Annotated in this window: 70 protein-coding genes, 1 rRNA gene, 1 pseudogene and 2 other annotated features (1 of these 74 running past the window's edge); of the genes and pseudogenes, 71 read left to right on the plus strand and 1 reads right to left on the minus strand. The window is 44.7% G+C overall.

Annotated elements, in window-relative coordinates:
- Nucleotides 1-21 precede the first annotated feature (21 nt).
- The 71 genes and pseudogenes from rrf (at nucleotide 22) to ACWJJ4_RS19130 (ending at nucleotide 54,537) form a co-directional block, all read left to right on the plus strand.
- Nucleotides 22-137 (plus strand): 5S ribosomal RNA (gene rrf, locus ACWJJ4_RS18780).
- 227 nt (nucleotides 138-364) lie between these two features.
- On the plus strand, nucleotides 365-829 hold the full coding sequence (gene ctsR, locus ACWJJ4_RS18785; protein ID WP_003156396.1) for a transcriptional regulator CtsR: 465 nt from the start codon (nucleotides 365-367) through the stop codon (nucleotides 827-829).
- A 13-nt stretch (nucleotides 830-842) separates the two neighbouring features.
- Nucleotides 843-1,400, plus strand: a complete 558-nt coding sequence (locus ACWJJ4_RS18790) for a UvrB/UvrC motif-containing protein (protein WP_003156397.1) — start codon at nucleotides 843-845, stop codon at nucleotides 1,398-1,400.
- A complete protein-coding gene (locus ACWJJ4_RS18795; protein WP_003156398.1) occupies nucleotides 1,400-2,491 on the plus strand; it encodes a protein arginine kinase in 1,092 nt (363 codons plus the stop codon). The genes ACWJJ4_RS18790 and ACWJJ4_RS18795 overlap by 1 nt, the downstream gene beginning before the upstream one ends.
- The gene (clpC, locus tag ACWJJ4_RS18800) at nucleotides 2,488-4,920 is read left to right on the plus strand and encodes an ATP-dependent protease ATP-binding subunit ClpC (protein WP_007410388.1); all 2,433 of its coding nucleotides are present in this window, start codon (nucleotides 2,488-2,490) and stop codon (nucleotides 4,918-4,920) included. Before ACWJJ4_RS18795 ends, clpC begins: the two co-directional genes overlap by 4 nt.
- 93 nt (nucleotides 4,921-5,013) lie before the next feature.
- Nucleotides 5,014-6,393 (plus strand): DNA repair protein RadA, encoded by a 1,380-nt coding sequence (gene radA / locus ACWJJ4_RS18805; protein ID WP_014416742.1) that lies wholly within the window; start codon nucleotides 5,014-5,016, stop codon nucleotides 6,391-6,393.
- 3 nt (nucleotides 6,394-6,396) lie between these two features.
- Entirely contained in the window at nucleotides 6,397-7,479 is a 1,083-nt protein-coding gene (gene disA / locus ACWJJ4_RS18810; protein WP_003156401.1) for a DNA integrity scanning diadenylate cyclase DisA, read from the plus strand.
- A gap of 113 nt (nucleotides 7,480-7,592) precedes the next feature.
- On the plus strand, nucleotides 7,593-8,693 hold the full coding sequence (locus ACWJJ4_RS18815) for a PIN/TRAM domain-containing protein (RefSeq protein WP_003156403.1): 1,101 nt from the start codon (nucleotides 7,593-7,595) through the stop codon (nucleotides 8,691-8,693).
- 12 nt (nucleotides 8,694-8,705) lie between these two features.
- Nucleotides 8,706-9,404, plus strand: a complete 699-nt coding sequence (ispD, locus tag ACWJJ4_RS18820; RefSeq protein WP_025650291.1) for a 2-C-methyl-D-erythritol 4-phosphate cytidylyltransferase — start codon at nucleotides 8,706-8,708, stop codon at nucleotides 9,402-9,404.
- Nucleotides 9,397-9,873: a 2-C-methyl-D-erythritol 2,4-cyclodiphosphate synthase gene (gene ispF, locus ACWJJ4_RS18825; RefSeq protein ID WP_003156407.1), complete on the plus strand. Its 477-nt coding sequence runs from the start codon at nucleotides 9,397-9,399 to the stop codon at nucleotides 9,871-9,873. The genes ispD and ispF overlap by 8 nt, the downstream gene beginning before the upstream one ends.
- 91 nt (nucleotides 9,874-9,964) lie before the next feature.
- Entirely contained in the window at nucleotides 9,965-11,416 is a 1,452-nt protein-coding gene (gene gltX, locus ACWJJ4_RS18830; protein WP_454021871.1) for a glutamate--tRNA ligase, read from the plus strand.
- 2 nt (nucleotides 11,417-11,418) lie between these two features.
- Nucleotides 11,419-11,652 (plus strand) — a binding site (T-box leader).
- A gap of 74 nt (nucleotides 11,653-11,726) precedes the next feature.
- The gene (gene cysE, locus ACWJJ4_RS18835) at nucleotides 11,727-12,380 is read left to right on the plus strand and encodes a serine O-acetyltransferase (protein WP_003156410.1); all 654 of its coding nucleotides are present in this window, start codon (nucleotides 11,727-11,729) and stop codon (nucleotides 12,378-12,380) included.
- Nucleotides 12,377-13,777 (plus strand): cysteine--tRNA ligase, encoded by a 1,401-nt coding sequence (cysS, locus tag ACWJJ4_RS18840; RefSeq protein WP_003156411.1) that lies wholly within the window; start codon nucleotides 12,377-12,379, stop codon nucleotides 13,775-13,777. The genes cysE and cysS overlap by 4 nt, the downstream gene beginning before the upstream one ends.
- Nucleotides 13,778-13,781: 4 nt before the next feature.
- Nucleotides 13,782-14,213 (plus strand): Mini-ribonuclease 3, encoded by a 432-nt coding sequence (locus tag ACWJJ4_RS18845; RefSeq protein WP_003156412.1) that lies wholly within the window; start codon nucleotides 13,782-13,784, stop codon nucleotides 14,211-14,213.
- Complete coding sequence (rlmB, locus tag ACWJJ4_RS18850; protein WP_003156413.1) at nucleotides 14,197-14,946, plus strand: 23S rRNA (guanosine(2251)-2'-O)-methyltransferase RlmB; 750 nt, start codon at nucleotides 14,197-14,199, stop codon at nucleotides 14,944-14,946. Before ACWJJ4_RS18845 ends, rlmB begins: the two co-directional genes overlap by 17 nt.
- A gap of 6 nt (nucleotides 14,947-14,952) precedes the next feature.
- Nucleotides 14,953-15,465, plus strand: a complete 513-nt coding sequence (rae1, locus tag ACWJJ4_RS18855; RefSeq protein ID WP_003156414.1) for a ribosome-dependent mRNA decay endonuclease Rae1/YacP — start codon at nucleotides 14,953-14,955, stop codon at nucleotides 15,463-15,465.
- Nucleotides 15,466-15,527: 62 nt separating this feature from the next.
- A complete protein-coding gene (gene sigH, locus ACWJJ4_RS18860) occupies nucleotides 15,528-16,184 on the plus strand; it encodes an RNA polymerase sporulation sigma factor SigH (RefSeq protein WP_003156415.1) in 657 nt (218 codons plus the stop codon).
- An 85-nt stretch (nucleotides 16,185-16,269) separates the two neighbouring features.
- Nucleotides 16,270-16,419: a 50S ribosomal protein L33 gene (gene rpmG, locus ACWJJ4_RS18865; protein WP_003156421.1), complete on the plus strand. Its 150-nt coding sequence runs from the start codon at nucleotides 16,270-16,272 to the stop codon at nucleotides 16,417-16,419.
- A 32-nt stretch (nucleotides 16,420-16,451) separates the two neighbouring features.
- The gene (gene secE, locus ACWJJ4_RS18870) at nucleotides 16,452-16,631 is read left to right on the plus strand and encodes a preprotein translocase subunit SecE (protein WP_003156422.1); all 180 of its coding nucleotides are present in this window, start codon (nucleotides 16,452-16,454) and stop codon (nucleotides 16,629-16,631) included.
- Nucleotides 16,632-16,795: 164 nt separating this feature from the next.
- Nucleotides 16,796-17,329: a transcription termination/antitermination protein NusG gene (gene nusG / locus ACWJJ4_RS18875; protein ID WP_003156423.1), complete on the plus strand. Its 534-nt coding sequence runs from the start codon at nucleotides 16,796-16,798 to the stop codon at nucleotides 17,327-17,329.
- A gap of 167 nt (nucleotides 17,330-17,496) precedes the next feature.
- Entirely contained in the window at nucleotides 17,497-17,922 is a 426-nt protein-coding gene (gene rplK / locus ACWJJ4_RS18880; RefSeq protein WP_003156430.1) for a 50S ribosomal protein L11, read from the plus strand.
- Between the two features lie 94 nt (nucleotides 17,923-18,016).
- Nucleotides 18,017-18,715 (plus strand): 50S ribosomal protein L1, encoded by a 699-nt coding sequence (gene rplA, locus ACWJJ4_RS18885; protein WP_003156431.1) that lies wholly within the window; start codon nucleotides 18,017-18,019, stop codon nucleotides 18,713-18,715.
- A gap of 48 nt (nucleotides 18,716-18,763) precedes the next feature.
- Nucleotides 18,764-18,906: a sequence feature (ribosomal protein L10 leader region), on the plus strand.
- A 63-nt stretch (nucleotides 18,907-18,969) separates the two neighbouring features.
- Entirely contained in the window at nucleotides 18,970-19,470 is a 501-nt protein-coding gene (gene rplJ / locus ACWJJ4_RS18890) for a 50S ribosomal protein L10 (RefSeq protein ID WP_003156433.1), read from the plus strand.
- Between the two features lie 41 nt (nucleotides 19,471-19,511).
- Nucleotides 19,512-19,883 (plus strand): 50S ribosomal protein L7/L12, encoded by a 372-nt coding sequence (gene rplL, locus ACWJJ4_RS18895; RefSeq protein WP_003156436.1) that lies wholly within the window; start codon nucleotides 19,512-19,514, stop codon nucleotides 19,881-19,883.
- A 91-nt stretch (nucleotides 19,884-19,974) separates the two neighbouring features.
- Nucleotides 19,975-20,580 carry a class I SAM-dependent methyltransferase gene (locus tag ACWJJ4_RS18900; RefSeq protein WP_015388780.1) on the plus strand — a complete coding sequence of 202 codons (606 nt, stop codon included), beginning with the start codon at nucleotides 19,975-19,977 and terminating at the stop codon, nucleotides 20,578-20,580.
- A gap of 244 nt (nucleotides 20,581-20,824) precedes the next feature.
- Nucleotides 20,825-24,406: a DNA-directed RNA polymerase subunit beta gene (rpoB, locus tag ACWJJ4_RS18905; RefSeq protein WP_003156440.1), complete on the plus strand. Its 3,582-nt coding sequence runs from the start codon at nucleotides 20,825-20,827 to the stop codon at nucleotides 24,404-24,406.
- Between the two features lie 62 nt (nucleotides 24,407-24,468).
- Nucleotides 24,469-28,068, plus strand: coding sequence for a DNA-directed RNA polymerase subunit beta' (rpoC, locus tag ACWJJ4_RS18910; RefSeq protein ID WP_007410398.1), 3,600 nt, complete (start codon nucleotides 24,469-24,471; stop codon nucleotides 28,066-28,068).
- Between the two features lie 168 nt (nucleotides 28,069-28,236).
- Complete coding sequence (locus ACWJJ4_RS18915; RefSeq protein ID WP_003156443.1) at nucleotides 28,237-28,485, plus strand: 50S ribosomal protein L7ae-like protein; 249 nt, start codon at nucleotides 28,237-28,239, stop codon at nucleotides 28,483-28,485.
- 115 nt (nucleotides 28,486-28,600) lie between these two features.
- On the plus strand, nucleotides 28,601-29,017 hold the full coding sequence (rpsL, locus tag ACWJJ4_RS18920; RefSeq protein WP_003156445.1) for a 30S ribosomal protein S12: 417 nt from the start codon (nucleotides 28,601-28,603) through the stop codon (nucleotides 29,015-29,017).
- Nucleotides 29,018-29,057: 40 nt separating this feature from the next.
- Nucleotides 29,058-29,528 (plus strand): 30S ribosomal protein S7, encoded by a 471-nt coding sequence (gene rpsG / locus ACWJJ4_RS18925; RefSeq protein ID WP_003156447.1) that lies wholly within the window; start codon nucleotides 29,058-29,060, stop codon nucleotides 29,526-29,528.
- A 52-nt stretch (nucleotides 29,529-29,580) separates the two neighbouring features.
- Complete coding sequence (fusA, locus tag ACWJJ4_RS18930; protein ID WP_007410399.1) at nucleotides 29,581-31,659, plus strand: elongation factor G; 2,079 nt, start codon at nucleotides 29,581-29,583, stop codon at nucleotides 31,657-31,659.
- 119 nt (nucleotides 31,660-31,778) lie between these two features.
- Nucleotides 31,779-32,969 (plus strand): elongation factor Tu, encoded by a 1,191-nt coding sequence (gene tuf, locus ACWJJ4_RS18935; RefSeq protein ID WP_003156451.1) that lies wholly within the window; start codon nucleotides 31,779-31,781, stop codon nucleotides 32,967-32,969.
- Between the two features lie 103 nt (nucleotides 32,970-33,072).
- Complete coding sequence (locus tag ACWJJ4_RS18940) at nucleotides 33,073-34,038, plus strand: alpha/beta fold hydrolase (protein ID WP_454021872.1); 966 nt, start codon at nucleotides 33,073-33,075, stop codon at nucleotides 34,036-34,038.
- Between the two features lie 248 nt (nucleotides 34,039-34,286).
- Nucleotides 34,287-34,595, plus strand: a complete 309-nt coding sequence (gene rpsJ, locus ACWJJ4_RS18945; protein ID WP_003156464.1) for a 30S ribosomal protein S10 — start codon at nucleotides 34,287-34,289, stop codon at nucleotides 34,593-34,595.
- 39 nt (nucleotides 34,596-34,634) lie between these two features.
- Complete coding sequence (rplC, locus tag ACWJJ4_RS18950) at nucleotides 34,635-35,264, plus strand: 50S ribosomal protein L3 (RefSeq protein ID WP_003156465.1); 630 nt, start codon at nucleotides 34,635-34,637, stop codon at nucleotides 35,262-35,264.
- A 27-nt stretch (nucleotides 35,265-35,291) separates the two neighbouring features.
- Entirely contained in the window at nucleotides 35,292-35,915 is a 624-nt protein-coding gene (gene rplD / locus ACWJJ4_RS18955; RefSeq protein ID WP_003156466.1) for a 50S ribosomal protein L4, read from the plus strand.
- Nucleotides 35,915-36,202, plus strand: a complete 288-nt coding sequence (gene rplW, locus ACWJJ4_RS18960) for a 50S ribosomal protein L23 (protein ID WP_003156467.1) — start codon at nucleotides 35,915-35,917, stop codon at nucleotides 36,200-36,202. Before rplD ends, rplW begins: the two co-directional genes overlap by 1 nt.
- Nucleotides 36,203-36,233: 31 nt before the next feature.
- Nucleotides 36,234-37,067 carry a 50S ribosomal protein L2 gene (gene rplB / locus ACWJJ4_RS18965; RefSeq protein WP_003156470.1) on the plus strand — a complete coding sequence of 278 codons (834 nt, stop codon included), beginning with the start codon at nucleotides 36,234-36,236 and terminating at the stop codon, nucleotides 37,065-37,067.
- 57 nt (nucleotides 37,068-37,124) lie between these two features.
- The gene (rpsS, locus tag ACWJJ4_RS18970; RefSeq protein WP_003156472.1) at nucleotides 37,125-37,403 is read left to right on the plus strand and encodes a 30S ribosomal protein S19; all 279 of its coding nucleotides are present in this window, start codon (nucleotides 37,125-37,127) and stop codon (nucleotides 37,401-37,403) included.
- A gap of 16 nt (nucleotides 37,404-37,419) precedes the next feature.
- Entirely contained in the window at nucleotides 37,420-37,761 is a 342-nt protein-coding gene (gene rplV / locus ACWJJ4_RS18975) for a 50S ribosomal protein L22 (protein WP_003156475.1), read from the plus strand.
- Between the two features lie 3 nt (nucleotides 37,762-37,764).
- Nucleotides 37,765-38,421, plus strand: coding sequence for a 30S ribosomal protein S3 (gene rpsC, locus ACWJJ4_RS18980; protein ID WP_003156476.1), 657 nt, complete (start codon nucleotides 37,765-37,767; stop codon nucleotides 38,419-38,421).
- A gap of 1 nt (nucleotide 38,422) precedes the next feature.
- Nucleotides 38,423-38,857, plus strand: a complete 435-nt coding sequence (rplP, locus tag ACWJJ4_RS18985) for a 50S ribosomal protein L16 (RefSeq protein WP_003156478.1) — start codon at nucleotides 38,423-38,425, stop codon at nucleotides 38,855-38,857.
- Nucleotides 38,847-39,047 carry a 50S ribosomal protein L29 gene (gene rpmC, locus ACWJJ4_RS18990; protein WP_003156482.1) on the plus strand — a complete coding sequence of 67 codons (201 nt, stop codon included), beginning with the start codon at nucleotides 38,847-38,849 and terminating at the stop codon, nucleotides 39,045-39,047. The genes rplP and rpmC overlap by 11 nt, the downstream gene beginning before the upstream one ends.
- A gap of 22 nt (nucleotides 39,048-39,069) precedes the next feature.
- Nucleotides 39,070-39,333 carry a 30S ribosomal protein S17 gene (gene rpsQ, locus ACWJJ4_RS18995; protein WP_003156484.1) on the plus strand — a complete coding sequence of 88 codons (264 nt, stop codon included), beginning with the start codon at nucleotides 39,070-39,072 and terminating at the stop codon, nucleotides 39,331-39,333.
- A gap of 40 nt (nucleotides 39,334-39,373) precedes the next feature.
- Nucleotides 39,374-39,742: a 50S ribosomal protein L14 gene (gene rplN, locus ACWJJ4_RS19000; protein WP_007410404.1), complete on the plus strand. Its 369-nt coding sequence runs from the start codon at nucleotides 39,374-39,376 to the stop codon at nucleotides 39,740-39,742.
- Between the two features lie 36 nt (nucleotides 39,743-39,778).
- On the plus strand, nucleotides 39,779-40,090 hold the full coding sequence (rplX, locus tag ACWJJ4_RS19005; protein WP_003156486.1) for a 50S ribosomal protein L24: 312 nt from the start codon (nucleotides 39,779-39,781) through the stop codon (nucleotides 40,088-40,090).
- A gap of 26 nt (nucleotides 40,091-40,116) precedes the next feature.
- Nucleotides 40,117-40,656 (plus strand): 50S ribosomal protein L5, encoded by a 540-nt coding sequence (gene rplE / locus ACWJJ4_RS19010; protein ID WP_003156487.1) that lies wholly within the window; start codon nucleotides 40,117-40,119, stop codon nucleotides 40,654-40,656.
- A gap of 22 nt (nucleotides 40,657-40,678) precedes the next feature.
- Nucleotides 40,679-40,864, plus strand: a complete 186-nt coding sequence (gene rpsN / locus ACWJJ4_RS19015; RefSeq protein ID WP_003156488.1) for a 30S ribosomal protein S14 — start codon at nucleotides 40,679-40,681, stop codon at nucleotides 40,862-40,864.
- 31 nt (nucleotides 40,865-40,895) lie between these two features.
- On the plus strand, nucleotides 40,896-41,294 hold the full coding sequence (rpsH, locus tag ACWJJ4_RS19020) for a 30S ribosomal protein S8 (RefSeq protein ID WP_003156489.1): 399 nt from the start codon (nucleotides 40,896-40,898) through the stop codon (nucleotides 41,292-41,294).
- A gap of 30 nt (nucleotides 41,295-41,324) precedes the next feature.
- The gene (rplF, locus tag ACWJJ4_RS19025; RefSeq protein WP_003156490.1) at nucleotides 41,325-41,864 is read left to right on the plus strand and encodes a 50S ribosomal protein L6; all 540 of its coding nucleotides are present in this window, start codon (nucleotides 41,325-41,327) and stop codon (nucleotides 41,862-41,864) included.
- Nucleotides 41,865-41,898: 34 nt separating this feature from the next.
- On the plus strand, nucleotides 41,899-42,261 hold the full coding sequence (gene rplR, locus ACWJJ4_RS19030; RefSeq protein ID WP_003156492.1) for a 50S ribosomal protein L18: 363 nt from the start codon (nucleotides 41,899-41,901) through the stop codon (nucleotides 42,259-42,261).
- A gap of 24 nt (nucleotides 42,262-42,285) precedes the next feature.
- The gene (gene rpsE / locus ACWJJ4_RS19035; protein WP_003328273.1) at nucleotides 42,286-42,786 is read left to right on the plus strand and encodes a 30S ribosomal protein S5; all 501 of its coding nucleotides are present in this window, start codon (nucleotides 42,286-42,288) and stop codon (nucleotides 42,784-42,786) included.
- A 13-nt stretch (nucleotides 42,787-42,799) separates the two neighbouring features.
- On the plus strand, nucleotides 42,800-42,979 hold the full coding sequence (gene rpmD / locus ACWJJ4_RS19040) for a 50S ribosomal protein L30 (RefSeq protein ID WP_003156497.1): 180 nt from the start codon (nucleotides 42,800-42,802) through the stop codon (nucleotides 42,977-42,979).
- Nucleotides 42,980-43,009: 30 nt separating this feature from the next.
- Nucleotides 43,010-43,450: a 50S ribosomal protein L15 gene (gene rplO, locus ACWJJ4_RS19045; protein WP_003156499.1), complete on the plus strand. Its 441-nt coding sequence runs from the start codon at nucleotides 43,010-43,012 to the stop codon at nucleotides 43,448-43,450.
- Between the two features lies 1 nt (nucleotide 43,451).
- On the plus strand, nucleotides 43,452-44,747 hold the full coding sequence (gene secY / locus ACWJJ4_RS19050; RefSeq protein WP_003156501.1) for a preprotein translocase subunit SecY: 1,296 nt from the start codon (nucleotides 43,452-43,454) through the stop codon (nucleotides 44,745-44,747).
- Between the two features lie 51 nt (nucleotides 44,748-44,798).
- Nucleotides 44,799-45,452, plus strand: a complete 654-nt coding sequence (locus ACWJJ4_RS19055; protein WP_007410407.1) for an adenylate kinase — start codon at nucleotides 44,799-44,801, stop codon at nucleotides 45,450-45,452.
- Nucleotides 45,449-46,195: a type I methionyl aminopeptidase gene (map, locus tag ACWJJ4_RS19060; protein WP_094247298.1), complete on the plus strand. Its 747-nt coding sequence runs from the start codon at nucleotides 45,449-45,451 to the stop codon at nucleotides 46,193-46,195. Before ACWJJ4_RS19055 ends, map begins: the two co-directional genes overlap by 4 nt.
- Nucleotides 46,196-46,259: 64 nt before the next feature.
- Nucleotides 46,260-46,542: pseudogene (locus tag ACWJJ4_RS19065) on the plus strand (KOW domain-containing RNA-binding protein).
- Complete coding sequence (gene infA / locus ACWJJ4_RS19070; protein ID WP_003156508.1) at nucleotides 46,520-46,738, plus strand: translation initiation factor IF-1; 219 nt, start codon at nucleotides 46,520-46,522, stop codon at nucleotides 46,736-46,738. Before ACWJJ4_RS19065 ends, infA begins: the two are co-directional and overlap by 23 nt.
- Nucleotides 46,739-46,771: 33 nt before the next feature.
- A complete protein-coding gene (gene rpmJ / locus ACWJJ4_RS19075; RefSeq protein ID WP_003156543.1) occupies nucleotides 46,772-46,885 on the plus strand; it encodes a 50S ribosomal protein L36 in 114 nt (37 codons plus the stop codon).
- A 22-nt stretch (nucleotides 46,886-46,907) separates the two neighbouring features.
- Nucleotides 46,908-47,273: a 30S ribosomal protein S13 gene (gene rpsM / locus ACWJJ4_RS19080; RefSeq protein WP_003156545.1), complete on the plus strand. Its 366-nt coding sequence runs from the start codon at nucleotides 46,908-46,910 to the stop codon at nucleotides 47,271-47,273.
- A 20-nt stretch (nucleotides 47,274-47,293) separates the two neighbouring features.
- Nucleotides 47,294-47,689: a 30S ribosomal protein S11 gene (rpsK, locus tag ACWJJ4_RS19085; protein ID WP_003156547.1), complete on the plus strand. Its 396-nt coding sequence runs from the start codon at nucleotides 47,294-47,296 to the stop codon at nucleotides 47,687-47,689.
- Nucleotides 47,690-47,865: 176 nt separating this feature from the next.
- On the plus strand, nucleotides 47,866-48,810 hold the full coding sequence (locus ACWJJ4_RS19090) for a DNA-directed RNA polymerase subunit alpha (protein ID WP_003156549.1): 945 nt from the start codon (nucleotides 47,866-47,868) through the stop codon (nucleotides 48,808-48,810).
- A 77-nt stretch (nucleotides 48,811-48,887) separates the two neighbouring features.
- Nucleotides 48,888-49,250: a 50S ribosomal protein L17 gene (gene rplQ, locus ACWJJ4_RS19095; protein WP_003156550.1), complete on the plus strand. Its 363-nt coding sequence runs from the start codon at nucleotides 48,888-48,890 to the stop codon at nucleotides 49,248-49,250.
- 131 nt (nucleotides 49,251-49,381) lie between these two features.
- Nucleotides 49,382-50,227, plus strand: coding sequence for an energy-coupling factor ABC transporter ATP-binding protein (locus ACWJJ4_RS19100; RefSeq protein WP_007615256.1), 846 nt, complete (start codon nucleotides 49,382-49,384; stop codon nucleotides 50,225-50,227).
- Nucleotides 50,203-51,072 carry an energy-coupling factor ABC transporter ATP-binding protein gene (locus ACWJJ4_RS19105; protein WP_003156552.1) on the plus strand — a complete coding sequence of 290 codons (870 nt, stop codon included), beginning with the start codon at nucleotides 50,203-50,205 and terminating at the stop codon, nucleotides 51,070-51,072. Before ACWJJ4_RS19100 ends, ACWJJ4_RS19105 begins: the two co-directional genes overlap by 25 nt.
- Nucleotides 51,069-51,866 carry an energy-coupling factor transporter transmembrane component T family protein gene (locus ACWJJ4_RS19110; RefSeq protein WP_014304219.1) on the plus strand — a complete coding sequence of 266 codons (798 nt, stop codon included), beginning with the start codon at nucleotides 51,069-51,071 and terminating at the stop codon, nucleotides 51,864-51,866. Before ACWJJ4_RS19105 ends, ACWJJ4_RS19110 begins: the two co-directional genes overlap by 4 nt.
- A 12-nt stretch (nucleotides 51,867-51,878) precedes the next feature.
- On the plus strand, nucleotides 51,879-52,622 hold the full coding sequence (gene truA / locus ACWJJ4_RS19115) for a tRNA pseudouridine(38-40) synthase TruA (protein WP_070081274.1): 744 nt from the start codon (nucleotides 51,879-51,881) through the stop codon (nucleotides 52,620-52,622).
- A 159-nt stretch (nucleotides 52,623-52,781) separates the two neighbouring features.
- Nucleotides 52,782-53,219 carry a 50S ribosomal protein L13 gene (rplM, locus tag ACWJJ4_RS19120; protein ID WP_003156556.1) on the plus strand — a complete coding sequence of 146 codons (438 nt, stop codon included), beginning with the start codon at nucleotides 52,782-52,784 and terminating at the stop codon, nucleotides 53,217-53,219.
- Between the two features lie 20 nt (nucleotides 53,220-53,239).
- Entirely contained in the window at nucleotides 53,240-53,632 is a 393-nt protein-coding gene (gene rpsI, locus ACWJJ4_RS19125) for a 30S ribosomal protein S9 (protein ID WP_003225846.1), read from the plus strand.
- A 137-nt stretch (nucleotides 53,633-53,769) separates the two neighbouring features.
- Nucleotides 53,770-54,537, plus strand: a complete 768-nt coding sequence (locus ACWJJ4_RS19130; protein WP_014304221.1) for a class I SAM-dependent methyltransferase — start codon at nucleotides 53,770-53,772, stop codon at nucleotides 54,535-54,537.
- Between the two features lie 13 nt (nucleotides 54,538-54,550).
- Here ACWJJ4_RS19130 and ACWJJ4_RS19135 read toward each other — a convergent pair whose 3' ends face one another.
- On the minus strand, nucleotides 54,551-54,803 hold the 3' portion of the coding sequence (locus tag ACWJJ4_RS19135) for a DinB family protein (protein WP_151140332.1). Its footprint extends 221 nt past the window's final position; only the last 253 of its 474 coding nucleotides appear in the window; the start codon falls outside the window, past its right edge; the stop codon is at nucleotides 54,551-54,553.

Here is a 54,803-nt window from a genome sequence, read left to right on the forward strand (position 1 = left end):
TTGAGAGAACACTCTCAATGGTTTGGTGGCGATAGCGAAGAGGTCACACCCGTTCCCATGCCGAACACGGAAGTTAAGCTCTTCAGCGCCGATGGTAGTCGGGGGTTTCCCCCTGTGAGAGTAGGACGCCGCCAAGCTATCATTTCGGTAAAGGCAGCTCATCATGAGCTGCCTTTTTTGTGTTTTTCTGCATACGTTATACAATATGAGAAACGTAACGATATGCCTTTTTGCAAAAGCAGGTTTTATGCTTGTGCAAAGTGGAAATAATAGAGATAGAGCGATACAGTTGAAAAATTTTGCGAAACATCTTATAGTAAGATTAAAGTCAAATATAGTCAAAGTCAATAAAGGAGGGGGTTGAGTGGGACATAATATTTCTGACATCATTGAACAGTACTTGAAACAAGTATTAGATCAAAATGGCAAAGAAATTTTAGAGATCAAACGCAGTGAAATCGCTGATAAATTTCAATGTGTTCCTTCCCAAATAAATTATGTCATCAACACCAGATTTACAAGTGAAAGAGGATATATTGTTGAAAGTAAACGGGGAGGCGGCGGTTATATTCGTATTATCAAAATTAAAATGAATAACGAAGTCGTCCTCATCAATAATATTATTTCGCAGATCCATACCCACTTGTCCCAGGCAGCCTCTGATGACATTATTCTCAGACTGTTAGAGGACGGAGTTATTTCGGAAAGAGAAGCTAAAATGATGGTGAGTGTAATGGATCGTTCAGTTCTATATATTGATTTGCCCGAACGGGATGAACTAAGAGCCAGAATGATGAAAGCAATGCTCACATCTTTAAAACTAAAGTAAGCGGGTGAAAAGATTGATTTGTCAAGAATGCAATGAGAGACCGGCCACTTTTCACTTTACGAAAGTTGTTAATGGAGAAAAGCAAGAAGTTCATATTTGTGAACAATGTGCAAAAGAAAATAGCGATTCATACAGTATAAGTGGAAACCAAGGGTTCTCGATTCATAATTTATTATCAGGGCTGCTGAATATGGAGTCCTCATTTCAAAACACCGGTTCTCAAATGTTCGGCTACTCAGAGCAAGGCACAGCTTGTAAGAAATGCGGTATGACGTTTCAGCAGCTGAGAAAAACAGGGCGTTTCGGCTGTGCGGAATGTTACGATACGTTCTACAGCCAAATTACGCCGATCTTGCGAAAAGTTCACAGCGGGAATACGGTGCATGCCGGGAAAATTCCAAAACGAATAGGCGGAAACCTGCATGTAAGACGGCAAATGGAAATGTTAAAAAAAGAACTTGAATCTTTAATACACCACGAGGAGTTTGAAAGAGCAGCGGAGGTCAGGGATCAGATCCGATCGTTAGAGCAGGAATTAAAAAGTACAGACAGTGAGGGGGAACAAGGGTAATGTCGCTCAAGCATTTTATTCAGGACGCACTAAGCAATTGGATGAAGCAAAAGGGACCTGAAAGTGACATTGTACTCAGCAGCCGTATACGGTTGGCCCGAAACTTTGAAAATATAAAGTTTCCCGCCCGGTATACGAATGAAGAAGCCTCATCCATCATTCAGCAATTCGAAGATCATTTTTCAGGTAAGGAACTGCCTGATATCGGTCAATTTCATTTAATCAGAATGAGTGAAGCTCAGCCTTTGGAAAAACGGGTGCTGATGGAAAAACATCTGATCAGTCCTAATTTAACGGAATCCCCTTTTGGCGGCTGTCTGCTTTCTGAAAATGAAGAAGTCAGCATTATGTTAAATGAAGAAGATCATATCAGAATTCAATGCCTCTTCCCCGGCTTCCAGCTTCTCAACGCCATAAAAGCGGCAAACCAGGTTGATGACTGGATTGAGGAGAAAGTGGATTACGCCTTTGGAGAGAAGAGAGGGTACTTAACAAGCTGTCCTACAAATGTAGGGACGGGACTAAGGGCTTCAGTCATGATGCATTTGCCGGGCCTTGTATTAACTAGGCAAATGAATCGAATTATACCGGCAATTAACCAATTAGGCTTAGTTGTTAGAGGAATTTACGGTGAAGGCAGCGAAGCATTAGGAAATATCTTTCAAATTTCAAATCAAATCACACTCGGAAAATCAGAACAGGACATTGTAGATGATTTAAACAGTGTGGCTGCCCAGCTGATTGAGCAGGAACGTTCAGCCAGAGAAGCGCTTTACCAAACTTCGAAAATTGAATTGGAGGACCGGGTATTCAGATCTTACGGCGTTTTATCCAACTGCCGTATGATTGAATCAAAGGAAACGGCGAAATGCCTTTCTGACGTTCGGCTGGGGATAGACCTTGGGATCATCAAAGGGCTATCAAGCAATATACTTAATGAACTGATGATTTTGACACAGCCGGGTTTTCTCCAGCAATATTCGGGCGGTGCATTACGGCCGAACGAAAGAGACGCGAGAAGAGCGGCTCTTATCAGGGAAAGGCTGCATTTAGAAATGAGTGCAAATAGACAGGAGGATGATTCGATATGATGTTTGGAAGGTTTACAGAGCGAGCTCAAAAGGTATTGGCACTGGCACAGGAAGAAGCACTGCGCTTAGGCCATAACAATATTGGAACTGAACATATCTTATTAGGTCTGGTTCGTGAAGGAGAAGGGATTGCGGCTAAAGCACTCCAAGCACTCGGGCTCGGTTCGGATAAAATTCAGAAAGAAGTGGAGAGCTTAATCGGACGGGGGCAGGAAATGTCTCAAACGATTCATTATACGCCAAGAGCAAAAAAAGTCATTGAGCTCAGCATGGATGAAGCCAGAAAGCTAGGACATTCTTATGTGGGAACAGAACACATACTTCTCGGACTGATTCGTGAAGGAGAAGGCGTGGCGGCGAGAGTTCTGAATAATCTCGGTGTCAGCTTGAATAAGGCGAGACAGCAGGTGCTGCAGCTTCTGGGAAGCAATGAGACGGGATCTTCTGCATCCGGTACGAACAGCAATGCAAACACGCCGACGCTGGACAGTCTGGCGCGTGATTTAACTGCGATTGCGAAGGAAGACAGTCTTGATCCGGTTATCGGCCGAAGCAAAGAAATTCAGCGTGTTATTGAGGTATTAAGCCGCAGAACGAAAAATAATCCCGTTCTTATCGGAGAACCGGGTGTAGGTAAAACTGCGATTGCTGAAGGCCTCGCACAGCAGATCATCAATAATGAAGTGCCGGAAATTTTACGTGATAAACGCGTAATGACGTTAGACATGGGTACGGTTGTAGCCGGTACGAAATACCGCGGAGAATTTGAAGACCGCTTGAAAAAAGTAATGGATGAAATACGTCAGGCCGGCAATATTATTTTATTCATTGACGAACTGCATACACTGATCGGAGCGGGGGGAGCAGAAGGTGCGATTGACGCATCGAATATCTTAAAACCTTCACTGGCCCGCGGAGAGCTTCAATGCATCGGTGCCACAACGCTTGATGAATACCGTAAATATATCGAAAAAGACGCGGCTCTCGAGCGCCGTTTCCAGCCGATTCAGGTGGATCAGCCGTCAGCCGATGAAAGCATTCAAATTTTAAAAGGGCTCCGTGACCGCTATGAAGCGCATCACCGCGTATCCATTACCGATGAAGCGATCGAAGCCGCGGTTAAATTGTCCGACCGTTATATTTCTGACCGCTTCCTTCCGGATAAAGCGATCGATTTAATTGATGAAGCCGGTTCAAAAGTGCGTCTCCGTTCTTTCACAACGCCTCCGAACTTAAAAGAGCTTGAGCAGAAACTCGATGAAGTTCGCAAGGAAAAAGACGCTGCCGTTCAGAGCCAGGAGTTTGAAAAAGCGGCTTCCCTTCGTGATACGGAGCAGCGCCTGAGAGAACAGGTGGAAGACACGAAAAAAACCTGGAAAGAAAAACAAGGCCAGGAGAACTCCGAAGTTTCTGTAGAGGATATCGCGATGGTTGTATCCAGCTGGACCGGGGTGCCCGTATCTAAAATTGCCCAAACGGAAACAGATAAGCTTCTCAATATGGAAAGCATTCTGCATTCCCGCGTCATCGGCCAGGATGAAGCCGTTGTAGCCGTGGCAAAGGCTGTCAGACGTGCAAGAGCCGGACTGAAGGACCCGAAACGTCCGATTGGTTCATTCATCTTCTTAGGCCCTACAGGCGTTGGGAAGACAGAGCTGGCAAGAGCGCTGGCGGAATCCATTTTCGGTGATGAGGAAGCGATGATCAGAGTGGATATGTCCGAATACATGGAGAAACACTCGACTTCACGTCTTGTCGGTTCTCCTCCGGGATATGTCGGCTATGATGAAGGCGGCCAGCTGACAGAAAAAGTGAGAAGAAAACCTTACTCTGTCGTATTGCTTGATGAAATTGAAAAAGCGCACCCTGATGTGTTTAACATTCTCCTGCAAGTGCTTGAAGACGGACGCTTGACTGATTCAAAAGGACGCACTGTGGATTTCCGCAACACGATCCTGATTATGACGTCAAACGTCGGGGCGAGCGAGCTGAAGCGCAACAAATATGTGGGCTTCAATGTCCAGGATGAATCACAAAACCATAAAGACATGAAAGACAAAGTCATGGGAGAGCTGAAGCGTGCCTTCAGACCTGAGTTTATCAACCGGATTGACGAAATTATCGTCTTCCACTCCCTTGAGAAAAAACATCTTACAGACATCGTGTCGCTTATGTCTGATCAGTTAACAAAACGTCTGAAAGAACAAGATCTCTCTATCGAGCTGACGGATGCTGCAAAAGCAAAAGTAGCAGAAGAGGGCGTCGATTTGGAATACGGCGCACGTCCGTTAAGAAGAGCGATTCAAAAGCATGTGGAGGACCGGTTATCAGAAGAACTCCTCAGAGGCAATATTGATAAAGGCCAGCACATTGTTCTTGATGTTGAGGACGGCGAATTTGTCGTAAAAACAACTGCTAAAACGAACTAATATAGTGACAAACATGAGGCATACGTAAGCGAGTGTATGCCTCACTTTGTTATATAGAGAAATATTCGATAAGGAAGAGGTCTTACAACATATATGGCTAAATCAAAAACAAAATTCATCTGCCACTCATGCGGTTATGAATCCGCAAAGTGGATGGGAAAGTGCCCGGGCTGCGGGGCTTGGAATACAATGGTGGAAGAAACCATAAAAAAAGCGCCGGCGAATCGGCGGGCGGCTTTCTCCCACTCCGTTCAAACCGTCCAGAAACCATCACCCATTACATCAATTGAAACTTCAGAAGAACCCCGCGTTCACACAAAGCTTGAAGAATTCAACAGAGTGCTTGGCGGCGGCGTTGTGAAAGGCTCGTTAGTATTGATCGGCGGCGATCCCGGGATCGGAAAATCAACGCTCCTTCTCCAAGTATCCGCACAATTAGCAGATACGGCCGGCAGCGTGCTTTACATTTCAGGGGAAGAATCCGTGAAGCAAACGAAGCTGCGCGCCGACAGACTTGGAATCAACAGCCAAATGTTACATGTTTTATCTGAAACCGATATGGAGTATATTTCGTCTGCTATACAAGAGATGAAACCCGCATTTGTTGTCGTAGACTCCATTCAGACCGTTTACCAAAGTGATATCACCTCGGCTCCCGGCAGTGTATCACAAGTAAGAGAGTGTACGGCCGAATTGATGAAAATTGCGAAAACAAACGGCATACCTATTTTTATCGTCGGACACGTCACAAAAGAAGGATCGATCGCAGGGCCGAGATTGCTTGAGCACATGGTCGATACCGTTCTATACTTTGAAGGAGAGCGGCACCATACATTCCGTATTTTGCGGGCCGTAAAAAACCGTTTCGGCTCAACAAATGAAATGGGCATCTTTGAAATGCGGGAAGAGGGGCTTACGGAAGTGCTGAACCCTTCTGAAATTTTCTTGGAAGAGCGTTCTGCCGGGGCATCGGGCTCGAGTATCGTTGCGTCAATGGAAGGAACGAGACCGATTCTGGTTGAAATCCAGGCGCTCATATCACCGACCAGTTTTGGAAACCCGCGCCGCATGGCTACAGGCATTGACCACAACAGGGTATCGTTAATTATGGCTGTGCTTGAGAAGCGGGTGGGTCTTTTGCTTCAAAATCAAGATGCATATTTAAAAGTCGCCGGCGGGGTCAAACTGGATGAACCGGCGATTGATTTGGCAGTAGCCGTCAGCATTGCCTCAAGCTTCAGAGATACACCGCCGAATCCCGCAGATTGCTTTATCGGTGAAGTGGGACTGACAGGAGAAGTCCGCAGGGTGTCAAGAATCGAACAGCGCGTAAAAGAAGCGGCGAAACTCGGCTTCAAGCGCATGATCATACCTGAGGCGAATGCAGACGGGTGGACAATACCAAAAGGGATTGAGGTTGTCGGAGTAGCAAATGTTGCTGAAGCGCTTCGTACTTCATTAGGAGGATCATAATAGATGGAAAAAGAGAAAAAAGGGGCGAAACAAGAGCTTGACCTGTCTGCAATTCTGCAGTTCGTTGCACCGGGCACCCCGCTCAGAGCCGGGATAGAGAATGTACTTCGGGCAAATACAGGCGGCCTGATTGTTGTCGGATACAATGATAAGGTAAAGCAAGTCGTGGATGGCGGTTTTCATATTAATACATCATTTGCGCCCGCTCACTTATACGAGCTGGCCAAAATGGACGGTGCCATTATTTTAAGTGATTCCGGCCAGAAAATTCTTTATGCGAATACGCAGCTTATGCCGGAGGCGACCATTTCTTCTTCAGAAACGGGAATGAGGCACCGTACGGCGGAACGGGTGGCGAAGCAGACCGGCTGTCTCGTCATCGCCATTTCTGAGCGCAGAAATGTCATTACGTTATATCAGGACAGCATGAAGTACACACTAAAGGACATAGGTTTTATTTTAACAAAGGCAAATCAGGCCATTCAAACGCTCGAGAAGTATAAAACCATTTTAGACAAAACGATTACGGCTTTAAACGCATTAGAGTTTGAGGAGCTTGTGACATTCAGTGACGTACTGTCTGTCATGCATCGGTATGAAATGGTGCTTCGAATAAAAAATGAAATCAATATGTATATTAAAGAACTCGGAACGGAAGGACACTTAATCCGTCTGCAGGTGATTGAACTGATTACGGACATGGAAGAAGAGGCGGCACTTTTCATCAAAGACTATGTCAAAGAAAAAATCAAAGATCCGTTCGTGCTGTTAAAAGAGCTTCAGGATATGTCCAGCTATGATCTGCTTGATGATTCCATTCTGTTTAAACTGCTTGGATATCCGGCTTCTACGAATCTTGATGATTATGTGCTCCCGAGAGGATACAGGCTGCTGAACAAAATTCCGCGTCTGCCGATGCCGATTGTTGAAAATGTGGTTGAGGCGTTCGGATTTTTGCCAAGCATAACGGAAGCCACTGTAGAAGAGCTTGATGATGTCGAGGGTATCGGCGAAGTGCGCGCCCAAAAAATCAAAAAAGGCTTAAAACGCCTTCAGGAAAAACACTATATAGATAGACAGCTTTAAGTATCGCTTAAACCTGTCGGAATCCGGGTATATTATTGTTAGTTTTTGTTTATTCTGAATTTGTAGGCTCTGACAGTCTGCTGAAAAAATGCTACTTAAAAGGAGGTGGAGGTATGTTAAAACGAATAGTTCAGGCGTTCTTCATTATTGTGGGCGGCGTTGTCGGTATCTTTTTAATACCTGAATTGTTTGTGCTGTCAAATATACAGGACATACCTTTAATAACAAACGCATATACGTCTGCTGCAATTGGTGCTATTATCTTTTTTCTCATCAGTATATGGACGACAGAATATGTGATTAATTGGGTAAAATGGATTGAAGATTCTTTGCTGAGAGCTCCGGTGCCGGATCTGTTATTCGGGAGTCTCGGATTGGTTTTTGGACTTATCATCGCATATCTCATTGTAAACGTGATTCCGCTGGACAATATTCCGTACCGTATATTCAGCACCATCATTCCGGTCTTTCTGGCTTTCTTTCTCGGTTATCTGGGCTTCCAAGTCGGATTTAAGAAAAAGGATGAACTGATCAGTCTTTTCTCCATTTCTGCAAGAATGCAGAAGAAAAAGGGAAGTGCTGATGAGGAGCAGGAAGAACAGGATAAAAGGCTGAAAATCTTGGATACAAGTGTTATTATTGATGGGAGAATTGCAGATATTTGTCAGACGGGCTTTTTAGAAGGCGTCATTGTCATTCCTCAATTTGTGCTGGAGGAATTACAGCATATCGCTGATTCTTCAGATGTTTTAAAACGTAACAGAGGACGCCGCGGACTGGATATCTTGAATCGCATTCAAAAGGAACTGGATATTACGGTTGAAATTTATGAAGGCGACTTCGAAGACATTCAGGAGGTTGACAGCAAGCTTGTCAAACTTGCGAAGCTGACTTCCGGCGTCGTTGTGACGAATGATTTTAATTTAAATAAAGTATGCGAGCTTCAAAAGGTTGCAGTACTGAATATTAATGACCTTGCAAACGCGGTGAAGCCGGTTGTGCTTCCGGGCGAAGAGATGAATGTGCAGGTGATTAAGGACGGGAAAGAGCATAATCAAGGTGTGGCTTACTTGGATGACGGCACGATGATTGTTGTGGAAGAAGGCCGCAATTATATAGGGAAACATATTGATGTGCTCGTAACCAGCGTACTGCAGACAGCGGCGGGACGAATGATTTTTGCCAAGCCCAAGCTGCTTGAGAAAGCTCTTTAAGAGGGAGTTCATATGGAGTATGTTGTCGTTATTCCGGCTGCCGGACAAGGAAAAAGGATGAAGGCCGGGAAAAATAAGCTGTTCATCAGCTTAAAAGGTGCGCCTGTTATTATGCACACACTGCGGGTTTTTGAAAGCCACGCACCCTGTCAGAAAATAATCCTGGTGATAAACGAGAGTGAACGGGAAGATTTTCGCCAGCTGCTGGCCCAATGTCCGATTCAGACGGAAATTGAGCTTGTTACCGGAGGTGCGGAGCGTCAGCACAGTGTATACGAAGGACTGAAAGTGATTGATAAGGAATCGGTCGTCCTTGTTCATGACGGAGCGCGCCCGTTTGTCACACATCAGCATATCGATAAGCTCGTTGAAACAGCAGAGGAGGCGGGAGCGGCTGTCCTGGCTGTTCCTGTGAAAGACACGATAAAACGGGCGGAAGGCTCCCGGGCTGCGGAGACCTTTGACCGTTCAAGCTTGTGGGCCGTTCAAACGCCGCAAGCTTTTCGTCTTTCTTTATTGAAGACGGCGCATATGGAAGCGGAAAACAAAGGCTTCTTAGGTACGGATGACGCCAGCCTCGTCGAGCGTCTTGATGGATATCAGGTGAGTATCGTTGAAGGCAGCTATACCAATATTAAGCTGACAACGCCGGATGACCTGATATTTGCGGAAGCAATCATGAAAGCGGAAAGTGGGAATCATAATGTTTAGAATCGGACAAGGATTTGATGTGCATCAATTAACGGAAGGCCGTCCGCTCATCATCGGCGGAATTGAAATTCCTTATGAAAAGGGGCTGCTCGGACATTCAGATGCTGATGTATTGCTGCATACAGTCGCAGACGCGTGTCTCGGAGCGGCAGGTGAAGGAGATATCGGCAAACATTTCCCGGATACTGATCCGGAATTCAAAGATGCGGATTCTTTTAAGCTGCTTCAGCATGTCTGGAACATTGTAAAAGAAAAAGGGTACGTACTCGGAAATATAGACTGCACGATTATTGCGCAAAAGCCGAAAATGGCGCCGCATATTGATGCTATGAGAAAACGGATAGCTGAAGGCCTTGAGGCGGACGTCTCTCAAGTAAACGTAAAAGCGACGACGACCGAAAAGCTCGGGTTTACCGGAAGAGCCGAAGGAATTGCCGCTCAGGCAACCGTTCTGATCCAAAAAGCCTGATCATTGTTTTGATGCCGGGTCTATTTGGTGGTAGAATAGATACATATATTCGGCTAGAGGCTACAGACGAGATGAAAGGAAGTATTTGAACATGGGAAATGAAGTACGCGTTCGTTATGCACCGAGTCCGACCGGACATTTGCATATCGGTAACGCCAGAACGGCGCTTTTTAACTATTTATTTGCCCGCAGCCAAGGCGGAAAGTTTATTATCCGGATTGAGGATACGGACAAAAAGCGAAATATTGAAGGCGGAGAGCAAAGCCAGCTCAACTATTTGAAATGGCTCGGCATGGACTGGGATGAAAGTGTGGATGTCGGCGGAGAATACGGCCCGTACCGCCAGTCTGAGCGTAACGACATTTACAAAGAGTACTATGAAGAGCTTCTTGAAAAAGGGCTAGCTTATAAATGTTTCTGTACGGAAGAAGAACTTGAGAAAGAACGTGAAGAGCAAATCGCCCGCGGGGAAATGCCGCGCTATTCCGGCAAACACAGAAACCTGACTCAGGAAGAGCAGGAGCAGTTTTTAGCCGAAGGCAGACAGCCGAGCATCCGTTTCCGCGTGCCGGAAGGGAAAATCATCGCATTTAACGATATCGTAAAAGGCGAGATTTCTTTTGAATCAGACGGCATCGGCGACTTTGTCATCGTCAAAAAAGACGGAACACCGACGTATAACTTTGCTGTCGCGATTGACGATTACTTAATGAAAATGACGCACGTGCTCCGCGGTGAGGATCACATTTCAAATACACCGAAACAGATCATGATTTTCCAGGCATTCGGCTGGGATATTCCTGTCTTCGGACATATGACGCTTATCGTAAACGAAAGCCGCAAAAAATTAAGTAAACGTGATGAATCAATTATCCAGTTTATTGAGCAGTATGATGAGCTGGGTTACCTGCCTGAAGCGCTGTTTAACTTTATCGGACTTCTCGGCTGGTCTCCCGTCGGTGAAGAAGAGCTTTTCACAAGAGAACAATTCATTGAAATTTTTGATGTAAATCGTTTGTCTAAGTCACCGGCTCTGTTTGATATGCATAAACTGAAATGGGTCAACAACCAATACGTCAAAGCGCTGGATCTTGATCAAGTGGTTGAGCTGACTCTGCCGCACCTGCAAAAAGCAGGAAAAGTCGGCACTGAGCTTTCTGCCGAGGAGCAGGAATGGGTTCGTAAATTAATCTCTCTTTACCATGAGCAATTGAGCTACGGCGCTGAGATTGTCGAGCTGACTGATTTGTTCTTTAAAGATGAGATCGAGTATAATCAAGAGGCAAAAGCCGTTCTGGAAGAAGCACAGGTGCCTGAAGTGCTCAGCGTATTTGCTGCGAAGCTTGAAGAACTTGAAGAATTTACGCCTGAGCTGATCAAAGCCTCAATCAAAGCTGTTCAGAAAGAAACAGGCCATAAAGGCAAAAAGCTGTTCATGCCGATTCGTGTAGCGGTTACCGGTCAGACACACGGTCCGGAGCTTCCGCAGGCCATTGAGCTGATCGGCAGAGAAACAGCCGTCAGACGCCTGAAAAGCATTTAAATATACGATTGTTGACAGGGAAGAGTATAAAACAATGACCATTACAGAAAGAATCTTCGTCGGCTGAGAGAGATTCATGCGTCATGTTTTAGAAGTGCGCCCTTAAGACCTTTGAAGAACATTTCTGCGGAAATCAGTATTTAAAGGCGGCCGCCGCCGTTACCGGCTTTTAAGTTGGGAAAACAGTGACTTGTTTTTCAAACAGAGTGGAACCGCGCGGTAAAAGCGTCTCTGTCATGTTTACATGCAGAGGCGCTTTTTTTATAGGCGGAAAAACAGACTGGAGCGGGGAGAGAATGGGGGGAAGCATGTGTTTTTTAAAATGCTAAAAGAAGACATAGATACAGTGTTCGATCAAGATCCGGCAGCAAGAAGCTATTTCGAAGTTGTTTTAACTTATTCTGGTTTACATGCTATATGGGCGCATCGGATTGCACATGCTTTATATAAACGGAGATTTTTCTTCCTGGCGCGCCTGATATCACAGATTGCCCGTTTCTTTACCGGAATTGAAATCCATCCCGGCGCGACCATCGGGAGAAGGTTTTTCATTGATCACGGTATGGGGGTCGTCATAGGGGAAACATGTGAAATCGGCAATAACGTGACGGTATTCCAAGGTGTCACTCTTGGTGGGACGGGAAAAGAAAAGGGAAAGCGGCATCCGACCATAAAAGATGATGCTTTAATTGCAACCGGAGCGAAGGTGCTCGGCTCTATTACGGTCGGGCAGGGTTCTAAAGTAGGGGCCGGCTCCGTTGTGCTTCGTGATGTTCCCGACTTTTCGACCGTTGTCGGCATACCGGGGAAAGTCGTCATTCAGAACGGAAGAAAAATCAAACGCGATCTCAATCACCAAGACTTGCCCGATCCGGTTGCTGACCGGTTTAGAGCATTGGAGCAGCAGATTTTTGAACTGCAGGCTGAACTGGAAGATAAAAAAGAAAGGATCAACCAAAAATGACCATTACACTTTATAATACATTGACACGGAAAAAGGAAACATTCGTTCCTCTTGAGGAAGGCAAAGTAAAAATGTACGTGTGCGGACCGACTGTATACAACTATATTCATATCGGAAACGCCCGTCCGGCGATTGTGTATGATACCGTACGCAACTATTTGGAGTATAAAGGATACGATGTTCAATACGTATCGAATTTCACCGATGTTGACGACAAACTGATTAAGGCGGCCAACGAGCTCGGCGAGGACGTCCCGACCGTTTCTGAACGGTTCATTAAAGCGTATTTTGAAGACGTGGGCGCCCTCGGATGCCGGAAAGCGGATCTTCACCCCCGGGTCATGGAAAACATGGACGCCATTATTGAATTTGTCAGCGAGCTGATTAAAAAAGGTTACGCTTATGAATCAGAAGGCGACGTCTATTTCAAAACAAGGGCCTTCGAAGGCTACGGCAAGCTATCTCAGCAATCAATTGATGAACTCAGATCAGGCGCGCGTATCCGTGTCGGCGAGAAGAAAGAGGATGCGCTGGACTTTGCGCTTTGGAAAGCTGCTAAGGACGGAGAAATTTCATGGGATAGCCCTTGGGGAAAAGGCCGCCCGGGCTGGCATATTGAATGCTCCGCAATGGTGAAAAAGTATTTGGGTGACGAAATCGATATTCACGCCGGCGGTCAGGACCTGACATTCCCGCACCATGAAAACGAAATCGCGCAATCTGAAGCATTAACAGGCAAGACATTCGCAAAATACTGGCTTCATAACGGATATATCAATATCGATAATGAGAAAATGTCAAAATCGCTCGGCAACTTTGTTTTGGTGCACGATATCATTAAGCAATATGACCCGCAGCTTTTGAGATTTTTCATGCTGTCCGTTCATTACCGCCACCCGATCAACTATTCGGAAGAGCTGCTTGAGAAAACAAAAAACGCGTTTAACCGCCTGAAGACGGCATACAGTAATTTAAACCATCGTTTGATTAGCAGCACGAATCTGACTGACAATGATGAGGAATGGCTCGCTAAAATCGAAGAGCACCGCACTGCGTTTGAAGAAGCAATGGATGATGATTTTAATACGGCGAATGCGATTTCCGTTTGGTTTGATCTGGCGAAGCTCGCCAATTACTACATGCAGGAAGACAATACGGCGGATCACGTGATTAAAGCCTTTATCAGCATGTTTGACAGAATCGGATCTGTTCTCGGACTTACGCTCGGCGAAGAAGAGCTTGTCGACGAAGAGATTGAAGAGTTGATTGAGAAGAGAAATGAAGCCCGCCGCAATCGCGATTTTGCTTTGTCAGACCAGATTCGCGATCAGCTGAAAAGCATGAATATCATTCTTGAAGATACGGCCCAGGGAACTCGCTGGAAGCGGGGAGAATAAGCGGATGCTTCAATTTGAACAAATCAAAGATTCAAAGCAGTTAAACGGTCTTGCGCTCGCTTATATGGGTGATGCCATTTTTGAAATATACGTCCGGCATCACCTGCTTAAGCAGGGCTTTACGAAACCGAATGACCTTCATAAGAAGGCGAGCCGGATTGTATCGGCAAAATCACAGGCAGACATATTGTTCCGCCTTCAGGACGAATCCTTTTTCACGGAGGAAGAGGAAGCCGTGCTGAGAAGAGGCAGAAACGCGAAATCAGGGACGACGCCTAAAAACACAGATGTACAGACGTACCGCCATAGTACAGCTTTTGAGGCTTTACTCGGATACCTTTTTCTTGAGAAAAGAGAAGAAAGACTGAATCAGCTGATTGCTGAGGCTATACAAGTCGGGACGTCAGGGAGGAAAACAAATGAGTCAGCAACATGATTACGTCATAGGAAAAAACGCTGTGATTGAGACGTTAAAGTCAGATCGCAAGCTGTATAAGTTATGGATGGCGGAAAACACAGTAAAAGGACAGGCGCAGCAAGTTATGGAGCTTGCTAAAAAGCGCGGCGTCACCATTCAATTTGTACCGAGGAAAAAACTCGATCAGATGGTGGAAGGGCAGCATCAGGGTGTCGTCGCCCAGGTGGCGGCATATGAATATGCACAATTAGACGAATTATATAAAAGAGCGGAAGAGAGAAACGAACAGCCTTTCTTTCTCATATTGGACGAGCTGGAAGACCCTCATAATCTCGGTTCCATCATGAGAACGGCTGACGCTGTCGGTGCACACGGCATTGTGATTCCGAAACGCAGAGCGGTCGGACTGACGTCGACGGTCGCAAAAGCTTCGACCGGTGCGATTGAACACATCCCCGTCGTGAAGGTGACCAACCTTGCCCGGACACTTGATGAAATGAAGGAGCGGGGGATTTGGGTCGTCGGAACGGATGCATCCGCCCGGGAAGACTACCGCTCTATGGACGGCAAGATGCCTTTGGCGCTCGTTATCGGAAGCGAAGGCAGAGGAATGGGCCGGCTTGTGAAAGAGAAATGTGATTTTCTCATTAAACTTCCGATGGCCGGAAAAGTCACGTCTCTGAATGCGTCGGTAGCGGCCGGCCTTCTCATGTATGAAGTCTACCGGAAGCGCAATCCTTTAGGGGAATGAAGACAGATGGACATCCTGTTAGTAGACGGATACAACATGATTGGAGCTTGGCCGCAGCTAAAGGATTTAAAAGCGAACAGTTTTGAAGAAGCGAGAGATGTACTGATCCAGAAGATGGCGGAGTATCAGTCCTACACGGGAATCAGAGTCATTGTGGTGTTTGACGCACATCTGGTAAAAGGCATAGAGAAAAAACAAACGAATCACAGAGTCGAAGTGATTTTTACACGGGAGAATGAGACGGCGGATGAGCGGATCGAGAAGCTTGCCCAGGCACTGAATAATATTGCGACACAGATTCATGTCGCAACCTCCGATTATACGGAGCAGTGGGCGATTTTCGGACAAGGGGCTCTCCGCAAATCCGCCCGGGAGCTTCTGAGGGAAGTGGATACGATAGAACGGCGGATTCAAAGGCGGGTTTCAAAGATCACTTCTGAAAAACCACCGGGGAAAATCGAGCTGTCCGAAGAGGTTTTGAAAACGTTTGAAAAGTGGCGCCGAGGCGGTCTGGATTAGGTTGACGCTTTTTCGCCCATTAATGTATAATATTTCTATCTACGTGCGCCGGGGGGATCGCAGTGAATCTACAGAACAGCAAGGGAAAGTTCAACAAAGTGCAATTTTGCCAGTTGGAGGACGAGCAGGTCATTGAAAAGGTTCATGTTGGGGACAGTGATGCGTTAGATTACTTGATTACGAAGTACCGTAATTTTGTACGGGCGAAAGCAAGGTCTTATTTTTTAATAGGGGCCGACAGAGAAGATATTGTACAGGAAGGGATGATAGGCTTATATAAGTCTATCCGAGACTTTAGAGAGGACAAGCTTACTTCATTTAAAGCTTTTGCAGAATTATGCATTACCCGCCAGATTATTACCGCAATAAAGACAGCTACCCGTCAGAAACACATTCCTTTAAATTCCTATGTTTCTTTAGACAAACCTATTTTTGATGAAGAATCTGACAGAACACTGCTTGATGTCATTTCAGGCGCTAAAACGTTAAATCCTGAAGAGATGATTATTAATCAGGAAGAATTTGATGATATCGAAATGAAAATGGGAGAACTGCTGAGCGATCTGGAGAGAAAGGTGCTTGTTCTGTACTTGGACGGAAGAAGTTACCAGGAAATTTCAGATGATTTAAACCGACACGTAAAATCAATCGATAATGCCCTGCAGCGCGTGAAGCGCAAGCTTGAAAAGTATTTGGAAATAAGAGAAATCAGTCTGTAGCGGGTTTCTGTGTCATATTGACAGAATTTTTCTGACTGTGCTATTTTATTAAGATAAATGATTGTTTAGGAAAAGGTGTAACGACATGAGAAAAAAGATTACGCTGGCATGCAAAACATGCGGAAATCGTAATTATACGACAATGAAAAGCTCTGCATCAGCGGCTGAGCGGTTAGAAGTTAAGAAGTACTGCAGCACTTGCAATTCACATACAGCTCATTTAGAAACAAAATAGTGTTCGCTTTTTAAATTGTGGAGGTCTTTTACATGCGCATGATGAGTTTCTTTAAAGATGTTGGGAAAGAAATGAAAAAGGTTAGCTGGCCTAAAGGCAAAGAGTTAACGCGCTATACGATCACGGTGATTTCAACGGTTATCTTTTTTGTTATCTTTTTTGCCCTCCTTGATACAGGAATTTCTCAATTAATTCGTTTAATAGTTGAATAATGATCAGCAATACGTGCTATAATAGATCATAATATCGTTTGCCAAAACCCGTTCAGCGGGTTTTTTATTGTGTTGAAAAAAGGATTCATAGGCTCTGAGCCTATTTTTTGTTTTACACTTCATTTTTAAATGCGGGGAGGGAAGGACTGCAGAGTCCTGATAGAATGGAAAAGAATTGGTATGTTGTTCATACGTATTCCGGTTATGAAAACAAAGTAAAAGCGAACCTTGAAAAACGTGTGGAATCAATGGGAATGCAGGATAAAATTTTCCGCGTTGTCGTCCCTGAAGAAGAAGAGACAGATATTAAGAACGGCAAGAAAAAAGTAGTCAAAAAGAAAGTGTTCCCGGGTTATGTGCTTGTTGAAATCGTCATGACTGATGATTCCTGGTATGTGGTCCGCAACACGCCGGGCGTTACCGGATTCGTCGGATCAGCCGGTTCAGGCTCAAAGCCGACTCCGCTTCTTCCTGGCGAAGCGGAAACCATCTTAAAACGCATGGGCATGGATGAGCGGAAAACCGACATTGATTTTGAATTGAATGAGACAGTCAAAGTCATAGACGGACCTTTCGCCAACTTTACAGGATCAATTGAAGAGATTGATTATGATAAGAGCAAAGTGAAAGTATTCGTTAACATGTTCGGCCGTGAAACGCCGGTTGAGCTGGAATTTACCCAGATCGACAAATTGTAATGTGAAAAAACTTGAAATTGCTATATATTAATGATAATATAGCAAAGGTACGTCTTGGACTAATCCAAGGCAGCTAGCTTGATATTTCGTCATTCATATAAAGAATGAAACCTTGAGTGGGAGGGTTTACCCTATTACCACATCACGGACTTAAGGAGGTGTGTCTCGTGGCTAAAAAAGTAGTAAAAGTTGTAAAATTGCAAATTCCTGCTGGAAAAGCTAACCCAGCGCCGCCAGTTGGACCTGCACTAGGTCAAGCCGGTGTAAATATCATGGGATTCTGTAAGGAGTTTAACGCTCGTACAGCTGACCAAGCTGGTTTAATCATTCCTGTTGAAATTTCGGTTTACGAAGACCGTTCATTTACATTTATTACAAAAACTCCGCCTGCTGCAGTATTGCTTAAAAAAGCAGCTGGAATTGAGTCTGGTTCTGGTGAACCAAACCGTAATAAAGTGGCAACCGTTAAGCGCGATAAGGTTCGCGAAATCGCTGAAACGAAAATGCCTGACTTAAACGCAGCAGACGTTGAAGCGGCAATGCGCATGGTTGAAGGTACTGCCCGCAGTATGGGTATCGTTATCGAGGATTAATTTGTTTCTTGTCGGGTTGCGAGTTTTCACAAGTTCGCAACCCTTATTCGTGGGAGGTTATTCCGCTATAACCACATAAGGAGGAAATTTTAAAATGGCTAAAAAAGGTAAAAAGTACGTTGAAGCTGCGAAGCTTGTAGACCGTGCGAAAGCTTACGACGTCGCTGAAGCAGTGGCGCTTACTAAAAAAACAAACACAGCTAAATTCGACGCTACAGTTGAAGTTGCTTTTCGTTTAGGGGTTGACCCTCGTAAAAACGATCAGCAAATCCGCGGTGCAGTTGTACTTCCTAACGGAACTGGTAAAACTCAGCGCGTGCTTGTATTCGCTAAAGGCGAAAAAGCAAAAGAAGCTGAAGCTGCCGGTGCAGACTACGTCGGCGATTCTGATTACATCGCGAAAATCCAGCAAGGCTGGTTCGAATTCGATGTAATCGTTGCGACTCCTGACATGATGGGTGAAGTCGGTAAAATCGGCCGTGTGCTTGGACCAAAAGGTCTTATGCCAAACCCTAAAACAGGAACTGTTACATTCGAAGTAGAAAAAGCAATCGGCGAAATCAAAGCTGGTAAAGTAGAATACCGCGTTGACAAAGCTGGTAACATCCATGTTCCGATCGGAAAAGTTTCTTTCGAGGATGAAAAACTTGTTGAGAACTTCACAACAATGTATGATACAATCCTGAAAGCAAAACCGGCTGCGGCTAAAGGTGTTTACGTGAAAAACGTTGCCGTTACTTCTACTATGGGCCCTGGTGTCAAAGTAGACGCTTCTACTTTCAACGTAAAATAATATTTGACTTTAGATCAGCATTCTGATATGATTCAAAATGTTGTAAAATATAATATGTCATTTATACCGTAGACAGCAGGGGCCGTTGAGGCTTAATATCCTGCCGAGGTGTATATATATCACAGCTATTACGTTACGTATGCTTGTATATACAGCCTCCATGTCCACATGGAGGCTTTTTATATGAAATCGTCGTCACAGTCGTGATCACCTAGCGGTATAAGTGTTACACAAAATCTACAGGAGGTGTAACCATGAGCAGCGCAATTGATACAAAAAAAGTTGTTGTTGAAGAGATTGCTTCTAAACTGAAAGAAAGCAAATCAACGATCATCGTTGACTACCGCGGACTTAACGTTTCTGAAGTAACTGAACTCCGTAAACAGCTTCGCGAAGCTAACGTAGAGTTCAAAGTGTACAAAAACACAATGACTCGCCGTGCGGTTGAACAAGCTGAACTTGATGGTTTGAATGATGTCTTAACTGGACCGAATGCGATCGCATTCAGTACTGAAGATGTTGTCGCTCCGGCAAAAGTTCTTAACGAGTTCGCGAAAAATCACGAAGCTCTGGAAATCAAAGCGGGCGTTATCGAAGGAAAAGTATCTTCTGTTGAAGAAGTGAAAGCTCTTGCTGAACTTCCTTCACGCGATGGCTTACTTTCTATGTTGCTTAGCGTACTTCAAGCTCCAGTTCGCAACCTTGCACTTGCAGCTAAAGCAGTTGCAGACCAAAAGGAAGAACAAGGCGCTTAATCTGATTTTACCCTAAAATAAAACAAATGGAGGAATTTCAAATGGCTTTAAATATCGAAGAAATCATTGCTTCCGTTAAAGAAGCAACTGTACTTGAATTGAACGACCTAGTAAAAGCAATCGAAGAAGAATTTGGCGTAACTGCTGCTGCTCCTGTAGCTGTAGCTGGCGGAGCTGCTGCTGGCGGCGCTGCTGAAGAGCAAAGCGAATTCGACCTTATCCTTGCTGGTGCAGGTTCTCAGAAAATCAAAGTTATCAAAGTTGTTCGTGAAATCACTGGTCTTGGCTTGAAAGAAGCTAAAGAACTTGTTGACAACACTCCAAAACCACTTAAAGAAGGTATTGCGAAAGAAGAAGCTGAAGAGCTTAAAGCTAAACTTGAAGAAGTTGGCGCTTCTGTAGAAGTTAAGTAATCTTCACTTGCCTGTAGGGGAAGCTCGCTTTTATGAGGCGGGCTTTTTCTTTGCTTTTCTTTAAGTGCAATTAAAAAAGGAGGTTCTAATAATGAGTGAACACTATTATTCAGAAAAACCTTCAGTTAAAAGCGATAAACAGACATGGTCATTTACACTGCGGAACAGATCTTATACATTCACAAGTGACAGCGGCGTTTTCTCGAAAAAGGAAGTTGATTTCGGTTCGCGTGTCTTAATTGAAGCGTTTGAAGAGCCGGAGATCGATGGTGACTTCCTGGATGCAGGCTGCGGTTACGGCCCGATCGGTCTGTCGCTCGCCGGTGCATTTACAGACCGGACCGTGCACATGATTGACGTGAATGAAAGAGCCGTAGAGCTGTCAAATGAAAATGCAGAAAAAAACGGAATAAAAAACGTTCGGATTTATCAGAGTGATTTATTTTCAAATATTGATTCTGCTCAAACATTTGCTTCTATTATTACAAACCCCCCAATCCGCGCCGGAAAAAAAGTTGTCCATGCCATTTTTGAAAAAAGCGCTGAGCATTTAAGGGCTTCAGGTGAATTGTGGATCGTTATACAGAAAAAACAGGGCGGGCCTTCTGCCATTGAAAAACTGAAGGAGCTTTTTGACGAAGTTTCTGTGGTTCAAAAAAAGAAAGGCTATTATATCATAAAAGCAAAAAAAGTTTGACTTGAATTTTCAGCTATGTTAATATTGTAAAATGCCAATGTATATATTTTGCATGATATGCTCAAATAATCATAGTGCATGTATAAATTATACAAACATGGAAATGCTAATAAAATCGGTATTTGTTTTTGGATGTGGTTTTCTTAATTAGAAACCCTTTTTTCTTTTGTCTTGTAAAAGTATTTCTTTATCGTAAGAGATGCTTATTACACATATAATACGCATGATTTGAGGGGTGAATCAGTTGACAGGTCAACTAGTTCAGTATGGACGACACCGCCAGCGCAGAAGCTATGCTCGCATTAGCGAAGTGTTAGAATTACCAAATCTCATTGAAATTCAAACCTCTTCTTATCAGTGGTTTCTTGATGAGGGTCTTAGAGAGATGTTTCAAGACATATCACCAATTGAGGATTTCACTGGTAACCTCTCTCTAGAGTTCATTGACTACAGTTTAGGAGATCCTAAGTATCCCGTTGAAGAGTCAAAAGAACGTGATGTGACTTACTCAGCTCCGCTAAGAGTGAAGGTTCGTTTAATTAACAAAGAAACTGGAGAGGTAAAAGACCAGGATGTCTTCATGGGTGATTTCCCTATTATGACAGATACCGGTACTTTTATCATCAACGGTGCAGAACGTGTTATCGTATCTCAGCTTGTTCGGTCTCCAAGTGTATATTTCAGTGGTAAAGTAGACAAAAACGGTAAAAAAGGTTTTACCGCGACTGTCATTCCAAACCGTGGCGCATGGTTAGAATACGAAACTGATGCGAAAGATGTTGTGTATGTCCGCATTGATCGCACACGTAAGTTGCCGGTTACGGTTCTTTTGCGTGCTCTCGGCTTCGGTTCCGACCAAGAGATTCTCGATCTCATTGGTGAGAACGAATATCTCCGCAATACACTGGATAAGGACAACACCGAAAACAGTGACAAAGCGCTTCTTGAAATCTATGAGCGCCTTCGTCCCGGAGAGCCGCCTACAGTAGAAAACGCAAAAAGCTTGCTGGATTCCCGTTTCTTCGATCCGAAGCGATACGACCTTGCGAATGTAGGACGCTATAAAATTAATAAAAAGCTTCATATCAAGAACCGCCTGTTTAACCAGCGCCTTGCAGAAACACTGGTGGATCCGGAAACCGGTGAAATTCTCGCTGAAAAAGGGCAGATTCTTGACAGAAGAACACTTGATAAAGTACTGCCATACTTAGAAAATGGAATCGGCTTCAGAAAGCTTTATCCTAACGGCGGCGTTGTCGAGGATGAAGTGATGCTTCAATCCATTAAAATCTATGCTCCTACTGATGCAGAAGGAGAGCAGACGATCAATGTGATCGGCAATGCTTACATCGAAGAGGCGATTAAAAACATTACGCCTGCTGATATTATTTCTTCTATCAGCTACTTCTTCAACCTCCTGCACGGAGTGGGCGACACTGATGATATCGACCATCTCGGAAACCGCCGTCTGCGTTCTGTAGGTGAGCTCCTGCAAAACCAATTCCGTATCGGTTTAAGCCGGATGGAACGTGTCGTACGTGAAAGAATGTCTATTCAAGACACGAATACAATTACGCCGCAGCAGCTGATTAACATCAGACCTGTTATTGCGTCTATTAAAGAGTTCTTCGGAAGCTCACAGCTTTCTCAATTCATGGATCAGACGAACCCGCTTGCTGAATTGACGCACAAACGCCGTCTGTCAGCTCTCGGACCGGGCGGTTTGACACGTGAGCGCGCAGGTATGGAAGTACGTGACGTTCACTACTCTCACTACGGCCGTATGTGTCCGATTGAAACGCCTGAGGGCCCTAACATCGGTTTGATCAACTCATTGTCATCATTTGCGAAAGTAAACCGCTTTGGTTTCATTGAGACGCCATACCGCCGCGTTGATCCTGAAACAGGAAAAGTAACGCCTAGAATCGACTACCTGACTGCTGATGAAGAGGATAACTATGTCGTAGCCCAAGCGAATGCTAAGCTGAGCGATGACGGTTCTTTCTTGGATGACAGCATCGTAGCGCGTTTCAGAGGGGAAAACACCGTTGTAGCCCGCAACCGCGTGGATTACATGGACGTATCTCCTAAACAGGTTGTATCTGCTGCGACAGCATGTATTCCGTTCTTGGAAAACGATGACTCGAACCGCGCCCTCATGGGAGCGAACATGCAGCGTCAGGCTGTGCCTTTGATGCAGCCGGAAGCTCCGATCGTCGGAACGGGTATGGAATACGTATCCGGTAAAGACTCCGGTGCAGCCGTTATTTGTAAACACCCTGGTATCGTAGAACGGGTGGAAGCGAAAAACGTATGGGTGCGCCGCTATGAAGAAATTGACGGCCAAAAAGTAAAAGGCAACCTGGATAAGTACAGCTTGCTGAAATTTGTCCGCTCCAACCAAGGTACGTGCTACAACCAGCGTCCGATCGTCAGTGTCGGCGATGAAGTAGTCAAAGGAGAAATCCTTGCTGACGGACCTTCAATGGAGCTTGGTGAACTTGCTCTCGGCCGCAACGTAATGGTCGGCTTCATGACATGGGACGGTTACAACTATGAGGATGCCATCATCATGAGTGAACGCCTTGTGAAAGATGATGTATACACATCTATTCACATTGAAGAATATGAATCAGAAGCACGTGATACAAAGCTTGGACCGGAAGAGATCACCCGCGATATTCCAAACGTAGGGGAAGACGCGCTTCGCAACCTTGATGACCGCGGAATTATCCGTATCGGTGCGGAAGTCAACGACGGAGACCTTCTCGTAGGTAAAGTAACGCCTAAAGGTGTAACTGAGCTTACGGCTGAAGAACGCCTTCTTCATGCGATCTTTGGAGAAAAAGCGCGTGAGGTCCGTGATACTTCTCTCCGTGTGCCTCACGGCGGCGGCGGAATTATCCACGACGTAAAAGTCTTCAACCGTGAAGACGGCGACGAACTTCCTCCGGGAGTGAACCAGCTTGTACGCGTATATATCGTTCAGAAACGTAAGATTTCTGAAGGTGATAAAATGGCCGGACGTCACGGAAACAAAGGGGTTATCTCGAAGATTCTTCCTGAAGAAGATATGCCTTACCTTCCTGACGGCACGCCGATCGATATCATGCTTAACCCGCTGGGTGTACCATCACGTATGAATATCGGTCAGGTATTAGAACTTCACATGGGTATGGCTGCCCGCTACCTCGGCATTCACATCGCGTCACCTGTATTTGACGGCGCGCGTGAAGAAGATGTGTGGGAAACACTTGAAGAAGCAGGCATGTCAAGAGACGCTAAAACAGTTCTTTATGACGGCCGTACGGGAGAACCGTTCGACAACCGTGTATCAGTCGGAATCATGTACATGATCAAACTGGCACACATGGTTGATGATAAACTTCATGCCCGTTCTACAGGTCCTTACTCACTTGTTACGCAGCAGCCTCTCGGCGGTAAAGCCCAATTCGGCGGACAGCGTTTCGGTGAGATGGAGGTTTGGGCGCTTGAAGCTTACGGCGCAGCTTACACGCTTCAAGAAATCCTGACTGTGAAGTCCGATGACGTGGTCGGACGTGTGAAAACATATGAAGCCATCGTCAAAGGCGACAATGTTCCAGAGCCTGGTGTTCCGGAATCATTCAAAGTATTGATCAAAGAGCTTCAAAGCTTAGGTATGGACGTAAAAATCCTCTCAGGCGATGAAGAAGAAATAGAAATGAGAGATCTAGAAGACGAGGAAGATGCGAAACAGGCTGACGGCCTTGCATTATCAGGTGATGAAGCGCCGGAAGAAACAGCATCTCCAGACGTTGAACGTGACGCAGTAACGAAAGAATAGTCTCTGATTGATAAAGGCAAGTGACATCGGTTAATCCGAAGATAAAAAGGGAGGTAGGCCCCTTGCTAGATGTGAACAATTTTGAGTATATGAACATCGGTCTTGCTTCACCGGATAAAATCCGTTCATGGTCTTTTGGTGAAGTGAAAAAGCCTGAAACGATAAACTATCGTACGTTGAAACCTGAAAAGGACGGCCTGTTCTGCGAACGCATTTTCGGACCGACTAAGGACTGGGAATGTCATTGCGGCAAGTACAAGCGGGTTCGTTATAAAGGCGTAGTTTGTGACCGTTGCGGAGTTGAAGTAACGCGGGCTAAAGTCCGTCGTGAGAGAATGGGGCATATTGAACTGGCTGCCCCGGTTTCTCACATTTGGTATTTCAAAGGTATTCCGAGCCGTATGGGTCTTGTATTGGATATGTCACCGCGTGCGCTGGAAGAAGTTATTTACTTTGCTTCTTACGTCGTAACTGACCCGGCCAATACACCGCTCGAAAAGAAACAGCTTTTATCTGAAAAGGAATACCGTGCGTATCTGGATAAGTACGGAAACAAATTCCAAGCCTCTATGGGTGCGGAAGCCATTAATAAACTTCTGCAGGACATCGACCTTGTCAAAGAAGTTGATATGTTAAAAGAAGAGCTGAAGACTTCTCAAGGACAGCGCCGTACACGTGCGATCAAACGCCTTGAAGTGCTTGAAGCCTTCCGTAATTCAGGAAACAAGCCGTCTTGGATGATCCTCGACGTGCTTCCGGTTATTCCGCCTGAATTAAGACCGATGGTTCAGCTTGACGGCGGACGTTTCGCAACGTCTGACCTGAACGACCTTTACCGTCGTGTCATCAACCGTAATAACCGTTTAAAACGTCTGTTAGACCTCGGCGCGCCAAGCATCATCGTTCAGAACGAAAAACGTATGCTTCAGGAAGCAGTCGACGCTCTGATTGACAACGGACGCCGCGGCCGTCCGGTTACCGGACCGGGTAACCGTCCGCTTAAATCTCTTTCTCATATGCTGAAAGGGAAACAAGGGCGTTTCCGTCAGAACCTTCTCGGTAAACGTGTAGACTACTCAGGCCGTTCCGTTATCGTCGTAGGCCCGCACCTGAAAATGTATCAGTGCGGTTTGCCGAAGGAAATGGCGCTTGAGCTCTTCAAGCCTTTCGTCATGAAAGAGCTTGTTGAAAAAGGCCTTGCTCACAATATCAAGAGCGCAAAACGCAAAATCGAACGCGTGCAGCCTGAAGTATGGGATGTACTTGAATCTGTCATTAAGGAGCATCCGGTCTTACTGAACCGTGCCCCTACTCTTCACAGATTAGGTATCCAGGCTTTCGAACCGACGCTTGTTGAAGGACGCGCCATCCGTCTTCACCCGTTAGTATGTACAGCTTATAACGCTGACTTTGACGGTGACCAAATGGCGGTTCACGTACCTTTATCAGCTGAGGCTCAAGCTGAGGCGCGCATTCTGATGCTTGCAGCCCAAAACATCTTGAACCCTAAAGATGGTAAACCGGTTGTTACGCCGTCTCAGGATATGGTATTAGGAAACTACTACCTGACGCTTGAGCGCGCCGGAGCAGTCGGCGAGGGTATGGTTTTCAAAAATACGGACGAAGCGCTTCTTGCTTATCAAAACGGTTATGTTCACCTTCATACGAGAGTAGCTGTTGCAGCGAACTCCCTTAAGAATGTGACATTTACTGAAGAACAGCGTTCAAAATTGTTAATTACAACTGTCGGTAAGCTCGTCTTCAATGAAATTCTTCCGGAATCATTCCCTTACATGAATGAACCAACGAAGAGCAACATTGAAGAGAAGACACCTGACCGTTTCTTCTTAGATAAAGGTGCTGACGTAAAAGCTGTGATTGCTGAGCAGCCGATCAACGCACCGTTTAAAAAAGGTATTTTGGGTAAAATCATCGCGGAAATCTTTAAACGATTCCATATCACGGAAACGTCTAAAATGCTTGACCGCATGAAAAACCTCGGTTTCAGATATTCAACGAAAGCCGGCATCACAGTAGGGGTTTCTGATATCGTCGTTCTCGATGATAAACAGGAAATCCTTGAAGAAGCACAAAGCAAAGTGGATAATGTTCTGAAACAGTTCAGACGCGGTTTAATCACCGAAGAAGAACGTTATGAAAGAGTCATTTCAATTTGGAGTTCAGCGAAAGATGTTATCCAAGGCAAACTGATGAAATCATTAGACGAAGTCAACCCGATCTACATGATGAGTGATTCAGGAGCCCGTGGTAACGCATCTAACTTTACACAGCTTGCGGGTATGCGCGGTCTGATGGCCAACCCGGCTGGACGAATCATTGAATTGCCGATTAAATCAAGTTTCCGTGAAGGTCTGACAGTATTGGAGTACTTTATCTCCACTCACGGTGCGCGTAAAGGTCTTGCCGATACCGCCCTGAAAACAGCTGACTCAGGTTACCTTACACGCCGTCTTGTTGATGTTGCGCAGGATGTTATCATTCGTGAAACAGATTGCGGAACAGACCGCGGTATTCTTGCAAAACCGCTCAAAGAAGGCACGGAAATCATCGAGCGTCTGGAAGAGCGTCTGATCGGACGTTTCGCCAGAAAACAGATCAAACATCCTGAAACGGGTGCTGTGCTCATTAACGAAAATGAATTGATCGATGAAGATAAAGCGCTGGAAATCGTTGAAGCCGGAATCGAAGAAGTGTGGATCCGTTCCGCGTTCACATGTAACACTCCTCATGGTGTATGTAAACGATGCTACGGACGTAACCTTGCAACCGGAACTGATGTTGAAGTCGGCGAAGCAGTAGGTATTATCGCCGCTCAATCTATCGGTGAGCCTGGAACACAGTTAACGATGCGTACGTTCCACACAGGCGGGGTTGCCGGAGACGATATTACACAAGGTCTTCCGCGTATCCAAGAGCTTTTCGAAGCGCGTAATCCTAAAGGTCAAGCGACGATTTCTGAGATTGACGGTACAATTGCCGAAATCAATGAAGTCCGCGACAAACAGCAGGAGATTGTTGTTCAGGGCGCTGTTGAGACCCGTTCATACACGGCACCTTACAACTCACGCCTGAAAGTGGCTGAGGGTGATCAGATTACCCGCGGTCAAGTGCTGACAGAAGGTTCAATCGATCCGAAAGAACTTCTTAAAGTCACTGACCTGACGACGGTTCAGGAATATCTTCTGCATGAGGTTCAGAAGGTTTACCGTATGCAGGGGGTTGAAATCGGCGATAAACACGTAGAAGTAATGGTTCGCCAAATGCTTCGCAAAGTCCGTGTAATCGATGCCGGAGATACTGATGTTCTCCCTGGCACATTGCTTGATATTCACCAATTTACAGAAGCGAACAAAAAAGTGCTGCTTGAAGGCAATCGACCTGCTACAGGCCGTCCTGTCCTTCTCGGTATCACGAAAGCTTCACTCGAGACGGATTCATTCTTGTCTGCCGCATCATTCCAGGAAACAACACGCGTTCTTACAGATGCTGCGATTAAAGGCAAGCGCGATGAACTTCTCGGCCTGAAAGAGAATGTTATCATCGGTAAATTGGTTCCTGCCGGTACCGGTATGATGAATTACAGAAAAGTAAAACCTGTTTCAAACGTTCAGCCTTCGGAAGATATGGTTCCGGCTGAATAACAGAAACTGCTGCAGGAAAGGCTGTTTCGACAGCTTTTCCTCAGTATTACAATTATTCTGGCGGGGGACTGCACTAAAAAATGTCATACGTTGTTGACATCCGTCCCGCAGAGTGATAATATAACCAAGGTGCTCGAAATAAAACCTGTTACTTTGGAGGATATGTTTATGTCTTATGATAAAGTATCACAGGCCAAATCAATTATTATTGGTACGAAGCAAACAGTGAAAGCTCTAAAACGAGGTTCAGTGAAGGAAGTCGTCGTGGCAAAAGACGCGGATTCAGTTCTTACGGCTGGCGTTATCCAGCTTGCAAAGAACCAAAATACCGCTGTCTGTATGGTGGATTCCATGAAAAAGCTCGGCAAAGCCTGCGGAATTGAAGTGGGAGCAGCAGCTGTTGCCATTATGTTATAGCGTACTTTTTGTTTTTATATAAGATATCAGTCTTGTGTAAAGACATTGTTTTTTGCCTAATGATGAACCACCTGGGTATGTGGGTTATAAAACGTAATGAAGGGAGGAACACAACATGCCTACAATTAATCAGCTAATTCGCAAGGGACGCGTGAGCAAAGTTGAAAACTCTAAGTCACCTGCACTAAACAAAGGATACAACAGCTTTAAAAAAGAGCACACTAACGTATCTTCTCCACAAAAACGCGGGGTATGTACTCGTGTGGGTACAATGACACCGAAAAAACCGAACTCAGCACTTCGTAAATATGCTCGTGTTCGTTTGACTAACGGAATCGAGGTTACTGCCTACATTCCTGGTATCGGTCACAACCTGCAAGAGCACAGCGTTGTACTGATCCGCGGCGGACGTGTAAAAGACTTACCGGGGGTACGCTACCACATCGTTCGTGGCGCGCTTGATACTGCCGGAGTTGAAAACCGTGCGCAAGGCCGTTCTAAATACGGTACAAAACGTCCTAAAGCAAAGTAATAATAATAAATCATTAAAACTATGAAGGGAGGATATTCAGATGCCACGTAAAGGTCCTGTAGCAAAAAGAGATGTTTTACCTGATCCGCTTTACAACTCTAAGCTGGTATCCCGCCTGATCAACAAAATGATGATCGACGGTAAAAAAGGTAAATCTCAAACAATCCTATACAAGTCATTCGATATCATTAAAGAACGCACTGGCAATGATGCAATGGAGGTTTTCGAACAAGCATTGAAAAACATCATGCCTGTACTTGAAGTAAAAGCACGCCGTGTAGGTGGAGCTAACTACCAAGTGCCTGTAGAAGTTCGTCCTGAACGCCGTACAACTCTTGGTCTTCGCTGGTTGGTTAACTATGCGCGTCTTCGCGGAGAAAAAACAATGGAAGAGCGCCTGGCTAACGAAATTCTTGATGCAGCTAACAACACTGGTGCTGCCGTTAAGAAACGTGAAGACACTCACAAGATGGCAGAAGCGAACAAAGCATTTGCTCACTACCGCTGGTAGGATTCATATAATCAAAATAATAATTCCCTAATAAGGAAGGAGAAATTACCCAATGGCAAGAGAGTTCTCCTTAGAAAAAACTCGTAATATCGGGATCATGGCTCACATCGATGCCGGTAAAACGACTACTACAGAACGGATCTTGTTCTACACAGGCCGTATCCACAAAATTGGCGAAACTCACGAAGGTGCTTCGCAAATGGACTGGATGGAGCAGGAACAAGAACGCGGTATCACAATCACTTCTGCAGCAACGACTGCACAGTGGAAAGGTTACCGTGTAAACATCATCGATACACCGGGACACGTAGACTTCACAGTTGAAGTTGAACGTTCACTCCGTGTACTTGATGGTGCGGTTGCCGTACTTGATGCTCAATCAGGTGTTGAGCCTCAGACAGAAACAGTATGGCGCCAAGCAACAACTTACGGAGTACCGCGTGTTGTATTTGTCAACAAAATGGACAAAATCGGCGCAGACTTCCTTTACTCTGTAGGCACTTTAAGAGACCGTCTTCAAGCTAACGCTCACGCAATTCAATTGCCGATCGGCGCTGAAGACAACTTCGAAGGTATCATCGACTTAGTAGAAAACGTTGCGTATTTCTACGAAGATGACCTTGGAACTCGTTCAGATGCGAAAGAAATCCCTGAAGAGTACAAAGAGCAAGCTGAAGAGCTTCGCAGCAGCCTGATTGAAGCTGTAGCTGAGCTTGATGAAGAGCTTATGGAAAAGTACCTTGAAGGTGAAGAAATCACTATCCCTGAACTGAAAGCTGCTATCCGTAAAGGTACACTGAATGTTGAATTCTACCCTGTACTTGTTGGATCTGCTTTCAAAAACAAAGGTGTTCAGCTTGTACTTGATGCTGTTCTTGACTACCTTCCTGCGCCAACTGATGTTGCTGCAATCAAAGGTGTACGTCCTGACACAGATGAAGAGATCGTTCGTCATTCTTCTGATGAAGAGCCGTTCTCTGCACTTGCATTTAAAGTTATGACTGACCCTTATGTCGGTAAGCTGACATTCTTCCGCGTATATTCCGGTACACTTGATTCCGGTTCATATGTAAAGAACTCTACAAAAGGCAAGCGTGAGCGCGTAGGACGTATCCTTCAAATGCACGCTAACAGCCGTGAAGAGATCTCTACTGTTTACGCTGGAGACATCGCAGCTGCTGTAGGTCTAAAAGATACTTCTACTGGAGATACTCTATGTGATGAAAAGGATCTTGTAATCCTTGAATCAATGGAATTCCCAGAGCCTGTTATCGACGTAGCGATTGAGCCTAAATCAAAAGCTGACCAAGATAAAATGGGTATCGCTTTAGCGAAACTTGCTGAAGAAGATCCTACATTCCGTACACAAACAAACCCTGAAACGGGTCAAACAATCATCTCTGGTATGGGTGAGCTTCACCTTGATATCATTGTTGATCGTATGAAGCGTGAGTTCAAAGTTGAAGCTAACGTTGGTGCTCCTCAAGTTGCGTACCGTGAGACATTCCGTACCGGTGCAAAAGTTGAAGGTAAATTCGTACGTCAATCAGGCGGACGCGGTCAGTTCGGTCACGTTTGGATCGAATTTGAACCGAACGAAGAAGGCGCTGGCTTTGAATTCGAAAACGCAATCGTCGGTGGTGTTGTTCCTCGTGAATACATCCCAGCCGTACAAGCAGGTCTTGAAGACTCTCTTGAAAATGGTGTCCTAGCCGGATTCCCGCTAATCGACATCAAGGCGAAACTTTTTGATGGATCTTACCATGATGTTGACTCAAACGAAATGGCGTTTAAAGTCGCTGCTTCTATGGCATTGAAAAATGCAGTCAGCAAATGTAACCCAGTTCTTCTTGAACCAATCATGAAAGTTGAAGTTGTTATTCCTGAAGAATACATGGGAGACATCATGGGTGATGTTACTTCTCGTCGCGGACGCGTAGAAGGTATGGAAGCTCGCGGTAACGCTCAAGTTGTGCGTGCGATGGTACCTCTTGCTGAAATGTTCGGTTACGCTACTGCCCTTCGTTCTAACACGCAAGGACGCGGTACGTTCACAATGTTCATGGATCACTACGAAGAAGTGCCGAAGAGCATCGCTGAAGAAATTATCAAAAAAAATAAAGGCGAATAATTGATTTTGCCACTTAACTCAAGTATAACTACTATTGTAAGATGAGGAAGTGAGAGCTTGCTTTCACTTTCTATCACTCTATACATTACTAATTAAAAGCTCTTAAGGAGGATTTTAGAATGGCTAAAGAAAAATTCGACCGTTCCAAATCACATGCCAATATCGGTACAATTGGACACGTTGACCATGGTAAAACAACATTAACTGCTGCTATCTCAACAGTACTTCATAAGAAATCTGGTAAAGGTACAGCTATGGCGTACGATCAAATTGATGGTGCTCCAGAAGAACGTGAGCGCGGTATCACAATCTCTACTGCACACGTTGAGTACGAAACTGACACTCGTCACTATGCACACGTTGACTGCCCAGGACACGCTGACTATGTTAAAAACATGATCACTGGTGCTGCGCAAATGGACGGAGCTATCCTTGTAGTATCTGCTGCTGATGGCCCAATGCCGCAAACTCGTGAGCACATCCTTCTTTCTAAAAACGTTGGTGTACCATACATTGTAGTATTCCTTAACAAATGCGACATGGTAGACGACGAAGAGCTTCTTGAGCTTGTTGAAATGGAAGTTCGCGATCTTCTTAGCGAATACGACTTCCCTGGTGATGATGTACCAGTTGTTAAAGGTTCTGCTCTTAAAGCTCTTGAAGGCGATGCTGAGTACGAAGAAAAAATTCTTGAACTTATGGCTGCAGTTGATGAGTACATCCCAACTCCAGAACGCGACACTGAAAAACCATTCATGATGCCAGTTGAGGACGTATTCTCAATCACTGGTCGTGGTACAGTTGCTACTGGCCGTGTAGAACGCGGACAAGTTAAAGTCGGTGACGAAGTTGAAATCATCGGTCTTCAAGAAGAAAACAGCAAAACAACTGTTACAGGTGTTGAAATGTTCCGTAAGCTTCTTGACTACGCTGAAGCTGGAGACAACATCGGTGCACTTCTTCGCGGTGTAGCTCGTGAAGACATCCAACGTGGACAAGTACTTGCTAAACCAGGTACAATCACTCCACACAGCAAATTCAAAGCTGAAGTTTACGTTCTTTCTAAAGAAGAGGGTGGACGTCATACTCCATTCTTCTCTAACTACCGTCCTCAGTTCTACTTCCGTACAACTGACGTAACTGGTATCATCAATCTTCCAGAAGGCGTAGAAATGGTTATGCCTGGAGATAACACTGAAATGATCGTTGAACTTATCTCTACAATCGCTATCGAAGAAGGAACTCGTTTCTCTATTCGTGAAGGCGGACGTACAGTTGGTTCAGGCGTTGTTTCTACAATCACTGAGTAATCGACTCGTTCATTAATGCGGGGTCCCTTATGGGGCCTCGTTTTTTTGTTTCCCCGCTGATTCCATGTATAATAGAACGTATACAAATTTTAGGAGAAGACCGATGGACGATAACTTCAAGAAAACCAATCGTATTTCAATGCTTCAGCAATTGCTGATTAATGGCAGTGAACAAACCATTATGATTAATGGTGATGACAGGAGTAATCCGCTGCTTTTGTTTTTGCACGGCGGTCCCGGAACGCCTCAAATCGGCTATGCGAGAAAATACCAGAATGAGCTGGAAAAGCATTTCACCGTTGTGAACTGGGATCAGAGAGGGGCGGGTCTCTCTTATTCAAAGGAAATTCCGGGTTCATCTATGACTTTGGATCAGCTGACAGCTGACACCATTCATCTGACCGAACGCTTATGCAAGCAACTCAGCAGGCAAAAAATATATATCGCTGGCTATTCGTGGGGCTCAGTTCTGGCGCTTCATGTTCTTCAAGAGAAACCTGATTTGTATTATGCGTATATCGGTATCAGTCAGGTGGTTAATATTCAAAAGGAAGAAACGGAAGCCTACCGGCTGATGATGGAATGGAGCAGGCAACACAAACATATCCTGCTGGGCAAGACGCTGAGTTTTATCGGAGCACCTCCATGGGAGAAACAGCTGCAGCGAACGTTGTTTCTGCTTTGTATCGAGATGAGGGGAGGAGGCTTTACCCATCATCCGATCGGCGCTCTTAAAGCAGGGGGGCGAATGCTGTTTGGTGAACCGTACGGTGTGAGGGGGAGCTTCTTAGCCGCGCGGGGACAAATGTTCAGCCTGAAACACCTATGGGAGGATCTCATTTCCTTTGATGCAGGGGAATCAGTTTCTTCTATTGTAATACCGTGCTGTTTTATGTCAGGGAGATACGATTTGACGGTTCCGGGGACGACGTCTTATGAATATTATCAGAAGGTTGATGCGCCGTATAAAGAATGGCATTGGTTTGAGAACTCAGCTCATTCGCCTCACTTGGAGGAACCCGATCGCTTTGCCGAAGTTGTCAGCCGGTTCGCATCGTTCCATCTCTGAAAGAAAACAGTCATATCCTTGATTAATCATGGTATCACCTGTATAATAATCAAAGTGTGAAAACCACAAGGTTCTTTAAATAAACCTTGCAACATGCGTCTATTTTCTGTATAATAGTGTATGTTGGTCTTTGACTGCGATGAAGTGAGAGGTTGCTGACACACCCGGCCGCTTTGCCATGGCAAGGTGATCAGGTTTTTCTCACGGAGAACTGTCTAACGTGATGTAGGCGAAAAGGAGGGAAAATAATGGCAAAACAAAAAATTCGTATTCGTTTAAAAGCATATGATCATAGAATCCTTGATCAATCTGCAGAGAAGATTGTTGAAACGGCAAAACGTTCTGGTGCCAGCGTATCTGGTCCGATTCCGTTGCCAACTGAAAAATCAGTTTACACAATCCTTCGTGCGGTGCACAAATACAAAGATTCTCGTGAGCAATTTGAAATGCGTACACATAAACGTTTAATCGACATTGTGAACCCAACACCACAAACTGTTGATGCTCTCATGCGATTAGACTTACCATCTGGTGTCGATATCGAAATCAAACTTTAATTCTAAAATATAGAATGATCTTAATAGGAGGTGTGACGAATGACCAAAGGAATCTTAGGAAGAAAAATTGGTATGACGCAAGTATTCGCAGAGAACGGTGATCTTATCCCGGTAACTGTTATTGAAGCAGCTCCAAACGTTGTTCTTCAAAAGAAAACAGCTGAAAATGATGGCTATGAAGCGATCCAGCTTGGTTTTGACGATAAGCGCGAAAAGCTTTCAAACAAACCGGAAAAAGGACACGTTGCAAAAGCGGAAACTGCTCCTAAGCGCTTCGTTAAAGAATTACGCGGCGTGGATATGGATGCGTATGAAATTGGTCAGGAAGTCAAGGTTGAAATTTTCTCTGCAGGAGAAATCGTAGATGTAACAGGAGTATCTAAAGGTAAAGGTTTCCAAGGTGCAATCAAGCGCCACGGACAATCTCGCGGACCTATGTCTCACGGTTCACGCTACCACCGTCGTCCTGGTTCAATGGGACCTGTAGATCCTAACCGTGTATTCAAAGGTAAACTATTACCTGGACGCATGGGCGGAGATCAAATCACTGTCCAAAACCTTGAAGTCGTAAAAGTAGATGCTGAGCGCAATCTTCTTTTGATTAAAGGTAACGTACCTGGTGCGAGAAAAGCTTTAATCACTGTTAAAAGTGCTGTTAAATCTAAATAAGTCTCTTAGGAAAGGAGGAAATTGATCATGCCAAAAGTAGCATTATACAACCAAAACGGTTCTACTGCTGGTGATATCGAATTAAACGCTTCTGTATTTGGAATTGAGCCAAATGAGAGCGTAGTATTCGACGCTATTCTTATGCAAAGAGCTTCCTTACGTCAAGGATCTCACAAAGTAAAAAATCGTTCTGAAGTACGCGGCGGAGGTCGCAAACCATGGCGTCAAAAAGGTACAGGTCGTGCCCGTCAAGGTTCAATCCGTTCACCGCAATGGCGCGGAGGTGGTGTCGTATTCGGCCCAACACCACGCAGCTATTCTTACAAATTACCTAAAAAAGTTCGCCGCTTGGCAATCAAATCAGTATTGTCTTCTAAAGTGAACGACAACAACATTATTGTTCTTGAAGATCTTACTCTTGATACGGTTAAAACAAAAGAAATGGCAGCTGTCCTTAAAGGATTATCTGTTGAGAAAAAAGCTTTAATCGTAACTGCGGATGCAAACGAAGCAGTATCTCTTTCTGCACGCAACATCCCTGGAGTTACAGTTGTTCAAGCTAACGGAATCAACGTGTTAGACGTTGTCAACCACGAGAAGCTTCTGATTACAAAAGCTGCGGTTGAAAAAGTAGAGGAGGTGCTTGCATAATGAAAGATCCTCGTGATGTTCTTAAGCGCCCCGTCATTACTGAACGTTCTGCTGATTTAATGACTGAAAAAAAATATACTTTTGAAGTTGATGTAAGAGCTAATAAAACAGAAGTGAAAGATGCAGTTGAAAGTATCTTTGGAGTGAAAGTTGACAAAGTCAACATCATGAACTACAAAGGGAAATCAAAACGTGTCGGCCGCTACACTGGTATGACTAGCCGTCGCAGAAAAGCGATCGTAAAACTTACTGCAGACAGCAAAGAAATCGAAATTTTTGAAGCTTAATTATCTGTAAAAAGAAGGAGGGAAATTCAAAATGGCGATTAAAAAGTATAAACCGACCTCTAACGGACGTCGTGGCATGACAACTTCAGATTTTGCTGAAATCACGACTGACCAGCCGGAAAAATCCTTGCTTGCGCCCCTTCACAAAAAAGGCGGACGTAACAACCAAGGTAAATTGACTGTACGTCACCAAGGTGGCGGACACAAACGCCAATACCGTGTTATCGACTTCAAACGCGATAAAGATGGTATACCTGGACGCGTTGCTACAGTTGAGTACGATCCAAACCGTTCAGCTAACATTGCACTAATCAACTATGTAGACGGAGAAAAACGTTACATTCTTGCACCAAAAGGAATTCAAGTAGGTACTGAAATCATGTCCGGCCCTGAAGCTGACATCAAAGTAGGTAACGCACTTCCGCTTATCAACATCCCTGTTGGTACAGTTGTGCATAACATTGAATTAAAACCTGGTAAAGGCGGACAGCTTGTACGTTCAGCTGGTACATCTGCTCAGGTTCTTGGTAAAGAAGGCAAATACGTTCTTGTACGTCTTAACTCTGGTGAAGTTCGCATGATCCTTTCTGCTTGCCGCGCTTCTATCGGTCAAGTAGGTAACGAGCAGCACGAACTTATCAACGTTGGTAAAGCAGGACGCTCTCGCTGGAAAGGCATCCGCCCTACAGTCCGCGGTTCTGTAATGAACCCTAACGATCACCCGCACGGTGGTGGTGAAGGTCGCGCGCCAATCGGACGTAAATCACCAATGTCTCCTTGGGGCAAACCGACTCTTGGATTCAAGACACGTAAGAAAAAGAACAAATCTGATAAATTTATCGTACGTCGTCGTAAAAATAAATAACGGGGTTGTCTACGGTTCATTTCGGACCGTAGTGCAATCACGAAGGGAGGTTCCAAAATGGCTCGCAGCTTGAAAAAAGGACCATTTGTCGATGGACACTTGATGACAAAAATCGAGAAATTAAATGAAACGGACAAGAAACAAGTTGTAAAAACTTGGTCTCGCCGTTCAACTATTTTCCCACAATTTATCGGTCACACTATCGCAGTATATGACGGACGTAAACACGTGCCTGTATTCATTTCTGAAGACATGGTAGGCCACAAGTTGGGCGAATTCGCACCGACTCGTACTTACAAAGGCCACGCCAGTGACGATAAAAAAACAAGACGCTAAGAGAGGAGGCTTTTAAATGCAAGCTAAAGCTGTTGCAAGAACAGTCCGTATTGCTCCTCGTAAAGCACGTCTAGTAATGGACCTGATTCGAGGTAAGCAAGTAGGCGAAGCAGTATCTATCTTGAACCTAACTCCGAGAGCTGCTTCTCCGATCATCGAAAAAGTTTTAAAATCTGCTATCGCAAATGCTGAGCACAACTACGAGATGGACGCTAACAATCTGGTTATTTCTCAGGCATTTGTTGACGAAGGCCCAACGTTAAAAAGATTCCGCCCGCGTGCTATGGGACGTGCGAGCCAAATCAACAAACGTACGAGCCACATTACAATCGTTGTATCAGAAAAGAAGGAGGGATAAGTAGTGGGTCAAAAGGTAAATCCAGTCGGTCTTCGTATCGGAGTCATTCGTGATTGGGAATCTAAGTGGTACGCTGGTAAAGATTACGCTGACTTCCTGCACGAAGATTTAAAAATTCGTGAATTCATTAGCAAACGCCTTTCTGACGCTTCTGTTTCTAAAGTAGAAATCGAGCGTGCAGCAAACCGCGTTAACATTACGATCCACACTGCTAAGCCTGGTATGGTAATCGGTAAAGGCGGATCTGAAGTTGAAGCACTTCGTAAAGCCCTTAACAGCCTTACTGGCAAGCGTGTACACATTAACATTCTTGAAATCAAAAGAGCAGATCTTGATGCTCAGCTTGTAGCTGACAACATCGCTCGTCAACTAGAAAACCGTATTTCTTTCCGCCGTGCGCAGAAACAACAAATCCAACGCACTATGCGTGCTGGAGCACAAGGTGTGAAAACAATGGTTTCCGGCCGTCTTGGCGGAGCTGATATCGCTCGTTCTGAATACTACAGTGAAGGAACTGTTCCATTGCACACTTTACGTGCTGACATCGACTATGCAACATCTGAAGCTGACACAACTTACGGTAAGCTTGGTGTAAAAGTCTGGATCTATCGTGGAGAGGTTCTTCCTACTAAGAAGAAAACTGAGGAAGGAGGAAAATAATATGTTATTACCAAAACGCGTTAAATATCGCAGAGAGCATCGCGGAAAAATGCGCGGTCGCGCTAAAGGCGGTACTGAAGTACATTTTGGTGAGTACGGTATCCAGGCTCTTGAAGCTTCTTGGATCACGAACCGCCAAATCGAAGCTGCACGTATTGCGATGACTCGTTACATGAAACGTGGCGGTAAAGTTTGGATTAAAATTTTCCCTTCAAAACCTTACACTGCTAAACCGCTTGAGGTACGGATGGGTTCCGGTAAAGGGGCTCCTGAAGGCTGGGTAGCTGTTGTAAAACCGGGCAAAGTTTTATTTGAAATTTCTGGTGTGTCTGAAGAGGTAGCTCGTGAAGCTCTTCGTCTTGCATCTCACAAATTGCCAATTAAAACGAAGTTCGTAAAACGTGAAGAAATTGGTGGTGAATCAAATGAAAGCTAATGAAATTCGTGACCTTACCACTGCTGAAATTGAACAAAAAGTAAAGTCTCTTAAAGAAGAACTTTTCAATCTTCGCTTTCAATTAGCGACAGGACAACTTGAAAATACTGCTCGCATTCGTGAAGTGCGCAAAGCTATCGCGCGCATGAAAACTGTGATTCGTGAAAGAGAAATTGCTGCCAACAAATAATCACTGAGGGGAGGTCGTGAGCATGAGCGAACGTAACCAACGCAAAGTTTACCAAGGCCGTGTTGTTTCTGACAAAATGGATAAAACCATCACTGTTGTTGTTGAAACATACAAAAAGGATCCTATTTACGGTAAACGCGTAAAATACTCAAAGAAATTCAAAGCACATGATGAAAATAACCAAGCTAAAATCGGAGACATCGTAAAGATCATGGAAACTCGTCCATTATCTGCAACTAAGCGTTTTCGTCTAGTAGAAGTTGTCGAAGAAGCTGTTATTATCTAATAAAGTTCGGAATTCTTTTTCCGAAGGGAGGTAACAAATAATGATTCAACAAGAGACTCGTTTAAAAGTTGCTGACAACTCCGGTGCGCGTGAGGTACTTACTATTAAAGTTCTTGGCGGTTCTGGACGTAAAACGGCTAACATTGGTGATGTAATTGTTTGCACGGTTAAACAAGCAACACCAGGAGGCGTTGTCAAAAAAGGTGAAGTCGTAAGAGCTGTTATCGTTCGCACAAAAAGCGGAGCACGCAGAACTGACGGATCATACATCAGCTTCGATGAGAATGCATGTGTTATCATCCGTGACGACAAGAGCCCGCGTGGAACTCGTATCTTCGGACCGGTTGCCCGTGAATTACGTGAAAACAACTTCATGAAAATTGTTTCTCTGGCTCCAGAAGTTATCTAATGAAATAAATGCCTTACTCAAGGAGGTGCGATCAGGATGCATGTGAAAAAAGGCGATAAAGTAATGGTTATCTCTGGTAAAGATAAAGGCAAACAAGGTACGATCCTTGCTGCTTTCCCTAAAAAGGACCGCGTTCTAGTTGAGGGCGTAAACATGGTGAAGAAGCACTCTAAACCAACTCAAGCAAACCCTCAAGGCGGTATTTCTAATCAAGAGGCGCCAATTCATGTATCAAACGTTATGCCGCTCGATCCTAAAACAGGTGAAGTGACTCGCGTAGGATACAAAGTGGAAGATGGCAAAAAAGTTCGTGTTGCAAAAAAATCTGGGCAAGTCTTAGATAAATAGTATTTAAAGGAAGGGAGGTCTATCTCATGAACCGCCTTAAAGAAAAGTACAATAAAGAAATTTCACCTGCTTTAATGACGAAGTTCAACTACGACTCTGTTATGCAGGTGCCAAAAATCGAAAAAATCGTAATCAACATGGGTGTCGGTGATGCTGTTCAAAACGCAAAAGCAATCGACAGTGCTGTTGAAGAATTAACGTTTATCGCAGGTCAAAAACCTGTCGTTACTCGTGCGAAGAAATCAATTGCTGGATTCCGTCTTCGTGAGGGAATGCCTATCGGTGCGAAAGTAACTCTTCGCGGAGAGCGCATGTATGATTTCCTTGATAAACTTATTTCTGTATCTTTACCGCGTGTACGTGACTTCCGCGGGATTTCTAAGAAATCTTTCGACGGTCGCGGAAACTACACTCTTGGTATCAAAGAACAGTTAATCTTCCCTGAAATTGACTACGATAAAGTAACAAAGGTTCGCGGAATGGACATCGTTATCGTAACGACTGCTAACTCTGACGAAGAGGCTCGTGAGCTATTAACTCAAGTAGGTATGCCGTTCCAGAAATAATCAATGAAAGGGAGGCGAAATCGTGGCTAAAAAGTCAATGATTGCGAAACAACAACGTACACCAAAGTTTAAAGTGCAAGAGTACACTCGCTGTGAACGCTGCGGACGTCCGCACTCAGTCATTCGTAAATTTAAACTTTGCCGTATTTGTTTCCGTGAGCTTGCATATAAAGGACAAATTCCTGGCGTGAAAAAAGCCAGCTGGTAATCCCCAAGAATGGGAAGGAGGTAATTATATAATGGTTATGACAGATCCAATTGCAGATATGCTGACTCGTATTCGCAATGCAAACATGGTACGTCATGAGAAGCTTGAAATTCCTGCTTCTAAATTGAAAAGAGAAATTGCTGACATTTTAAAGCGTGAAGGTTTCATTCGTGACGTTGAGTTCGTAGAAGACAGCAAACAAGGTATCATCCGCGTTTTCTTGAAATACGGACAAAACAACGAGCGCGTTATCACTGGTCTTAAAAGAATCAGCAAACCAGGTTTGCGTGTATACGCTAAATCAAATGAAGTACCTCGCGTACTTAACGGTCTTGGAATCGCGATTATTTCTACATCACAAGGTGTTTTAACGGACAAAGAAGCCCGTGCAAAACAAGCTGGTGGAGAAGTTCTAGCATACGTTTGGTAAGAAGTTTAACAAGAATGGAGGTGTTTTAGTATGTCTCGTGTAGGTAAAAAACTGCTTGAGATCCCTTCTGGAGTTACAGTAACGCTGAACGAAGGCAACACTGTAGCTGTAAAAGGACCAAAAGGAGAATTAACTCGTACTTTCCATCCTGATATGGAAATCAAAATTGAGGACAACGTGCTTACAGTTACTCGTCCTTCTGATCACAAAGAGCACCGTGCGCTGCATGGTACGACTCGCAGTCTGCTTGGAAACATGGTTGAAGGCGTATCTAAAGGATTTGAAAGAGGTTTGGAATTAGTCGGTGTCGGTTATCGTGCGGCTAAATCCGGAAACAAACTTGTTTTAAACGTTGGATACTCTCACCCTGTTGAGATCGTTCCTGAAGAGGGCATCGAAATCGAAGTTCCTTCTCAAACTAAAGTAGTTGTAAAAGGTACAGACAAAGAGCGTGTAGGAGCTATCGCTGCTAACATCCGCGCTGTACGTTCTCCAGAGCCTTACAAAGGTAAAGGAATCCGCTACGAAGGTGAAGTTGTTCGCCGTAAAGAAGGTAAATCTGCTAAGTAAGACCGCTTAAAGTGAAGAAAGGAGTGACCTAAGGATGATTACGAAAACTAGCAAAAATGCTGCTCGTCAAAAAAGACATGCCCGTGTTCGTGCTAAACTTTCAGGCACAGCTGAAAGACCTCGTCTGAATGTGTTCCGTTCAAACAAACACATTTATGCTCAAATCATCGATGATGTAAATGGTGTTACACTTGCTAGTGCCTCTACTCTCGATAAAGATTTGAACGTGGAAAGCACTGGTGACAGCGCTGCTGCTGCTAAAGTCGGTGAACTCGTTGCGAAACGCGCTTCTGAGAAAGGTGTTTCTGACGTAGTATTTGACCGCGGCGGATACTTATACCATGGACGTGTAAAAGCTCTGGCCGATGCAGCTCGTGAAGCCGGACTGAAATTTTAATAAAAAAAGGAGGGACACATGATTATGCGTCGTATTGACCCAAGCAAATTAGAGTTAGAAGAACGCTTAGTTACGGTTAACCGCGTAGCGAAAGTTGTTAAAGGTGGTCGTCGTTTCCGTTTCGCAGCTCTAGTCGTTGTCGGTGACAAAAACGGTCACGTAGGTTTCGGTACTGGTAAAGCACAAGAAGTACCTGAAGCAATCCGCAAAGCTGTTGAAGATGCGAAAAAGAATTTGATTGAAGTACCAATGGTTGGAACTACGATTCCACACGAAATCATCGGACGTTTCGGTGCAGGCAATATCTTGTTGAAACCTGCTTCTGAAGGTACTGGAGTTATCGCTGGAGGCCCTGTACGTGCGGTACTTGAGCTTGCTGGCGTTGCTGATATCCTTTCTAAGTCTTTAGGTTCTAACACACCGATCAACATGATCCGTGCAACACTTCAAGGTTTAAGTGAGCTTAAACGTGCCGAAGACGTTGCGAAGCTTCGTGGAAAATCTGTAGAAGAACTGTTAGGATAAGGAGGGAACATTAATGGCTAAATTAGAAATTACCCTCAAACGCAGTGTAATCGGTCGCCCGGAAGATCAGCGCGTTACTGTAAGAACACTTGGTTTAAAGAAAACAAACCAAACTGTCGTTCATGAAGATAACGCTGCGATCCGCGGTATGATTAATAAAGTATCTCATCTAGTTTCTGTTAAAGAACAATAAAAATAAATTATAGGCTAAGGAGGTGTCCTAATGAAACTTCATGAATTAAAGCCTTCAGAAGGTTCACGTAAAGTGCGCAATCGCGTAGGTCGTGGTATTGGTTCTGGTAACGGTAAAACAGCTGGTAAAGGTCACAAAGGTCAAAACGCTCGTTCTGGCGGCGGTGTACGCCCTGGATTCGAGGGGGGACAAATGCCTTTATTCCAACGTCTTCCTAAGCGCGGTTTTACAAACATCAACCGTAAGGAATACGCTATTGTGAACGTAGACAAATTGAACGGTTTTGCGGAAGGAACGGAAGTCACTCCTGAACTTCTTCTTGAGACTGGTGTTATTAGCAAACTTAATGCAGGAGTAAAGATTCTTGGCAACGGTAAATTAGAGAAAAAATTAACTGTAAAAGCCAATAAATTCTCTGCTTCTGCGAAAGAAGCTGTTGAAGCTGCTGGCGGTACAGCTGAGGTGATCTAACTTGTTTAAGACAATCTCCAACTTTATGCGTGTGAGTGATATTCGGAATAAAATCATTTTTACATTACTCATGCTTATCGTCTTTCGCATAGGTGCGTTTATCCCTGTGCCATATGTAAATGCTCAGGCGTTGCAGACACAAAGTTCGATGGGGGTTTTTGATCTCCTTAACACATTTGGCGGCGGTGCGCTTTATCAGTTCTCCATTTTTGCGATGGGAATTACACCTTACATCACTGCTTCGATCATCATTCAGCTGCTTCAGATGGATGTTGTGCCGAAGTTTACCGAGTGGTCTAAGCAAGGTGAAGTCGGCCGCCGTAAATTAGCTCAGTTCACGAGATATTTTACGATTGTGCTTGGTTTTATCCAGGCATTAGGTATGTCTTACGGGTTTAACAACCTGGCAAACGGTATGCTGATTGAAAAATCCGGCATATCGACATATCTGATTATTGCTTTAGTACTCACTGGAGGAACTGCTTTTTTAATGTGGCTGGGAGAACAAATTACTTCCAATGGAGTAGGTAACGGAATTTCGATCATCATCTTCGCGGGGATTGTGGCTAGTATTCCGAAAACTGTTGGGCAGATTTATGAGACTCAATTTGTCGGCAGCAGCGATCAGCTGTTTATTCATATTGTAAAAATCGCTTTACTGGTGATTGCGATTTTGGCCGTTATTGTTGGTGTTATTTTCATTCAGCAGGCCGTACGCAAAATCGCGATTCAATATGCAAAAGGGCAAGGTCGTTCACCTGTTGGCGGAGGCCAGTCAACTCACCTTCCGCTTAAAGTGAATCCGGCAGGGGTTATTCCGGTAATCTTTGCGGTTGCGTTCCTTATTACGCCGCGTACTATCGCGTCATTTTTCGGAGAAAACGATGTGACAAAGTGGATTCAAGCCAACTTTGACAATACACATCCGGTGGGCATGACGGTTTATGTCGCATTAATTATCGCCTTTACGTACTTCTATGCTTTTGTGCAGGTAAACCCTGAACAAATGGCTGATAACCTTAAAAAACAGGGTGGCTATATCCCGGGGGTTCGTCCAGGGAAAATGACTCAAGATAGAATTACGAGCATTTTGTATCGACTTACGTTTGTGGGTTCTATATTCTTAGCCGTGATTTCCATTCTTCCTATCTTTTTCATTCAATTCGCTGGATTGCCTCAAAGTGCACAGATTGGCGGAACATCATTGTTAATTGTCGTCGGGGTAGCCTTGGAGACAATGAAGCAGCTGGAGAGCCAGTTAGTGAAACGTAATTACCGAGGATTTATGAAAAATTAGAGGACTGGTTTTAACCATTCCTCTTAATAAGAGAGGACGGGGGAAATCCGAATGAACTTAGTCTTAATGGGACTTCCTGGAGCCGGTAAAGGCACACAGGGAGAACGAATTGTTGAGGATTATGGGATACCTCATATCTCAACGGGAGATATGTTCCGTGCTGCTATGAAAGAAGAAACACCACTCGGACTCGAAGCAAAGTCTTATATTGATAAAGGCGAGCTCGTACCGGACGAAGTCACAATCGGCATTGTCAAAGAAAGACTCGGCAAAGATGATTGTGAAAGAGGTTTTCTTCTGGACGGATTTCCGCGAACAGTCGCTCAGGCTGAAGCTCTTGAAAACATTCTTGAGGAATACGGCAAGCCGATTGATTATGTCATTAACATTAAAGTAGACAAAGACTCTTTAATGGAACGTTTGACTGGACGCAGAATTTGCAGTGTTTGCGGCACAACCTATCATTTGGTTTTCAATCCGCCGAAAACGCCGGGTGTTTGTGATAAAGACGGAGGAGACCTTTATCAACGGGCAGATGATAATGAGGAAACCGTCTCAAAACGGCTTGAGGTCAACATGAAGCAGACTCAGCCTTTACTCGATTTTTATTCTGAGAAAGGGTATCTTGTCAACGTCAATGGCCAGCAGGACATTAACGACGTGTACAAAGATGTGAAAGAGCTTCTTGGAGGATTGAGCAAATGATTATCTGTAAGACCCCTCGTGAGCTTAGCATCATGCGGGAAGCAGGGCGAATCGTGGCTTTGACTCATGAAGAGATGAAAAAGCACATTAAACCAGGAATCTCGACAAAAGAATTGGATCAAATTGCCGAACGTTTTATTGAGAAGCAGGGTGCAATCCCATCTTTTAAGGGGTATAATGGGTTTCGCGGGAGCATCTGTGTATCAGTTAATGAAGAACTCGTTCACGGAATTCCCGGTAAAAGGGTTTTGCGTGACGGTGACATTATCAGCATTGATATCGGTGCTAAATTAAATGGTTATCATGGTGACTCTGCTTGGACATATCCGGTAGGAAACATCAGTGATGATGATAAACGACTGCTGGAAGTGACAGAGGAGTCTTTATATAAAGGCTTGAAGGAAGCAAAACCAGGTGAACGTTTGTCGAATATTTCCCACGCAATACAAACGTATGTCGAAAAGGAGCAGTTTTCAGTTGTTAGGGAGTATGTCGGACATGGTGTTGGTCAAGACTTGCATGAGGATCCGCAAATTCCTCATTACGGTCCGCCAAACAAAGGACCTAGGCTGAAGCCTGGTATGGTTCTCGCTATAGAACCGATGGTTAACGCTGGCAGCCGGTATGTGAAAACATTGGCTGATAACTGGACGGTTGTAACGGTAGATGGGAAAAAGTGTGCTCATTTTGAACATACGATTGCGATTACGGAAACGGGTTTTGATATACTGACAAAAGTCTAGATGATGAAATGAGTTCCATGACACATGTTTTTCATTCCGCACCTGGGCAGATTGTAGGTTTACAATTGGTCGGAAGAAAAACCGGCTAGCTGCTGTCATCGGAAGGAAGATTCATCATCGTGTACTAAAGCAGACGGAGAAAAGCGTACATTTCATTCTCCTTAGAAAAAGAATATCAATCATTCACCCTTTATGATTGCGTATCTCCGGAAGTTCAGAACAGTATAAACGAAACAGGGCGTGTGACAAACGGATAACTGAGATTTTCTCTTTTGAAATTTGTCAGAGAGCAAGTTACTGATTTGAAGAAGGGAGAACACTTGAATGGCGAAAGACGATGTAATTGAAGTGGAAGGTACGATTGTCGAAACACTGCCAAACGCGATGTTCAAAGTTGAACTCGAAAATGGCCATACGGTTTTGGCTCACGTATCTGGTAAAATCCGCATGCACTTCATTCGCATTTTACCTGGAGACAAAGTTACGGTAGAATTATCTCCATATGACTTAACTCGTGGCAGGATTACGTACCGTTACAAATAAAGCACTCCGGAAACTGAAGGAGGTTGGAAACACATGAAAGTGAGACCATCAGTTAAACCAATCTGCGAGAAATGTAAAGTTATTCGCAGAAAAGGAAAAGTAATGGTGATCTGTGAAAATCCAAAGCATAAACAAAAACAAGGATAATTAATAAGGAGGTGCCCAGAGAATGGCTCGTATTGCTGGTGTAGATATCCCACGTGACAAACGTGTTGTTATTTCTTTAACATATGTCTTCGGAATTGGCCGCACAACGGCTCAGCAAGTCTTGAAAGAGGCTGGTGTTTCTGAAGATACTCGTGTGCGTGATCTTACTGAAGAAGAACTTGGTAAAATCCGTGATGTTATTGACAAACTGAAAGTAGAAGGTGACCTTCGCCGTGAAGTTTCTCTTAACATCAAGCGTCTGATCGAAATCGGAAGCTACCGCGGAATCCGCCATCGCAGAGGTTTGCCTGTTCGCGGACAAAACTCTAAAAACAATGCGCGTACTCGTAAAGGTCCGCGTCGTACTGTAGCTAACAAGAAAAAATAAGTAAGGGAGGTACCTAAACAATGGCTGCTGCTCGTAAACAAAACACGCGTAAACGTCGCGTGAAAAAGAATATTGAGTCAGGAATCGCTCATATTCGTTCAACTTTCAACAACACGATCGTTACGATCACTGATACTCATGGTAATGCTATTTCTTGGTCAAGTGCCGGAGCTCTAGGATTCAGAGGTTCTCGTAAATCGACTCCTTTTGCTGCGCAAATGGCTGCTGAAACAGCTGCTAAAGGTTCAATCGAACACGGACTTAAAACTCTTGAAGTAACTGTTAAAGGACCAGGTTCTGGCCGTGAAGCTGCAATCCGTGCTTTACAAGCTGCCGGACTTGAAGTTACAGCTATCAGAGACGTAACTCCTGTTCCTCATAATGGATGCCGTCCACCAAAACGTCGCCGCGTGTAATTTGTTTGTATAGATTTTGTGTCCCTGTCAATAATGGGTTATGATACAGTTATTTATGAAACGAATGCACCGACTCGTTGCCTGAGCACATACGGGACTAAACAATGGGGAATTTCGGATGGAATCTCATATGATTCTATTCGAGGTTTCGACGTTTTGAAGGAGGGTTTTAAGTAATGATCGAGATTGAAAAACCAAAAATCGAAACGGTTGAAATCAGCGACGATGCCAAATTTGGTAAGTTTGTCGTAGAGCCGCTTGAGCGTGGATATGGTACAACTCTGGGTAACTCCTTACGTCGTATCCTCTTATCCTCACTCCCTGGTGCCGCTGTAACATCGATCCAGATAGATGGTGTACTGCACGAATTCTCGACAATCGAAGGCGTTGTGGAAGATGTTACAACGATAATCTTGCACATTAAAAAGCTTGCATTGAAAATCTACTCTGATGAAGAGAAGACGCTTGAAATTGATGTACAGGGCGAAGGAACTGTCACAGCAGCTGATATTACACACGACAGCGATGTTGAAATCCTTAATCCGGATCTTCATATCGCGACTCTTGGTGAGAATGCGAGTTTCCGAGTTCGCCTTACTGCACAAAGAGGACGTGGGTATACACCTGCTGATTCGAACAAAAGAGACGATCAGCCAATCGGCGTGATTCCGATCGATTCAATCTTTACGCCAGTTTCTCGTTTATCTTATCAGGTAGAAAACACTCGTGTAGGCCAGGTTGCAAACTATGACAAACTTACACTTGATGTTTGGACTGACGGAAGCACTGGACCGAAGGAAGCAATTGCTCTCGGTTCAAAGATTTTAACTGAACACCTTAATATATTCGTCGGTTTAACTGACGAAGCTCAGCATGCTGAAATCATGGTTGAAAAAGAAGAGGACCAAAAAGAAAAAGTTCTTGAAATGACGATTGAGGAACTTGATCTTTCTGTCCGTTCTTACAACTGCTTGAAGCGTGCGGGCATTAACACGGTTCAAGAACTTGCGAACAAGACGGAAGAAGATATGATGAAAGTTCGCAACCTGGGACGCAAATCACTTGAAGAAGTGAAAGCGAAACTTGAAGAACTTGGACTCGGCCTTCGCAAAGACGATTGATCTAGTTTCCATGTGAACTAGGATTTTCGTGTGTTTTTTAATTAGAAACAGCATTCCATTAAAGGAGGGGACATCACATGTCATACAGAAAACTAGGACGTACGAGTTCACAGCGTAAAGCTATGCTTCGTGATCTTACAACAGATTTGATCATCAACGAAAGAATTGAAACAACTGAAACACGTGCGAAAGAACTTCGCTCTGTTGTTGAAAAGATGATCACTCTTGGTAAGCGCGGTGACTTGCATGCTCGTCGTCAAGCTGCTGCATACATTCGCAACGAGGTTGCTAATGAAGAAAATAACCAAGATGCACTTCAAAAATTATTCTCTGACATTGCAACTCGTTACGAGGAGCGCCAAGGCGGATACACACGTATTATGAAGCTTGGTCCTCGCCGTGGTGACGGTGCACCAATGGCAATCATCGAATTGGTTTAATCACATATTTTTGTGTATCTAAAGAAGGGCGGGACAGTTTCTAACTGGATCTATGCCCTTTTTTTAGATATCAGAACTTTTTATCATGAGACAGAAAAGCAGAGCTATAGCTGAGAGGAGGTCAGGCGCCCGTGGATCAAAAACAGCTTATATCCGTAAAAGACATTCTATTCCGCTACCGCAAAGATGCAGAAAGACCGGCGCTGGACGGTGTGAGTCTGGAGGTATATGAAGGAGAATGGCTTGCTATCGTAGGTCACAACGGTTCAGGGAAGTCGACTTTGGCCAGAGCGCTGAACGGGCTGATTTTGCCTGAGGCCGGAGAAATTGAAGTCGGCGGCATCAAGCTGACTGAGGATACCGTGTGGGATGTGCGAAAAAAAATAGGGATGGTCTTTCAGAATCCCGATAACCAATTTGTCGGAACGACTGTTCGCGATGATGTGGCTTTTGGTTTAGAAAACAATGGTGTTCCGCGCGAAGAAATGATTGAGAGAGTAGATTGGGCTGTCACACAAGTCAATATGCAGGATTTTCTTGATCAAGAGCCGCACCATCTCTCCGGAGGTCAAAAACAAAGAGTGGCGATCGCGGGAATTATTGCCGCGCGTCCTGATATTATGATTTTGGATGAAGCGACATCCATGCTTGACCCGATTGGGAGAGAAGAAGTCCTTGATACTGTCAGACGCTTAAAAGATCAGGGCATGGCCACCGTCATTTCGATAACACATGACCTGGAAGAAGCCGCAAGGGCGGACAGGATCATTGTGATGAACGGCGGCAGGAAATATGCAGAGGGCACGCCTGAAGAGATTTTTAAATTAAATGAAGACTTGGTTCGCATCGGTCTTGATTTGCCTTTCTCATTCCAGCTCAGCCTGCTTTTGAAAGAAAGCGGACTGGCGTTAACGAAAAACCATCTGACTCAGGAAGGGCTGGTGAATGAGCTGTGGACATTAAAATCAAAGATGTAGAACACCGCTATCAAATGAAGACACCGTTTGAACGGCTTGCTCTGTATGATATCAATGCCGTGATAAAAGAGGGCAGCTACGTTGCCGTCATCGGGCATACAGGGTCGGGCAAATCGACGCTCCTGCAGCATTTAAACGGTTTGCTGAAACCGACTAAAGGACAGCTTGAGCTCGGGAGCACGATTCTGGCAGCCGGTAAAAAAAATAAAGACCTTAAGACTTTGCGAAAAAAAGTCGGAATCGTTTTCCAATTTCCCGAACATCAGCTGTTTGAAGAGACTGTGCTGAAGGACATCGCATTCGGACCGATGAATTTCGGTGTAAAAAAAGAAGACGCTGAACGGAAAGCAAAAGAAATGCTGGGGCTTGTGGGCCTTCCGGAAGACATTTTGGATCGTTCACCGTTCGAGCTCAGCGGCGGCCAGATGCGCAGAGTGGCGATTGCCGGCGTTCTCGCGATGGAGCCGGAAGTGCTGGTTTTGGATGAACCGACGGCCGGTCTTGATCCGAGAGGGCGCCAGGACATTATGGACATGTTCTATGCGCTTCATCAGCGGGGAAACCTGACTACCGTTCTCGTCACCCACAGCATGGAGGACGCCGCCCGCTATGCTGACGAAATGATCGTCATGCACAAAGGAACCATTAAAGCGACGGGGAGTCCGCGTGACTTGTTTGTAAAAGGTGAAGAGATGGCCGAAATGGGACTGGATCTTCCTGAGTCGGTGAAGTTTCAGAGACGGCTTGAGGAGGCTCTCGGAGTTAAGTATGAAAAACCCATGCTGACCCTGCAGGATGCCGCGAGCGAAATTAAGGCTTTCTTTCAGGAGGAAAAGGACCAATGATGGACAGCATGATTATCGGAAAGTATGTTCCCGGATCATCGCTTATTCACCGATTGGACCCGCGAACAAAACTTGTCAGCATCTTTCTTTTTGTATGTATCGTTTTTTTGGCAAACAACGTACAAACGTATGCTTTGCTCGGTTTGTTTACATTCGGGGTGATCGCCTTAACACGAGTGCCGTTCAGCTTTTTGCTGAAAGGGCTTAAGCCGATTATCTGGATTGTGGCGTTTACCTTTTTATTACACATTTTCATGACGCATGAAGGATCTGTCATTTTTCAGCTTGGCTGGTTTAAAGTGTATGAGGGCGGACTTATACAGGGGATTTTTATCTCCCTCCGTTTCGTTTACCTTATCTTTATGACAACGCTGCTGACGCTGACAACAACGCCGATTGAAATAACGGATGGAATGGAGCAGCTCTTGAATCCTTTTAAAAAGGTGAAGCTGCCCGTACACGAACTCGCATTGATGATGTCGATATCATTGCGATTTATCCCGACATTGATGGAAGAGACAGATAAAATCATGAAGGCGCAAATGGCGAGGGGTGCGGACTTTACAAGCGGCCCGGTGAAAGACAGAATCAAAGCGGTTGTTCCGCTACTTGTCCCGCTGTTTGTCAGCGCCTTTAAACGCGCGGAAGAGCTTGCGGTCGCCATGGAGGCGAGAGGCTACCAGGGCGGTGAGGGGAGAACGAAATACAGAAAGCTCGTCTGGACCGGAAAGGATACCGGAGCCATTCTGCTCATCATCGTATTAGCCGTGTTATTGTTTTTCTTAAGAAGTTAGAGGTGCTGCTGAATGAGAGTGAAATGTACCATTGCTTATGACGGGCATTTATTTAACGGATATCAGGTTCAGCCTGGAAAGCGGACCGTTCAAAGTGAATTGGAAAAAGCGCTGGCCGTCATCCACAAAACGGATGGCAGGGTGCCTGTCATCTCATCGGGCCGCACGGACAGCGATGTTCATGCTGCCGGGCAGGTCATTCATTTTGATACGCCGCTGTCCATCCCGGCTGAGAAATGGCCGTTTGCGCTCAATGCCCTGCTGCCTGATGATATTGCCGTCAAAACAGCAGAGATTGCGGATGATGGGTTCCATGCACGATTTAGCGCGGTCCAAAAGGAATATCGCTACTTTGTATATACGGAGAAACACCCGGACGTATTTAAACGACATTACGCTTACCATTTTGCATATCAGCTTAATGTGCAGAAAATGAGGGAAGCTTCAAGGCACCTCATCGGGACACATGATTTCACAAGCTTTTGCGCGGCTGATACCGCGGTTCAGGATAAGGTCAGAACGATTTACGAGCTGGATTGGACTGAGACCGGAGACGGCCTGCAGATGCGGATCACCGGAAACGGTTTTCTCTATAATATGGTCAGAATCATTGCCGGAACGTTATTGGATACAGGAGCTGGAAAATTTTCTCCCGATGATGTAAAAGCAATGCTCAAAGCGAAGGATCGCGAAGCCGCGGGGCGCACCGCACCGGGGCACGGGCTGTATTTATGGAGCGTTTGCTATGACAACTAAACCAGGTGTAACATTTTCTTGACAGAGTCTGCATAAAGTTATAAGATATCATATGGTATGTATTTCAACCCCACGATAAGCCCCGGAACTTATTGTGTTGTGAAATAGAACGTAACAGAAGTTTATGAAAAAATGACAGATCATTTAGGAGGGAATTAAATGCGTACAACACCTATGGCTAACGCAAGTACTATTGAACGCAAGTGGTTAGTTGTTGATGCAGCAGGCAAGACTTTAGGACGTCTTTCTACAGAAGTTGCATCTATCCTTCGCGGGAAACACAAACCGACTTACACACCGCACGTTGATACTGGAGATCATGTGATCATCATCAACGCTGAAAAAATCGAGTTAACTGGTAAAAAGTTAACTGATAAAATCTACTACCGTCACACAATGCACCCAGGCGGTCTGAAATCAAGAACAGCTCTTGAAATGCGTACAAACTACCCTGAGAAAATGCTTGAGCTTGCTATCAAAGGCATGCTTCCAAAAGGTTCTCTAGGTCGTCAAATGTTCAAGAAATTGAACGTATACCGTGGTTCTGAGCATCCACATGAAGCACAAAAACCTGAAGTTTACGAACTTCGCGGTTAATTAAAAAGGAGGTTACCAATTTGGCACAGGTTCAATATTACGGTACTGGCCGTCGTAAAAGTTCTGTAGCGCGTGTGCGCTTAGTTCCAGGAGAAGGTCGTATCGTCGTTAATAATCGTGAAATCAGCGAGCACATTCCATCTCCGGCTCTAATCGAAGATATCAAACAACCATTAACTTTAACTGAAACAGCTGGTACTTATGATGTTTTAGTAAACGTACATGGAGGCGGCTTATCTGGTCAAGCTGGAGCAATCCGTCACGGTATCGCTCGTGCTTTGCTTGAAGCAGATCCAGAATACCGCGCAACACTTAAACGTGCTGGTCTTCTGACTCGTGACGCTCGTATGAAAGAACGTAAAAAATACGGTCTTAAAGGCGCTCGTCGTGCACCTCAGTTCTCAAAACGTTAATCGTTTTGGATGGCAAAAACCACAACTTCTTGGTTGTGGTTTTTTTGTATTTTTTTCTCATATCGAAGAGGTTATCCGATGTTTTTCTAGAATTGTTTGTTATACTCTATTCATTACCAATAAGGAGCGCAGTTATAATGAATAAGTTAGTCATACATAACAGCAAGGCATGGGATAAAAAAGTCGAAACAGGCAATGAATGGACGGTTGCGGTTGATTCTCATACGATTGGTGAAGCAAAAAAAGGCAATTGGAGCATCAGAATGACCCCCGGAAAAGATGTGCCGGCGGATTGGTTTCCGCCCATAGACGGTCTGAAGGTTCTTTGTCTTGCTTCAGGAGGAGGACAGCAAGGGCCGGTCCTTGCTGCTGCAGGAGCGGATGTCACCATCTTTGACAATTCGGAAAAACAGCTTGCGCAAGACAGAATGGTTGCCGAGCGGGACGGTCTTACGCTTCGGACTGTCAAAGGCAGCATGAATGATCTGAGCTGTTTTGATGATGAGTCATTTGATTTTATCGTGCACCCGGTATCGAATTGCTTTGTTGATACGGTTCTTCCGGTATGGAAAGAAGCTCATCGCGTATTGAAAAAAGGCGGGTCTTTAGTCTCCGGTTTTGTAAATCCCGTCGTGTTCTTATTTGATATGGATTTAGAGCAGGAAGGCGTACTAAAAGTAAAGTATTCCATTCCGTTTTCGGATGAAAAAGATCTGAGTAAGAAAAAGGTAAAGGAACTTATTGATAATCATGAAGCGCTTGAATTCGGCCATACGCTGGAGGATCAAATTAAAGGTCAGATTGACGCAGGCTTTATGGTTGCCGGTTTTTACGAGGACAAAGGCGGCCTCGTGCTGGATGAATACATTAATACATACTCCGTAACAAGAAGCATTAAAATATAAAAACGGCATCCCGTCAGAGGTGCTGTTTTTTTGCGGCTTTTTCCTGCGGACGGCTGATCACATTAGCCGAAACCGGTTCTATTCCAATTTCTCTGGCCCAAACTGACAGTTGTCCCATATGGTGAATCTCATGCGCAAGGATGTGGCGGAGAATATCTTCTTTAGGAAAGGTTTGGTCCATCCAGTCCGGCTTAACAAGATCCGGCCCTTTGCGGGAGACCGCATGAATGACATCCTCCCGATACTGTTCAGACAGCTTTCTGAGA

This window comes from Bacillus sp. JK62 (assembly GCF_053663455.1).

Bases quoted from the DNA above. Each gene is read 5' to 3' on its own strand.
- ACWJJ4_RS18940 (WP_454021872.1), top strand. From the start codon at position 33,073: ATGGACGATAACTTCAAGAAAACCAATCGTATTTCAATGCTTCAGCAA.
- rplO (WP_003156499.1), top strand. From the start codon at position 43,010: ATGAAACTTCATGAATTAAAGCCTTCAGAAGGTTCACGTAAAGTGCGC.
- map (WP_094247298.1), top strand. From the start codon at position 45,449: ATGATTATCTGTAAGACCCCTCGTGAGCTTAGCATCATGCGGGAAGCA.
- rplE (WP_003156487.1), top strand. From the start codon at position 40,117: ATGAACCGCCTTAAAGAAAAGTACAATAAAGAAATTTCACCTGCTTTA.
- gltX (WP_454021871.1), top strand. From the start codon at position 9,965: ATGGGAAATGAAGTACGCGTTCGTTATGCACCGAGTCCGACCGGACAT.
- rplB (WP_003156470.1), top strand. From the start codon at position 36,234: ATGGCGATTAAAAAGTATAAACCGACCTCTAACGGACGTCGTGGCATG.
- radA (WP_014416742.1), top strand. From the start codon at position 5,014: ATGGCTAAATCAAAAACAAAATTCATCTGCCACTCATGCGGTTATGAA.
- rplJ (WP_003156433.1), top strand. From the start codon at position 18,970: ATGAGCAGCGCAATTGATACAAAAAAAGTTGTTGTTGAAGAGATTGCT.
- rplR (WP_003156492.1), top strand. From the start codon at position 41,899: ATGATTACGAAAACTAGCAAAAATGCTGCTCGTCAAAAAAGACATGCC.
- rpsJ (WP_003156464.1), top strand. From the start codon at position 34,287: ATGGCAAAACAAAAAATTCGTATTCGTTTAAAAGCATATGATCATAGA.
- ACWJJ4_RS19110 (WP_014304219.1), top strand. From the start codon at position 51,069: ATGATGGACAGCATGATTATCGGAAAGTATGTTCCCGGATCATCGCTT.
- rae1 (WP_003156414.1), top strand. From the start codon at position 14,953: ATGGACATCCTGTTAGTAGACGGATACAACATGATTGGAGCTTGGCCG.
- infA (WP_003156508.1), top strand. From the start codon at position 46,520: ATGGCGAAAGACGATGTAATTGAAGTGGAAGGTACGATTGTCGAAACA.
- rplP (WP_003156478.1), top strand. From the start codon at position 38,423: ATGTTATTACCAAAACGCGTTAAATATCGCAGAGAGCATCGCGGAAAA.
- disA (WP_003156401.1), top strand. From the start codon at position 6,397: ATGGAAAAAGAGAAAAAAGGGGCGAAACAAGAGCTTGACCTGTCTGCA.
- rpsM (WP_003156545.1), top strand. From the start codon at position 46,908: ATGGCTCGTATTGCTGGTGTAGATATCCCACGTGACAAACGTGTTGTT.
- rpmD (WP_003156497.1), top strand. From the start codon at position 42,800: ATGGCTAAATTAGAAATTACCCTCAAACGCAGTGTAATCGGTCGCCCG.
- rplW (WP_003156467.1), top strand. From the start codon at position 35,915: ATGAAAGATCCTCGTGATGTTCTTAAGCGCCCCGTCATTACTGAACGT.
- ACWJJ4_RS18845 (WP_003156412.1), top strand. From the start codon at position 13,782: ATGCTTCAATTTGAACAAATCAAAGATTCAAAGCAGTTAAACGGTCTT.
- rpsQ (WP_003156484.1), top strand. From the start codon at position 39,070: ATGAGCGAACGTAACCAACGCAAAGTTTACCAAGGCCGTGTTGTTTCT.
- secE (WP_003156422.1), top strand. From the start codon at position 16,452: ATGCGCATGATGAGTTTCTTTAAAGATGTTGGGAAAGAAATGAAAAAG.
- rpsS (WP_003156472.1), top strand. From the start codon at position 37,125: ATGGCTCGCAGCTTGAAAAAAGGACCATTTGTCGATGGACACTTGATG.
- ACWJJ4_RS18900 (WP_015388780.1), top strand. From the start codon at position 19,975: ATGAGTGAACACTATTATTCAGAAAAACCTTCAGTTAAAAGCGATAAA.
- ACWJJ4_RS18915 (WP_003156443.1), top strand. From the start codon at position 28,237: ATGTCTTATGATAAAGTATCACAGGCCAAATCAATTATTATTGGTACG.
- rplD (WP_003156466.1), top strand. From the start codon at position 35,292: ATGCCAAAAGTAGCATTATACAACCAAAACGGTTCTACTGCTGGTGAT.
- cysS (WP_003156411.1), top strand. From the start codon at position 12,377: ATGACCATTACACTTTATAATACATTGACACGGAAAAAGGAAACATTC.
- clpC (WP_007410388.1), top strand. From the start codon at position 2,488: ATGATGTTTGGAAGGTTTACAGAGCGAGCTCAAAAGGTATTGGCACTG.
- ispD (WP_025650291.1), top strand. From the start codon at position 8,706: ATGGAGTATGTTGTCGTTATTCCGGCTGCCGGACAAGGAAAAAGGATG.
- ACWJJ4_RS18795 (WP_003156398.1), top strand. From the start codon at position 1,400: ATGTCGCTCAAGCATTTTATTCAGGACGCACTAAGCAATTGGATGAAG.
- ACWJJ4_RS19055 (WP_007410407.1), top strand. From the start codon at position 44,799: ATGAACTTAGTCTTAATGGGACTTCCTGGAGCCGGTAAAGGCACACAG.
- truA (WP_070081274.1), top strand. From the start codon at position 51,879: ATGAGAGTGAAATGTACCATTGCTTATGACGGGCATTTATTTAACGGA.
- rpsK (WP_003156547.1), top strand. From the start codon at position 47,294: ATGGCTGCTGCTCGTAAACAAAACACGCGTAAACGTCGCGTGAAAAAG.
- ACWJJ4_RS18815 (WP_003156403.1), top strand. From the start codon at position 7,593: ATGTTAAAACGAATAGTTCAGGCGTTCTTCATTATTGTGGGCGGCGTT.
- rplC (WP_003156465.1), top strand. From the start codon at position 34,635: ATGACCAAAGGAATCTTAGGAAGAAAAATTGGTATGACGCAAGTATTC.
- rplX (WP_003156486.1), top strand. From the start codon at position 39,779: ATGCATGTGAAAAAAGGCGATAAAGTAATGGTTATCTCTGGTAAAGAT.
- rplQ (WP_003156550.1), top strand. From the start codon at position 48,888: ATGTCATACAGAAAACTAGGACGTACGAGTTCACAGCGTAAAGCTATG.
- ispF (WP_003156407.1), top strand. From the start codon at position 9,397: ATGTTTAGAATCGGACAAGGATTTGATGTGCATCAATTAACGGAAGGC.
- rpsH (WP_003156489.1), top strand. From the start codon at position 40,896: ATGGTTATGACAGATCCAATTGCAGATATGCTGACTCGTATTCGCAAT.
- rpsE (WP_003328273.1), top strand. From the start codon at position 42,286: ATGCGTCGTATTGACCCAAGCAAATTAGAGTTAGAAGAACGCTTAGTT.
- rplN (WP_007410404.1), top strand. From the start codon at position 39,374: ATGATTCAACAAGAGACTCGTTTAAAAGTTGCTGACAACTCCGGTGCG.
- ACWJJ4_RS19130 (WP_014304221.1), top strand. From the start codon at position 53,770: ATGAATAAGTTAGTCATACATAACAGCAAGGCATGGGATAAAAAAGTC.
- nusG (WP_003156423.1), top strand. From the start codon at position 16,796: ATGGAAAAGAATTGGTATGTTGTTCATACGTATTCCGGTTATGAAAAC.
- ACWJJ4_RS19090 (WP_003156549.1), top strand. From the start codon at position 47,866: ATGATCGAGATTGAAAAACCAAAAATCGAAACGGTTGAAATCAGCGAC.
- rpmG (WP_003156421.1), top strand. From the start codon at position 16,270: ATGAGAAAAAAGATTACGCTGGCATGCAAAACATGCGGAAATCGTAAT.
- rplV (WP_003156475.1), top strand. From the start codon at position 37,420: ATGCAAGCTAAAGCTGTTGCAAGAACAGTCCGTATTGCTCCTCGTAAA.
- rplA (WP_003156431.1), top strand. From the start codon at position 18,017: ATGGCTAAAAAAGGTAAAAAGTACGTTGAAGCTGCGAAGCTTGTAGAC.
- rpmC (WP_003156482.1), top strand. From the start codon at position 38,847: ATGAAAGCTAATGAAATTCGTGACCTTACCACTGCTGAAATTGAACAA.
- rplL (WP_003156436.1), top strand. From the start codon at position 19,512: ATGGCTTTAAATATCGAAGAAATCATTGCTTCCGTTAAAGAAGCAACT.
- rpsG (WP_003156447.1), top strand. From the start codon at position 29,058: ATGCCACGTAAAGGTCCTGTAGCAAAAAGAGATGTTTTACCTGATCCG.
- rpmJ (WP_003156543.1), top strand. From the start codon at position 46,772: ATGAAAGTGAGACCATCAGTTAAACCAATCTGCGAGAAATGTAAAGTT.
- rplM (WP_003156556.1), top strand. From the start codon at position 52,782: ATGCGTACAACACCTATGGCTAACGCAAGTACTATTGAACGCAAGTGG.
- rplF (WP_003156490.1), top strand. From the start codon at position 41,325: ATGTCTCGTGTAGGTAAAAAACTGCTTGAGATCCCTTCTGGAGTTACA.
- tuf (WP_003156451.1), top strand. From the start codon at position 31,779: ATGGCTAAAGAAAAATTCGACCGTTCCAAATCACATGCCAATATCGGT.
- rpsL (WP_003156445.1), top strand. From the start codon at position 28,601: ATGCCTACAATTAATCAGCTAATTCGCAAGGGACGCGTGAGCAAAGTT.
- rlmB (WP_003156413.1), top strand. From the start codon at position 14,197: ATGAGTCAGCAACATGATTACGTCATAGGAAAAAACGCTGTGATTGAG.
- fusA (WP_007410399.1), top strand. From the start codon at position 29,581: ATGGCAAGAGAGTTCTCCTTAGAAAAAACTCGTAATATCGGGATCATG.